Source organism: Phocaeicola sp. RTP21359st1_B8_RTP21360_211022 (assembly GCF_040911965.1).
In the GTDB taxonomy this organism is placed as follows: Bacteria; Bacteroidota; Bacteroidia; order Bacteroidales; family Bacteroidaceae; genus Phocaeicola; species Phocaeicola vulgatus.
Map to the genome: position 1 here is coordinate 1 of NZ_JBDFXP010000013.1, position 57,671 is coordinate 57,671.

Here is a 57,671-nt window from a genome sequence, read left to right on the forward strand (position 1 = left end):
TATAGTAATTTTGTAACAAGTTATGGATGGAGCTCTTTTCAATTAGAATACAGCGCACTTTTCAATTAGTATCTACAGTCCGCTTTCTTCGCGCACTTTCCTTTCTTCCATCTGCGGAGTGATGAACGCTACGTGCGGATGGATATCGGGAAGGATGTTCAGGCGGGTCAGATAGGTGGAGTCTGTATGGCGGGGAACTCCGCATCCGCATTCTTTTTCGATGAGATGCAAGGAGGCATGCTTCATCCAATGGGTGAAGGGGATGCTGCGCAAGTAGTGTACGCTTTGTTTGCGGTCATTGCGGCGGCGTAACTCTTCATAGTCTTTTTCCTGCCTGCCGGTTTCACGCTGGAAGAAAATATGCTGTTTACGACCGTTCACATAGATGGCGGGAAGCTGGATGAAGTTGTCCAGGCTGTCGCTGAGCCGGGGAATCAGTATGACTGATTCGTTGGAGGGAATCTGTCTGGTAATGTCTACCTGCATGGACACTACCAGACTTTCTCCCATCCGGTAGAGCCGGGAGGAGGCGATGTAAATCGAACTGTCCCGTTCTGCCGGTTGCGCCGATGAGCAAAGCGCGGGAAAAATAAATGATATAAAATAGAATAAGTATTTCATGGCTCTTTAGTTAAATATGTAAACTATACTCAGGGATGCTCTGGAGGGGCCGAAATAGTGATAATGGCCTTTTTCCAGTAGCTCGGCACACACGTCGGGGCATTTATATTTCTTATAGTCGATATATTCATACCCTACACCGACGGAAACTTCTATATTCCAGTGGCGGTTGAGCATGATGTGGTATCCGTAGCTTATGCCTCCGCCTGCCAGCCAGCCTGCATACCGGTGCTCTTTCAGCCAGGGGAAGAGTCCGAAAGGCATCTTTTTCCCTCCTACGTTGAACTGCGCTCCGTTGAGATAGGCTCCCCAAAAACTGCCGTTGAATTTCTGGCAAGTCCAGTAGCGGTATTCCGGTTGTATGAGCCAATATTTGTTGACATATCCTTCCGTGCGTTTCCACGGGCGTATGCTGCCGGACAAATCGAATGTGGATTTGGGGCCGAAGGCATATTCCACACCGGCATTCAGCGCACCGTTGGCGGCGGAAAGCAGGTTGCTTTTGACAGCCGTTTTCTGTGCGGAAACGGAAAGGGCGCTGCCGAGCAGAAGACAAGAAAGGACATACCGGGTTTTCATGTTTTATTGTATATTGGTTTGGTTGGATTCAAAGAATATTTTTAGGTTATAGGTGGCTTCTTCCGAGCCTTCGGCTTTGGCGGCTTTCAGCAGGCGGATGCCTTCGTAGGTGTTGTTGCACAACAGCTCGTAGGCTCCACGGCAGTTCTTGTAGGCAAGCGTTTCATGGGAAGCCATTTGCAGATAGCGGCCGGCTGCCTGTGTGTTGCCCCGTTCGATGGCGGCGGCAGCGGCGTTGAGGTTGGCAACGGGGCTTGCCGGATATATCTTGACACAGATGTCTATGATTTTGTAGAACTGTTCCGGAGTGTTCTTGTAGCTGATGGCTACGGTGTAAAGCTCGCGTAACGAAAGCATCTGCGGATTGATTTCGGCTATGACACGCGCTTCGTCCAGACTGAAGTTCAGCTCTTTCTGGTTGCGCTCATCGGTGGCATCGCTTTCGGGAGATACATAGCTTCCCTTGAAATACGGTTTGGCGGAGGGTGCGGACGGAGCAGGGGAAACAGGACGGTGTTCCGGAACAACGGGGGCAGAGGGGGAGGAGGCTGCCATAGGAGCTTCCCGGTTCCTGTCCCGTTGGGGAACGAAATGATCTGTTGCTGTTGCTATATGGGGTGCTGTGTCCGGAATGGGGATATTTTCGCTTTGTACTTTCTCTCCGCTGCCGTTGATGACTTCCTTCTTGAGGTTCAGGGTGGCGAACTGTATCCAGTCGGCTGCCGGAAGGGAAGCACGGTAGTGGATAGTCTGATCGCTGTCTGTCAGGGGGATAGCGGTAAATACGGGAGTTACATCTGCCTTGCCTCTTCGTTTGTTGAGCGCCAGGGTACGGCGGTATAGCCGGTGTGCACGTTCTCCGTTGAGCAGGATTTGAGGGAGTTCTGCCGTGCGGGTTCCGTCTGTGAGGACAGGAGTGAGGCGGATATGGTTTTTGGTGTCCATTTGGGGAACATTGAAGGTCATTTTCATGGACACTGTGGCAGAGTCCTGTCCGAGAGTAACGGAAGGAGGCAGGATATCGAGTTTCAGGTTTTGTGCAGTGGCAAAGGTGCCGCATAATAAAAGACTGAATAGTATGTTTGTCTTGAGTTTCATGACTGATAGGGTATATTTGCTTTTATATTTATTGAATGAAATAAATGAATGATATGCCTAGCTGGGTAGGTCCGACATAGTTGGAGTGGGATTTCTCAATGAGTGCGTCTCCTTTGGCGGGACCGTATTTATCATAGGTGAGATGGGCGTATCCGACAGATATGCTTGCTTCAAGACTCCAGAATGTGCTGAGCAGCCATTGGTGTCCATAGGTAACGCCGCAACCTATCAGATTACCCTGATAACGGTTGTTCTTGACCGTAGTGAAAGGAGTGGTTCCACCGAAATTGTATTGGGCGAAATGGGCTTGCACCCCGAAAAAACTTCCTATGAATGTTTCATTGAGCCACCAACGGTATTCGGGCTGGATCAGAATGTGCTTCATTTTTTTGTTTTCTCCCAGATTCCAGGGATTATAGTTGACACTCAGATTGAATGAATGGGTGTCGTCACACCTTATTTCTCCTCCAAGGTTGAGAGTGCCGGTAAGGTCATAAAGAACATTGCTTTTTACAGCGATACTTTGAGCCGGGGCTATACGCGGAGTCATAACTGCTAGCATGATTGCTATTATAAATAAGTAAGAATGTCGCATTGTCAATATTTTTGTTTTGTTTTTTTCTGTTACTTTAGAAGTAACGGAAGGGGAGGAGGGAGGCGAAAAAACATGAAAACAGCAGTAAGATAAAGATTTAGTGGCTGTTAGAGAAGATAAAAGACCGGAAATGTGGCTTCACTCATATTGACAATCGGAGTATGGGTAGGGAGAGGTATATGCGGAATAAAAAAAAATTTTAAAATAAAAACGAAAAAAAAGTGTAGAAATCTTGCACTGTATTTAAAGTTTGTATACTTTTGCTTCCAAAATCTGTTCCGTTACTTCTAAAGTAACAGTCTTTTAATTTGTTGTTTTATAATGTAATGTGAAGTTTTAAAATTGATTATATAGAAATACTAATGTGATTAATTATTACTTTATTTGCTCTGTCTAATTCATCGTTTTTAAAGCTTTTCAAATAGGTTTCGGTCACCTTTGTGGAGGAGTGCCCCAGGGCATCACAAATCAATTGTTCCGAAAAGTGACAGTATTTAGCCAAAGTGGCCCAAGTGTGGCGGCTGGTGTAGGAACTGACGTTGAGTTTGATTCCGCAGTATACCGCCAGTTGTTTCAGGTCATAGTTCAGTTTCCGCAAGGCATGTTGGTATTCTGCATACTCTTCTTCGCTTTTCCGGTTTCCACTGAGAATGGGAAGCAGGTAGGGGGAGGCGGAGTCTGTATTTTGATACCGTTTGATAAGGTTCATGGCAGCGGGAGGAATCTCGACGGTGAGCAGGGCTCCTGTTTTGTGGCGGCGGTAGGAGATAACGGAATCTTGCAGGTCTGTTTTGCGTAGGTGTGCCAGATCCACAAAGGGCATTCCGCGTAACAGGAACATCAGGGTAATCCATGCCCGGCTCTCTTTCATGCTTTGCGGCAGGGGGCGTGGAAGGGAGGCGCTTAATAATTTGCTCATGTCTTTGGCATCGAGGGCACGTTTGGTATTGGCTTTTACGCCGGTATATACGTGACGGAAAAGACGGGGCTTTTCTTCCGCCAGACCATCGTCCACGGCTTTGTTGTAGATGCTTCGCAAGGTACGCATATAAGTGGAGACGGTGTTCCAGGTGCATCCCTTGTTGCGCAGGTGGTTCTCAAATTGTTTCAGGCGTGAACGTTCCATCTGGTTGAACCGGATGGCATCGGTCTTGCAGAAGAGCATGAAGGCGTTCAGGGTGCTTTGGTAGATGTGGGCGGTACTGAAACGCTCTTCTTCTTTTAGCGACCGGATAAGTTGTTTCATAAATAGGGTCAGGTTAGATTTCTTTTTCATTGTTCTTTTCGTTTTTAATGTTAGGTAATTCTGTTCCACAATACATTTCCGTTTAAAAGTTGAGTTTGCCCCCGTTTGTTCATCAGCTTTTTTTCTTTTTGTGATAGCTTGTGCTTTTTCTTCGCTTTTTGACGATTGGCGGAGGTCTTGTGAGTACGTCTTGTTGTTTTTTTCGTCTAACTGTAAATAATTTATATGAAAAGAATGAAAAATATCAGGCTAGGAACACTTGTCGCATGTATGTGCGTGTTATGGGGGTGCGAGAAACCCAATGTGAATATTGTGATGCCGCAGGAGGCGTCGAACCGGGTGCTGTTTGCAGGAGAACATTTGAAGAAAGCGCTGGAAGATGCGGGGTATTCGTCTGTTATGTTGTCGGATACTGCCGGTATGGATAAAGATGAGGTATGCATCCGTCTGGAACAGGCTGCTGATACTGCCGGACTGAAAAAGGAGGGGTTTACCATTTCTACCCGTGGAAACATGACTACGGTGACAGGAAACGACGGAAGCGGTGTGATTTACGGCTGTCGGGAATTGATAGATCATGTAGGGCAATACAAGGATTTGAAGTTTCCGGCACAGCTGACGGATGCTCCGGAAATGGTGCTTCGCGGAGGTTGTGTAGGGATTCAGAAAATGGAATACCTGCCCGGAAGAGGGGTGTATGAGTATCCCTATACGCCGGAGAGCTTCCCTTGGTTTTATGATAAGGAACAATGGATAAAATATCTGGATATGCTGGTGGAAAACCGCATGAATTCCTTGTATCTGTGGAACGGGCATCCGTTTGCTTCCTTGGTGAAGCTGGAAGAGTATCCTTTTGCCGTAGAGGTAGATGAGGAAACTTTCAAGAAAAATGAGGAAATGTTCTCGTTCCTGACTGCCGAAGCGGACAAACGCGGTATCTTTGTGATCCAGATGTTTTATAATATATTGTTAAGCAAGCCTTTTGCCGAGCATTACGGGTTGAAAACACAGGATCGTAACCGTCCTATTACTCCGCTGGTCAGTGATTATACACGTAAGTCGGTGGCCGCGTTTATAGAAAAATATCCCAATGTGGGTCTGCTGGTATGCTTGGGGGAAGCGATGGATACCTACGAGGATGATGTGGAGTGGTTTACCAAAACCATTATTCCGGGAGTGAAGGACGGACTGAAGGCACTGGGGCGTACGGACGAACCGCCCATTTTGCTGCGTGCGCACGATACGGACTGCAAGATGGTGATGGATGCGGCACTGCCGTTATACAAGAACCTCTATACCATGCATAAATACAATGGTGAGTCACTGACTACTTACGAACCGCGCGGACCTTGGTCCAAGATACACTCGGACTTGAGTGACTTGGGAAGTATTCATATCAGTAATGTGCATATTCTGGCAAACTTGGAACCGTGGCGTTGGGGATCTCCCGACTTTGTACAGAAGGCGGTGAATGCCATGCACAATGTACATGGAGCCAATGCCCTGCATCTGTATCCGCAGGCTTCTTATTGGGACTGGCCGTACACGGCTGATAAGTTGCCGGATGGCAAACGGGAGTATCAGTTGGACCGTGACTGGATATGGTACAAAACCTGGGGACGCTATGCATGGAACTGTCATCGGGACCGTTCATCCGAAGTGGAATATTGGGACAAGCAGTTGGGCGATTTTTATGGTACGACTCCTGCCGAAGCCGGAGATATTCTGGAAGCATACGAGCAGAGTGGAGAGATTGCTCCGAAGTTGCTCCGCCGTTTCGGTATCACGGAAGGTAACCGGCAGACTTTGTTGCTGGGTATGTTTATGAGTCAGTTGGTGAATCCTTATAAATATACTATCTATCCGGGATTTTATGAGAGTTGCGGGCCGGAAGGTGAGAAGCTGATAGAATATGTGGAAAAAGAATGGAAAAAACAGCCGCATGTGGGCGAATTGCCGCTGGATATTGTGGCGCAGGTGGTGGAACACGGTGACAAGGCGGTGGCGGCTATTGACAAGGCTGCCGCAGCGGTGACTCGTAATAAAGAGGAGTTCGGACGTTTGCAGAATGACATGCATTGCTATCGTGAATTTGCTTATGCCTTTAACCTGAAAGTGAAAGCTGCTCAGCGTGTCTTGAACTATCAGTGGGGAAAGGATCTGAATGAACTGGATGCCGCTATTCCATTGATGGAACAAAGTCTGGATCATTACCGCAAGCTGGTGGCATTGACGGATAGTACTTATTATTATGCCAACAGTATGCAGACCGCGCAACGCCGTATTCCTATCGGTGGTGACGGTGGCAAGAACAAGACCTGGAAAGAGATGCTGGTGCATTATGAAAATGAGCTGGCTAATTTCAAGGCGAACTTGCAGTTGCTGAAAGATAGGGCGGCAGGTAAGGTGACGGAAAGTGCAGCTGAGATAAAACCTTTGTCCGCCGCAAATGTGAAGATCCTGAACGGACTGGCTCCGGTGAAACTGGCGACGGGGGCAAGCCTGTTCTCCAATGTACCGGGCAAGGTGGATGCACTGGCCGCCGAGCTGGAAGGGCTGACTGCTTATAGAATGAACGGGGATGTGCAGCGCAAGGAAGGTACGACAATAGAGTTTGAAGCGGCTGCTCCGGTGAATTTGTTGGTAGGTTATTTCCGTGATGACCAGAAGAGGTATGCGAAAGCCCCGAAACTGGAAACGGACGCTTCTGCCAATGATTACGGTCAGGCGGAACCGAAACTGACCAATGCCATACGCATAGCGGGTATGCCGCTGGCGAATGTACACGCTTATCATTTTGAGGCCGGAAAGCATACCTTGTTGCTGCCGAAAGGATATACGATGGTGCTGGGATTTACAGACGCGCAGGTGACTCCGCGTAATGCGGGACTGGCCGGTGCGGAGGAAACGATGGACTGGATGTTCTATTAGTAGCCTTAATTCCAGAGGCCGGAATCGCAGTATGGCGTAAAATTTTCAAGTATATCTTGAGAATTTTACGCCATTTTTGTACATAGTTCTAAGATTTTTATAAGGAAAAGTTGCTTAACTGATAAACTTTTTCTATTTTTGTCGTATGAGCAGAAAGATAATAGCATACGAAAACTACTATAAAGATTTTTTTGATACTCTGGATAAAGGTACGCAAGAAAAAGTCCTATATGGATTACTCTTATTGAAGACTCAAGATAGACTACCGGCAAAGTATGTGAAGTTTCTTAAAGAGGGTCTGTATGAGTTAAGAATAGAGTGGCAAGGTAATATCTATAGGATTTTCTTCTGTTATGATGAAGGGCATATTGTTATATTGTTCAATGGCTTTCAAAAGAAGACGCAGAAAACACCAGATAGAGAAATTGATAAAGCATTAAAACTAAAGAAAGAATATTATGAGCGAAAAAGAACTAAAGATGTTTGATGTCGATGCACAGTTGGATGCTGTGTTTGGCAAAGAAGGGACTCCGGAGCGTAAGGCTGCCGAAGACAGGGCTAATGCTTTCTTTACCGGGCAAATAATTGAAGAGGCAAGGAAGAAAGCAAATATGACACAGGCGGAACTTGCCGAAAAGATAGGGACTAATAAGTCTTATATTTCCCGTGTGGAAACAGGAAAAACAGAGCCTAAGGTTTCTACCTTTTATCGTATTGCTTCTGCTTTGGGATTGAATGTTGAGCTGACCCCTGCTATGTGATGGTAAGAATAGAGAATGAGATAAAAGTTCTCTGAATGGGTACATTTTCTTCTTTTATCCGTCTTGCCAATAGATAAAAAAGATAATTATGAAGAAGATATTGATATTGGCATTTTTACTGTTGTCATTGGGAACATACGCCCAACGTGAAGTTCCGCAATCGCGCATGGAGCAGATTTATGAGGAAGCCAAGACTCCTTATAAATATGGGCTGGCTGTAGCTCCTGCCGACAACAAGCATAAAATAGACTGCCCTACCGTGTTCCGCGAAGGGGATAAGTGGTATATGACCTACGTGGTTTATAATGGTAAGAGCGGACTGGACGGGCGTGGATACGAGACATGGATAGCCGAAAGTGATAATCTGTTGGAATGGCGTACATTGGGACGTGTCTTGTCTTATCGTGACGGATTCTGGGATTGCAACCAGCGTGGTGGTTTCCCTGCATTGCCGGATATGGAGTGGGGAGGAAGCTATGCCCTGCAGACGTATAAAGGCAAGCATTGGATGACTTATCTGGGTGGGGAAGGGACCGGATATGAATCGGTGAACAAGCCGCTGTATATCGGTTTGGCCTGGACAGACCGGCCTTTGGGTTCCGCCCATGAGTGGCAGGCACAGGACAAGCCTGTGATGAGTATCCATGATAAAGACGCGCAATGGTGGGAAAAGCTGACCCAGTACAAAAGTGTGGTCTATTGGGATAAGGAGAAAACACTGGGCGCTCCTTTCGTCATGTTCTATAACGCGGCAGGACGGCATCCGGAAACCGATTTGAAAGCGGAACGGGTGGGTATCGCCTTGTCAAAGGATATGAAGAAGTGGAAACGCTATCCGGGCAATCCGGTCTTTGCACACGAGGCGGATGGAACCATCACGGGGGATGCGCATATCCAGAAAATGGGCGACGTGTATGTCATGTTCTACTTCTCGGCTTTTGAACCGAGCCGCAAATACAAGGCATTCAATACCTTTGCTGCCAGTTATGACCTGGTGCACTGGACCGATTGGAAAGGGGCGGATTTGATTATCCCTTCCAAAGACTATGATGAATTGTTCGCTCATAAAAGTTATGTGGTGAAACACAATGGGGTGGTGTATCATTTTTATTGTGCCGTGAATGACGCGGAACAACGTGGTATAGCCATTGCGACCAGCAAGCCGATGGGACGTTCGCAAGTGCATTTCCCGGAACGGGAGGTGAAGAACCGCCGGATGGTGATGGAACTGGATAAAGGATGGAAAACATGGCTTTGTGATAAAAGTGCATACGGGCAGGCGGACAATGCCCCTACAGTGGTGGATATCCCTCATAACTGGGACGATTATTACGGTTACCGCCAACTGACTCATGGCAATCTTCACGGTACTGCCATGTACGAAAAGATATTCACGCTGGATAATTCTCTATTTCCAATTTCCAATTCTTCATTCGGAAAACGTTATTTCCTTCGTTTTGAGGGAGTGGGAACGTATGCCACTGTTACATTGAATGGAAAGGATTTCGGCCGTCATCCCGTAGGGCGTACTACGTTGACACTGGATGTGACGGAGGCGTTGAAGCCGGGAGAGAACAGACTGGTGGTGAAAGCGGAGCATCCTGAAATGATAGCCGATATGCCTTGGGTATGCGGTGGTTGTTCTTCGGAATGGGGATTCAGTGAAGGTTCCCAGCCTTTGGGCATTTTCCGTCCCGTGGTGCTGGAGGCTACGGATGAAATACGCATCGAACCTTTCGGAGTGCATATCTGGAATGATGATAAGGCGGGAACTGTCTTTGTAGAAACGGAGGTGAAAAATTACGGGAAGACTGCCGAAACGGTGGAAGTGGTTAATAAATTCAGTAATGCGGATGGCAAGCAGGTGTTCCGCCTGACGGAGAAGGTGACTTTGCAGCCGGGTGAAAGGAAAGTGGTGAAGCAACAATCGCCGGTGCAGAATCCTGTCTTATGGAGTACGGAGAATCCTTATTTGTATAAACTGGCCAGTATGATAAAGCGTGGCAAGAGTACTACGGATGAGATTAGTACGCCCTTTGGTATCCGTACCGTCAGTTGGCCGGTGAAACGGAAGGACGGTGACGGACGGTTCTATCTGAACGGACAGCCTGTCTTTATCAATGGGGTATGTGAATATGAACACCAGTTCGGACAAAGCCATGCTTTCAGCCGTGAACAGGTGGCAGCCCGTGTGAAACAGATCCGTGCGGCGGGCTTCAACGCTTTCCGTGACGCTCACCAGCCCCATCACCTGGATTATCAGAAATATTGGGATAAGGAAGGGGTCTTGTGGTGGACTCAGTTCTCGGCCCATGTATGGTATGACACTCCGGAGTTTCGTGAGAATTTCAAGAAACTGCTCCGCCAGTGGGTGAAGGAACGCCGCAACTCGCCCAGTGTGGTGATGTGGGGATTGCAGAACGAAAGCACGCTGCCTAAGGAGTTTGCCGAGGAGTGTAGTGAGATTATCCGTGAAATGGATCCTACGGCGCGTACCATGCGTGTGATTACCACGTGTAACGGTGGTGATGGAACAGATTGGAATGTTATTCAGAACTGGAGTGGAACCTATGGTGGTGATGTGAATAAGTATGGCCGTGAATTGTCACAGAAGAACCAACTGCTGAATGGTGAGTATGGCGCATGGCGCAGCATCGGGTTGCATACCGAACCGGCTGCCTTTGACGCGAACGGCGTATGGAGCGAGGAACGTATGTGCCGGCTGATGGAAACCAAGATCCGATTGGCGGAACAGGCAAAGGACAGTGTGTGCGGACAATTCCAATGGATATTCAGCAGTCATGATAATCCGGGACGCCGCCAGCCGGATGAAGTGTATCGCCGGATAGATAAGGTGGGACCGTTTAATTATAAAGGACTGGTTACTCCGTGGGAAGAACCGCTGGATGTATATTATATGTATCGTGCCAACTATGTGCCGGCTTCCGAAGATCCGATGGTCTATCTGGCATCCCACACGTGGGAAGACCGTTTTGCAACAGGCCGCAGACGGGCTACCATTGAGGCTTATAGTAATTGTGACAGTGTGTTGCTGTACAATGATGCGGTGGATGCTGAATACTTGGGACGGAAACTGAATCATGGGGTAGGTACTCATTTTATGTGGGAAAACCGTGATATCCGTTACAATGTGATTCGTGCCGTGGGATACTTTAAAGGAAAACCGGCAGCGGAAGATGTATTGGTGTTGGACGGTTTGGAAAAAGCGCCTCATTTTGAGGCTCTTTACCGTGGTTCTGTTATAGTGCCTGTTGCTGCCGACCGGTTGAACGGAACTGATTTGTTGAAAGGAGCTGAGGGATATACGTATCTTTATCGTTTGAATTGCGGGGGAGATGCTTATACGGATACGTATGGTCAGGTCTGGGCGCAGGATAACAGCCGTTATTCTCATTCGTGGGCGGAATCGTTTATCCATCCGTCGGATAGTGTGCAGTTATTGAGCCCTTATCAGGCGAGCCAGCGTACCACGAATGATCCCATTCATGGCACTAGGGATTGGGAGCTGTTCCAGACTTTCCGTTTCGGACGCCATAAACTGAATTTCCGCTTTCCCGTTCCGGATGGCGAGTATCGTGTGGAACTTTATTTTACAGAGCCCTGGCATGGTACGGGAGGCGGCGTACAGACGGATTGTGAAGGCTTGCGTATTTTTGATGTAGCGGTAAATGATAAAGTGCTTCTGGATGACTTGGATGTATGGGCTGAAGCGGGGCATGACGGCGCTTGCAAAAAGGTGGTGAATGCTGTTGTGAAAGGTGGGGTCTTGAAGATTGATTTTCCGGAGGTGAAAGCGGGGCAAGCTCTGATTTGTGGCATTGCGATAGCTTCGGCCGCTTCTGTGGAGCCTGTTGCTAATCAAGGGGCTGATGACCGGAATGTAAGTTTCAGCTGGGCTGCCCAAGACAAGGATGTGATGGAAAAGACTCCCAAAGAATTATTGCCTGAAGATAAAAATGCCCGTGCCAATGTGACTTATCAAGCCGAGGACGCTATGTTGAAAGGCAAGTTTATAAAGAAAGAGGTCAAGAAACAAACCGGTGTCTTCTTTGGTAAAGGTGAGAAAAGCAGTATTACCTGGAATATCTCTACCGGTCTGGCACAGGTCTATGCCCTTCGTTTTAAATACATGAACGCTACGGGGAAGCCTATGAAGGTGCGTATGCAGTTCATCGACTCCAAAGGGGTGGTACTGAAGGAGGATCATCTGACTTTTGCCGAAACTCCCGGAAAGTGGCGTATGCTGAGTACAACGACGGGTACATATATCAATGCAGGTTATTATAAGGTGGTGCTTTCCGCTCCGGATATGGAGGGGCTGGCACTGGATGCGCTGGATGTGCAATAGGAGGAATGGTTTCTGCAAATAGTAAGGGGAAAGTTTCAGCATTTGGCATTTTTACATATCTTTGTGCTCTGAAACTAACCTCTTAAAAATATGTTAATTGATTTACTGCATTCTTCTTATTTCTCGCTCTTCCTTATTGTAGCGTTGGGCTTTATGCTAGGGAGGATTAAGATAAAGGGCTTGTCGCTGGATGTGTCGGCCGTTATCTTCATTGCCTTGCTTTTCGGACATTTCGGTGTGATCATTCCTAAAGAATTGGGGAACTTCGGTCTGGTGCTTTTTATCTTTACCATCGGTATTCAGGCCGGTCCCGGATTTTTCGATTCTTTCAGAAGTAAAGGAAAGACACTGATTCTTATCACTATGCTTATTATTTGCTCTGCCTGTCTGACGGCGGTAGGACTGAAGTATGCTTTTGACATTGATACGCCCAGTGTGGTGGGATTGATAGCAGGGGCATTGACCAGTACGCCCGGTCTGGCGGTAGCTATAGACAGTACAAATTCACCGTTGGCTTCCATTGCATACGGTATTGCTTACCCGTTTGGAGTGATAGGGGTGATTTTGTTTGTGAAGCTGTTACCCAAGATTATGCGGGTGGATCTGGATAAAGAAGCGCGCAGGTTGGAACTGGAACGGCGCAGCAGTTTTCCGGAACTGACAACTTGCATTTTCAGAGTGACCAATCAAGCGGTATTCGGACGTACTTTGGCGCAAATAAATGCACGTGCCATGACGGGGGCCGTCATTTCACGGGTAAAGCATGGGGATTCTATATTGATGCCTAAAGCGAATACCATGTTGCTGGAAGGGGACTATGTGCAGGCGGTGGGAAGTGAGGAAGCGCTGAATCAGTTTGCCGTATTGGTTGGAGAACGGGAGGAAGGTGAATTGCCTCTGGATCAGACACAGGAGATTGAATCTTTATTGCTGACAAAGAAAGATATGATAAACAAGCAATTGGGGGATCTGAATTTACAACGTAACTTTGGTTGTACGGTAACCCGTATCCGTCGAAGCGGCATAGACTTGTCACCTTCTCCGGATTTGGCCTTGAAATTCGGTGATAAGCTGATGGTGGTCGGTGAACGGGAAGGACTCAGAGGCGTTGCCCGTTTGTTGGGGAATAATGCCAAACAGTTGTCTGATACTGATTTCTTCCCGATAGCTATGGGGATTGTATTAGGTGTATTGTTCGGCAAAATAAATATTTCATTTTCAGACAGTGTTTCCTTTTCACCCGGATTGACCGGAGGAGTGCTGATGGTGGCATTGCTGCTGAGTGCCGTGGGAAAGACAGGACCCATATTGTGGTCTATGTCCGGTCCTGCCAATCAGTTGTTACGCCAGTTGGGCTTATTGCTGTTTTTGGCTGAGGTCGGTACTTCTGCCGGTAAGAATCTGGTGGCTACTTTTCAGGAGAGCGGATTGTTATTGTTCGGAGTGGGGGCGACCATTACTGTCGTGCCTATGCTGGTTGCCGTTGTGGTTGGCAGGTTGGTCTTTAAAATCAGTTTGTTGGATTTGCTGGGCACCATCACCGGTGGTATGACCAGTACGCCCGGTCTTGCGGCAGCCGATTCCATGGTAGATAGTAATATTCCGAGTGTTGCATATGCTACGGTGTATCCGATTGCAATGGTGTTCCTTATTTTGTTTATACAAGTGATCGCTTCGGCGGTTTATTGATATATCAAACAGCCGGGTGGGTATGTGCCAAAGGTAGTAAATACTTTTGGCACATTTTTTATTTGGATGAATGTTGTATTTTTATTTATCGATATGAGGAGAAAAAAATATTCATTTTGTTTCTTTTATAGATTTTAATTTATATATTTGTCACAACCTTAATGTAATACGGAGAAAGATTAGGCTTATTCAGTGACAGAATGACGATTGGAATATGGTATGAATAAGCTGAACTCATATATGGTATTTATAAATATACTCAATTTTATGAGGAATAAAGACACACACTCTCGAATTACAGACAAATGCAGATGTTTGTTTGTAGTTGCCTATTCGGCAATGTCTATTACAGGATTGAGCTCCGTGCTCGCAGTGGAAAACCATGCACTATCTTCTCCGGTTTCAGATCGTGTGGAAAGCGTACAGCAGAAAAAACATGTTTCAGGTAATGTGCAGGATGCTAACGGAATGCCTTTAATCGGGGCGTCCGTAATCATCAAGGGAACCAATACCGGTATGATTACCGATATTGAAGGTAATTTCGCTCTTGATGCTAAACAGGGTGATATTATCGTAATCAGTTACATCGGTATGAAATCGGCGGAGGTGAAAGTGCCTGCTAACGGGCAAATAAGAGTGATGCTGAAAGAGGATTCGCAGTTGATGGATGAAGTGGTAGTGACCGGTTATGGTGATTTTAAGAAGGCTACTTATACGGGGTCTGCTTCTGTTTTGAATACGGATAAATTGGAGTCATTGCCTGTTGTGTCTGTAGCACAGATGATGGAGGCTAATATTCCGGGGTTAAGTTCAGTGGCCAGTTCTTCCCAACCGGGTTCTAAAGCTACAGTGCGGGTGCGTGGAATTGCTTCTATGAATGCTTCTACAGAACCTCTTTATGTATTGGACGGCGTGCCGGTAGCGTCTAGGGATATGAGTGGTCTAAGTGCCAATGCCAGTGCGGGAGGACTTGGTTTGATCGAGACATTAAATCCTGCGGATATTGAAAGTATAACCGTATTGAAAGATGCCGCTTCTGCTTCATTATATGGAGCAAAAGGATCTAACGGTGTAATCCTTATTACTACTAAAAAAGGGAAGGAAGGTAAAATGAGGGTGAGTATGCAGGCTACTTACGGTATTACGGATATCGCTTACAATTATCGTCCGATAATGGGGGGTGAAGAGCGTAGGGAGTTGATTTATGAAGGATTTGTTAATTATCGTTTGAATCAGGGGGATTCGGAAGCCGAGGCAAAGGCTTATGCGGATGGACAAATTGACAATTATGCTGCACGCCCGGCCAACGGATATGCTGATTGGGAAGATGCTTTATTGAAAAAAGGACATCAGCAGGACTATAGTTTGTCTGTAAGCGGAGGTAATGAAAAATCGAATTTTATTGGTACGTTAGGATACACCAATCAGACAGGTATAAGCATAAATTCAGGAATGGAACGTTTTACCGGTCGTATTGATGCAAACAGTAAATGGAATAAATTTGAGTATGGAATGAATGCTACCTTTTCATGGACTCGTAATAAACATACGCCGGAGGGACAGTATTATGCCAGTGCGCTTTATTCTTCAAAATATCAATTGACCCCTTCCATACCTATTTATAATGAGGATGGCAGTTATCATACGGGTTTCCAGAATAATGGAGGTATTAACCCGCTGTATGAGAATTCTGTAGATTCAAATTATGCACGTCTGGCACGTACAATGGCATCCGCCAAGGCTGCTTATCATATCTTGGACGGGTTGAAGTTATCTACTGTCTTTACAGTAGACTATTCTTTAAATAAAGACTTTTTCTTTTACTCGCCTGACGGTAAGGATGGGGAAGCTACACAGGGATCCGGACAGATGATGATGATTGAGAGAATGAGTTATACTTCACAAACGAATCTGGCATATAATAAAACGTTTGGCAAACATAATATTAATGCGGTTTTAGCGTATGAGGTTATGAAATACGATTATGAGGATATGTATGGTGAGAAACAGGTTTACGGGCAAACACTTAATCCGTCGTTGGATAATGGCGCCAAACCTGCTGATCTTACTAATACGAGGCAGGAAGATGCTATGGTGTCGTATGTAGGAAGCTTGAATTATGGATATAATGATAAATATTATGCAGGTTTCAGTTTCCGTCGTGATGGCTCTTCCCGATTGGCGCCTGATACCCGTTGGGGGAACTTTTGGGCTGTTTCCGCTTCATGGAGACTCTCTCAGGAAAACTTCATGAAACCGTGGGAGGATGTGGTGTCGGATATGAAATTAAGAGCATCGTATGGTGTGAACGGTAATCTGCCGACCGGTTATTATGGTTATCATGGAACTTATACTACCGGAGCATTTTATAATGGAAAACCTGCTCCGTGGGAAGATGCTATTGCTAATCCTGATTTGACTTGGGAAAAGAACTATGCATTGAATCTGGGGGTTGATTTAAGTCTGTTCAGACGGGTTAATTTGACTTTCGATTGGTATACCAGAACGACTAAGGATTTATTGATGAGTAAGCAATTGAATTCTATCAGTGGTTTTGGCAGTATTCTTACGAATGTGGGCGAAATGAAGAATACCGGTTTTGAAATAGAGGTACGTTCAAGTAATATTCAAACCAAAGATTTTAGTTGGACAACTTCTTTAAACTTGTCACATAATAAAAATAAGATTGTAAAACTGGCGGATCTTCCGGAATTTATAGATGGAAATTATATCAGAAAGGAAGGTTGTTCGTATGCGACAATTTATTTGAGAGAGTATGCCGGAGTGGATCCTAATGACGGACGCCCGATGTATTATGACAATAAAGAAGACGAAAATGGCAATAGAAGCAGGAATATTGTGTATGACCCCAATGATGCCGACCGTGTGGAGTTGAAAGATATATATCCTAAATTGACCGGTGGATTGATGAATACGTTTAATTATAAGTTTATTGATTTATCTTTTAATTTGTCGTTTCATTTAGGTGGATATTCTTACGATGGTGCCATGTATGCTTTGCAGGATGACGGTTATACGGCACAATACAATAAGAGTACAGAGTTACGCCGCCGTTGGAAACAGCCGGGAGATATAACAGATGTTCCCCGATATGTGTATGGACAAGAGTATGGTGGCTGGTGGAACTCGTCACGTGGTGTTCATAGCACAGATCATTTGCGCTTGAAAAGTTTGATTGTTGGCGTTTCTGCTCCTCAGTCTTGGTTGAGAACCATAGGTATTAATTCTGCCCGTATTTATTTTTCGGGTACCAACTTGTTGACGTGGGCTGCATACGATCAATATGATCCGGAGTTGAATGGAATTGTAAGTTATTTTACTCCTCCTCTTAAAACATTCGCATTTGGACTTGAACTTAAATTCTAATCAATTAACACCGAACTGTTTATGAAAAAAAATATAATTATATTAGGCTTGATTTCTTTATTGGCCGTATCGTGCGGGGATGATTTTTTAACCACTCATCCTGGTGATAGCGTTTCTACGGATTTGGCACTGAGTACAGAGCAGGATATAGATAATGCTGTGAATGGATTGTATGATTTGATGTCCAGCTATGGCTATTATGGCGGAACCATGTTTTTTTATGGGGATATGAAAGGGGATGATATGCAGAGTTCTTATAATAGCGGGAGAACTTGTAACCGGTGTTACTTATATGATCATCGCTCTACAAGCTTAAATGCCGGATATTTATGGGGACGTCCTTTTTATATTATCCGTAATGCATGGAATGTGATCAATGCGATTGATGATGGAAAAGTGCAAGGTTCAGAGCAAAGATTAAAGGAATTGAAAGGTGAGGCGATGACTATCATGGCACTTTGCCAGTTTGACTTGACCCGTTGTTTCGGTTATCCTTATACTAAGGATAAAGGGGCCGGTTGGGGAGCTCCAATTGTAGATCATGCAATTACATTAGATGAAAATCCGCCACGCAGCACTGTTGCAAAGGATTATGAGTTCATAATCAGTACATTGGAGGAGGCTATACCTTTAATGAGTACTTCTAAAAATAACAGCCGGATGAATGCGTATGCTGCAAGAGCATTGCTGTCTCGTATTTATCTGTATCATGATGATAACGAGAAAGCGTTTCAAATGGCAAGCAACTTGATTGAAGAAGTGGAAGGAAATGGAATGTACCGTCTTTATACACGTGATGAATATGTTCCGGCATGGGATTTGAAAAATACGTTTGGTACGGAATCATTATTTGAAATTGCTAATAGTACAGATGATAATGGAGGACGAAGTTCATTGGCATATCTGATGCATTGGAATGGGTATCGTGAGATTTTTGCCACTCAGAAATTTGTGGATGAGTTATTGAGTGACCCGGAGGATATTCGCTGTCTGTTGCTGGAAAAGAATGTTTATAATAAAAATGATGTATGGTGGTTGAAGAAATGGCCGGGAACAGATGCTACGACTCCATCTTTTGAAAATAATTATGTTATTTTCCGTTTGTCTGAAGTCTATTTGAATGCGGCGGAAGCCGGAGTGAAAATAGGTGGGGCATCTGCCGTAAAAGGTTTGAATTATCTGAATGCAATTGTGCAGCGTGCTAATCCTGCAAAGGAAGTAACGGCGGCTGAATATACATTGGATAGGGTGTTGGAAGAAAGAAGTAAAGAATTGATAGGTGAGGGGCATCGTTTCTTTGATATGTTGAGAAATGGAAAGACCATTGTTCGTAAGGGAGGATATCATTTACCGGGTATCGTGGAGGAAATAGACTGGGATTATTATAAATGTGTTTTACCGATTCCAACAGACCAGTTTACATTTAGTCCTGATATGGAGCAGAATCCGGGATATACTAAAAATTAATTTTAAATAATTATTAAATGAGAGGGTGTGGTATCACACCCTTTTTTTGTGTGGACAAATTCTACATTCATGTGGATTTATTCTACAATTTTACAGACGTTCTGTTTTCTTATTTAGTTAATATACAGTGATTTGACGGATGCTTCTTGTTGTTGGCATATCTTTTGACCGGAACATGATAAATTATTATATAATTATATAAATATAAATCATGAATAAATCTAGGTATGTTTTTTTTATTTTGGCTTGTTTATTCGGTTTGTACGTGCAAGCTCAAAATAGAACAGTGAAAGGACGCGTTCTCTCAGCGGAGGATAAAGAACCATTAATTGGAGCTACTGTCAAAATACCCGGTACATCTATCGGTGTGGTGACAGATATAGATGGCAATTTCTCTCTGGAAGTTCCCGACAAAGACAAAACATTAGTGATTGAGTTTTTAGGTATGAGTACACTAACGGCGAAGATACCTGCCAATGGGGTGCTGAATGTATCTTTGCATCCGGATACACAACGATTGGATGAGGTTGTGGTGACAGGCTATGGTAATTTTTCCAAATCTTCATTTACCGGTTCGGCAAATACATTACGGGGGGACTTGTTGAAGAACGTTCCGGTTGTATCGGTAGAACAGAAGTTGCAGGGTATGACTCCGGGCGTATCCATTTCGGGAAATTCCGGTCAGCCGGGTGCTAATCAAAGTATACGTATCCGCGGTATGGGGTCATTCAATGCATCGAAAGAACCTTTGTTTGTCATTGACGGAGTACCGGTGACTTCCGGAAGCTTGAGTGGTGGCTCGGCAGATGCCGCTTACATGAATAATTCTAAAACGAATATAATGAGTACGCTGAACCCTTCGGATATTGAAAATATAACAGTCATAAAAGATGCGGCAGCGGCTTCTTTATATGGTTCACGTGCGGCAAACGGTGTGATTCTGATAACCACTAAAAAAGGTACAAAAGGACGTGCTAAGGCTACATTAAAAATGGATGGAGGCTTTTCTAATGCTGCTGTGGAATTCCGTCCGACGTTGAATGGGGAGCAGCGTAGAGAGCTAATTTATGAAGGTTTGATGAACTTTCAACAAGATGAAATAGCCAAGAATCCGGAGGCGGGATTGGCGTCGCCCACCGAGTATGCCGATTTACATATCAATGATTATGCCTCCATTCCGGAACTGGGATATACTGACTGGAGGAAGGAATTAATGCGTACGGCACATCATCAAAGTTATGAAGCGTCCGTATCGGGAGGCAATGACAAGACTACGTTCTATTCTTCATTGGGTTTTAACCGTCAGGAGGGTTTGGTGGAAAATTCTAATCTGGACAGATATACAGCTCGTTTGAATGTAACCCAGAAGGTAGGTTCCCGTGGGGAAGTGGGCGCCAATGTGATGTTCTCTCAATTGAATCAGGAAATGAATGAGGAGCGTGGATCATCTATTAATCCTTTCCTTTGTGTGGCTTTGAACACCACTCCGTCTTTTCCGGTACGTGACGCTGAAGGGAATTATGTAGGATCATATCCCAGTAGCAATGTGAATCCGTTGCGTGATATCCGTACAGATTATAACCGTACCCGCATGACACGTATGTTTTCTACAGGCTATGCTTCGATAGATATTATCAAAGGGTTGAAATTGAAAGAAACGCTTAGCTATGATTATAATATTCAGAAAGATTCCCGTTATTGGAATCCGTTGAGTGGAGCCGGAGCTAAAAGTGGTAGTGATGCACAGACGGCAAAGGGATTTATAGAATATAGTAAATTGATTTCTTCCACTTCATTGGGATATAATACGACTATAGCACAATTACACCATGTGGATGCGTTGGTAGCTTATGAAATTGAAAATTATCAGACTGACAAAGCAATGGGGGATAAATCCAAACTTCCTTCAGATTATTTGGTGGAACCGGATAATGCAGCATCATTGAACAGCTTTGTGTCTTCTACTCAGGATTCAAGAATGATTTCTTATGTATCCCGTATCAACTATGATTATGATGACCGTTACTATATTGCCGGTAGCTTCCGTCGTGACGGCAGTTCACGCCTGTCACCCGAGAACCGTTGGGGAAATTTTTGGTCTGTATCCGGTATGTGGAATGTAGGTGCGGAAAAATTTATGCAATCTATAAAGAGTGTGCTGAGTGATTTAAAGATACGTGCCTCGTATGGTGTGAATGGTAATCAGCCGGGTGCTCTTTACGGATATATGGGACTTTATTCCTACGGGCAGAATTATATGGGAGGTGGTGGATCTTATGAATCGGCATTACCGAACCCGAACCTTAAATGGGAAAAGAACTATAACTTGAATTTGGGACTCGACCTGGCATTTATCAATCGTATTTTTGTCAGCTTGGAATATTATAATCGCGATACGAAAGATTTGCTTTACAATCGTCCTATCAGTAGCACTACCGGTTTCCAAAATTATTTGGGGAACTTGGGACAACTGAATAATAGAGGTTGGGAACTGGAACTGCGTACCATAAACTTTGCCGGTAACAACTTTAATTGGACTTCTGTTTTGAATATGACCCACAATAAAAATAAGATTGTATCATTGGATGGTAAATTGGACCAGTCTATCGAGGGAAGCTGGTTTATTCATAAAGTGGGGTTGCCGTATTCTACCTTCTATGTGAAAGAATATGCGGGGGTTGATCCTCAGACAGGAAAAGCTTTGTACTATATGAATACACAGGATGCAAATGGCAATTATGACAAAACAGTTACTACTGACGCTTCTGCAGCACAGGCAATTCCTTATAAGTCTGTGGATCCGAAAATTTCAGGAGGTTTTACCAATATCGTGAATTACAAATGGTTTGATCTGGCATTGACGTTGACTTATTCTTTAGGAGGATATTCTTTTGACAAAACCGGAACTTATAATGAAACCGACGGTGCAAAAGAGCAGAACTATAACTTGCCCATTTATGAATTGGATCGTTGGCAAAAGCCGGGTGATGTGACGGATGTACCCCGATTTGTACTTGGCCAGGCGGCAGGACCGCAGAATTCATCCCGTTATGTACATAGCACGGATCATTTACGTGTAAAGAACTTGACTTTGGGCTTTACATTGCCGGATCAGTGGCTGACCAAACTGGGTGTCAGTAAAGCAAGATTGTACTTCTCAGGCAGTAACTTGTTGACGTGGGCAAAGTGGGACCAGTATGATCCGGAAGTACCTGTTTCCGGTGAAGTATTTTGTGAAACACCTCCTATGCGTACTTACAGTTTTGGAATAGAAGTCTCATTTTAATGAATCTCCTTTAAATTAGAACGAAATGAAAAAAATATATTTATCGATTGTTGCGGCTGTATCATTGATGTTTGTTTCGTGTACTGCTGATTGGCTGAATACAGATCCTTCTACGGCAGTTCCCAGTGATGATGCCATTAAAAATATAGATGATGCACAGGTGGCATTGAATGGTATATACCGATTAGCATCCGCACATAGTTATTATGGTGATAATTATCTTTATTATGCTGATTGTCGTGGAGAAGATGTGCAGGCACGTATTAATAAAGGAGCAGGCCGCAGGGTTTCGCCTTACTATTTCTTTGATGTTACGGCGGATGATAATTTTAATATAACCCTTGTCTGGAACCAACCCTATAAAGTGATCCATCAGGCTAACAGTCTGATAGAAAAGTTGGATGCCGGAAATGCGGGGAATGCCAGGCCGGAAGAAGTGGCACGGATTAAATCGGAGGCACTGGCAATGAGAGGACTGGCTTTATTTGATCTGACCCGTTTGTTCGGTATGCCTTATACTTTGGATAATGGGGCTTCTTTAGGAGTTCCTATTGAGATTCAGACTACCTTGGAAGATCATGCTCCGGAACGTAACACAGTGGCACAATGTTACGAACAAGTGCTAAAGGACTTGAACGATGCGTTGGGAGGACTGACAAAGGAAAAACATGATGCCTATATGAATTATTGGAGTGTGAAAGCTTTGCTTTCCCGGGTGTATCTGTATATGAATGACAATGAAAATGCATTGAAATGTGCAGAAGAAGTAATCAATGACAATGGGGGAATTTACCGGCTTTTTACTCATGACGAATATCCTTCTGTATGGGGAAAAGACTTTAACTCTGAGTCTTTGTTTGAATTCTATTTTACGATGTCTGAACCTTCAGGCGGTTCGGGAGGAGAAGGGGCGCCGATGGTGTATGCCGATAATGTGAAAGATTGGAATAACCTGATTCTGACAAAGGCTTATTTGGATTTGCTGAATGAAGACCCTGAAGATGTGCGCCATGTATTTCCTCATTTGCCGGAAAATGCCGTTGCGGATACATTGCCTGTAGCTGCCAAAGGTCAACCGAAATATCTGATTAAATATCCGGGGAAATCGGGCAGTGTGACCGATGCTGTTTCTACAGTCAATCCACAGGATAATGATCTTTGTATTCTCCGTTTATCCGAGGTCTATTTGAATGCTGCGGAAGCTGCTTTTAAAATCGGCAATACGGAAAAAGCATTGACATATCTGAATGCGATAGTTACCCGTGCCAATCCGGCGAAATCCGTAACATCTGCTGATCTCAGCCTGGAGCGCATTCTGAAAGAAAGACGTAAAGAACTGGTAGGTGAAGGTCATGCTTTCTTTGATTATATGCGTAATGGCAAGTCGGTGGACCGTTCGGGAGGCTGGCATCTGACTATGCCTGAAGATGCCCGTGTCATTGCTCCTTCAGACCCTAGGGTGGCACTTCCTATTCCACAAACAGAAATTGATGCTAATCCGAATATAGTTCAAAATCCTAGATAATTGTTTTGTCCATGTTAAGTTTGCCCTTCTTTTCGATGATGATATCGGAGAGAAGGGTTTTCTTTTTACAATTTATATGGTACAAAATCATATTTCGTCCGTCTTCATTTGAAAAGAAAGACCAAAAATATGAGATTATATGGATTGTTACTGTGCGGATGGATGACGGTATCCTTACAGGCCCAACAAATACATGATTGGGAGAATCATCATGTCTTATCTGGAAGATCAGGATTTTTGGCGTTTTGGAGGTGTTCATCGCAGTATTCATTTGGTGCATACTCCGGATATCCGTATCCGTGACTATGTAGTGCGCACTCTGCCTGCTGTTCAGGGGAATTATCAAGATTTCCGACTGCTGATTGATCCGCAGCTCAGCGTTTACCGGGGAATGGACGGTAAAGGTTATACGTTGCAGGCGGTGCTGAAGGATGCGGATGGAAGGGAAGTAGTGAATATGGTTGGCAATGTGGAAGATATCTTGGATTTGGAGCATAAGGCGGCACGGATGAATGAATGGTATCCGCAACGTGGTCCACGTAAGATGGGACGTATATCCGCCGTTATAAAATCTCCGCAACGTTGGACAGCCGAAACTCCTTATTTATATAAGTTGGAACTTCGTTTACAGAATGCAAACGGACAGACCATAGAGCAAGTGGAGCAGCCGGTAGGTTTTCGTTGTATTGAAATAAAGGACGGACAAATGTTGGTTAACGGTAATTCGGTCCGTTTTCGTGGGGTAAACCGTCATGAACACGATCCGTATACGGCACGCGTGATGAGTGAGGAGAGGATGTTGCAGGATATATTGCTGATGAAACAAGCCAATGTGAATGCAGTCCGTACCAGTCACTATCCCAATGTGAGCCGTTGGTATGAACTGTGCGACAGCTTGGGACTGTATGTGATGGATGAGGCGGATATAGAAGAGCACGGATTACGTGGAACATTGGCTAGTACATCCGATTGGCACGCTGCTTTTCTGGATCGTGCGGTACGTATGGCGGAACGCGATAAAAATCATCCTTCGGTAGTGATGTGGAGCATGGGAAATGAAAGTGGTTACGGACCTAATTTTGCTGCTATTTCGGCTTGGCTGCATGATTTTGATCCTACACGTCCCGTACACTATGAAGGAGCTCAGGGAGTAAACGGAGAACCCGACCCGAAAACAGTGGATGTAATCAGCCGTTTTTATACCCGTGTGAAACAGGAGTACCTGAATCCCGGCATTCCCGAAGGGGAGGACAAGGAACGGGCGGAGAACGCACGTTGGGAACGCTTGTTGGAAATAGCGGAACGCACGAATGATAACCGTCCTGTGATGACCAGCGAATATGCACATTGCATGGGGAATGCTTTAGGTAATTTCAAGGAATATTGGGATGAGATTTATAGTAACCCACGTATGCTGGGCGGCTTTATATGGGACTGGGTGGATCAAGGTATTTATAAGATATTGCCGGATGGCCGCCGGATGGTGGCGTATGGCGGTGACTTTGGTGATCGGCCTAATTTAAAGGCTTTCTGTTTTAATGGTGTGGTGATGAGTGACCGCGAAACTACGCCCAAATATTGGGAGGTGAAGAAAGTATATGCTCCGGTTAAATTGGAAATGGAAAAAGATCTTCAGGTTTTTCCAAAAGAACAAGATGTTTTTTTAAAAGAACAAGATGTTTTGCCCAAAGGATTAAGAGTTACGAACCGCAATCATCACATTGGTCTGGAAGGATATCGCTGTCTGTGGACTTTGATAGAGAACGGGAAGAAGATGAAACAAGGGGAACTGGCGCTTCTATCGGTGGCACCCGGTGAAACAGGAACGATGGCTTTGCCCGATGTTAAGATTAATAAACAGGCTGATGTTCGATTGAATGTAAGTATAGTATTGAAAGAAGATGCTTTATGGGCGAAAGCCGGGCATGAGATTTTAAAGGAACAGTTTGCCTTGAATGATCATTTGATGGCGGTGGCTGACGGTGTACAACCGGGTAAACGTAAAAGTAAGTTTTCTGTTTTGGATTTATGGGAAGATAGTTATTTTCAAGCTTTCCGTGCTCCGACGGATAATGATAAAAGTTTCGGTAACTGGTTGGCCAAGGATTGGAAGAATCAGGGATTGGATGCTCCTCAAGTAGAGGTAATTACTCCCGAAACGGAAACTCAGGAAACAGATGGAACCGTATCGAAGAAATCGGTTGTGGAATATCGTTATGCCAAAGGTAGCATCCGTGTTTCTTCCCATTATAAAATATATGTGGATGGAACGGTAGATCTGGAACAGACTTATCTGCCACAAGGAGAATTGCCGGAATTGCCTCGTCTGGGTAGTGCATTTGTACTGGGAGAAGAATACGAGAACCTTTCCTGGTACGGTCGTGGCCCGTGGGAAAACTATCCCGACCGTAAGACGTCCTGTCTGATAGGTAGATGGAACAGCAAGGTGAGTGAACAGTACACACATTACCCCCGTCCGCAGGACAGTGGCAATCACGAGGATGTTACCGAGGTGATTCTAACCAATAAACAGGGTAAAGGCGTCCGTGTGACAGCCATAGACCGGCCATTTTCATTTTCTGCCTTACATTATACCGTGGATGATATTTATAAAACAACTCATGATTGTGACTTGAAACCACGAAAGGAGGTTGTTCTCAGCCTGGATGCTGCGGTCTTAGGTTTAGGAAACAGTAGTTGTGGTCCGGGAGTGCTGAAGAAATACGCCATTGATAAGCAGAAACCTCATACTTTGCGGGTACGCTTCAGTCTTATAAAGTGATGTATGGCAAAAGGTTTGAATAGGCGACATATCTTTCCGGTGGCAGACAGAAATATAGAATTAAATTAAAAATCAAATATCAAAATGAAAAGAGCAACAACTTTTTTATCACTCCTTGCTTTATCGGCAGGTTTGTTGGCGCAATCTTCCGTAAAAACAGAACGCCAATACTTGTCAGGACGTGGCTGTGATGATATGGTACAATGGGATTTCATGTGTACCGGTGGTAATAATTCCGGAAAATGGACGAAAATCGGAGTACCTTCCTGTTGGGAACTACAAGGATTCGGTACTTATCAATATGGCATGAAATTCTATGGTAAGGCTTTTCCTGAAGGAGTAGCTGACGAACAAGGTTTGTATAAATATGAATTTGAGTTGCCTGCCGAATGGAATGGTAAACAGATAGAGCTGGTATTTGAAGGCTCTATGACTGATACGCAGGTAAAGATAAACGGTCGTAAAGCCGGCTCCATGCATCAGGGAGCTTTTTACCGCTTTATTTATAATGTGAGTGACCGGGTATTTTTCGGATCGAAAAAAAAGAATGTACTTGAAGTAACTGTAAGCAAGGAAAGTGCGAATGCAGGGGTTAATTTGGCAGAACGCCGTGCTGATTATTGGAATTTCGGAGGTATTTTCCGTCCTGTGTTTATCGTGGCGAAACCGGCTCAAAATATAGATCGTCTGGCAATAGATGCGAAGGCGGATGGGAATTTCTATGCCGATTGTTTTCTGAATATGGCAGTAGAAGGTGCTAGGGTACATACTGTCATAACAGATGCTAAAGGGAAAAAAGTGGCCGAAAATACTTCGGATGTCCGTACGGGCAGCGACCATGCTTCGATTAATTTCGCAGTAAAATCTCCTGAATTATGGACGGCTGAAACTCCGGCCATGTATCAGGCTACCTTTACCCTGCTTGATAAAGCAGGCAAAACACTGCATGTTGAAAATCAGAAATTTGGTTTCCGTACCATTGAAACACGTGAAAGTGACGGATTGTATATCAACGGTCGGCGTGTGATGATTAAAGGGGTGAACCGTCATAGTTTCCGTCCTGAAAGCGGACGTACACTGAGCAAGGCAAAGAACATTGAAGATGTATTGCTGATCAAGAGCATGAACATGAATGCCGTCCGCCTGAGTCATTATCCTGCCGATCCCGAATTTTTTGAAGCTTGTGACTCGCTGGGGCTTTATGTAATGGATGAGTTAAGCGGCTGGCATGGCAAGCACGAAACCATCAACGGGCAGAAGCTGGTAAAAGAAATGATTACCCGTGATGTGAACCATCCGTGTATTATCTGGTGGAGCAATGGTAATGAAAAAGGCTGGAATACTGAACTGGATGGTGAATTCCATAAATATGATCCTCAGAAACGTCCGGTGCTTCATCCGCAAGGCAACTTCAGTGGATATGAAACCATGCACTATCGTTCTTACGGAGAAAGCCAGAACTATATGCGTCTGCCGGAAATATTTATGCCGACCGAGTTTCTGCATGGATTGTACGATGGAGGACACGGAGCCGGACTGTATGATTATTGGGAAATGATGCGTAAGCATCCCCGTTGTGCCGGAGGTTTCCTTTGGGTACTGGCCGATGAGGGCGTGAAGCGTGTGGATATGAATGGATTCATTGACAACTGCGGCAATTATGGAGCCGATGGCATTGTAGGTCCGCATCACGAAAAAGAGGGCAGTTACTTTACCATCAAGCAGGTGTGGTGTCCTATTCAAATCATGACCGATAGCCTTGACAGTCAGTTTGACGGCAAACTGAAAATAGAGAACCGTTACGATTTCCTGAATGCGAATACATGCCGTTTCACTTATAAATATGTGCAATTGCCTTCTGTAACCGATAAGGGGGGAATGAAAGTGATGAAACAGGGAGAGGTGAACTGTCCCGACATTCCTGCTCACGGTGCGGGTACACTGACTATTCCTGCGGCTGTCAAGGGGGCCCATGCTTTGATGCTGACAGTAACGGATAAGCAGGGGAATGATCTCTTTACGTGGAGTTATAAACTGGACGACGTTGCCGGATTGCAGCAGGCTTCTGCCGGAAACAAGCCTTCTTATAAAGAAACTGCCGATGCATTGACGGTGGATGCCGGAGGACGTACATTTACTTTTTCTCAGAAAGACGGACAACTGAAGGGGGTAAAGGTTGGAAGCCGTATCATCAGTCTGGCAAATGGTCCTCGTTTTATTGCCGCCAAGCGTTCGGACCGTTCTATGGACCAGTTTTATAACCATGATGACAAAGAGGCTGAAAAGAAGAAAACCCAATACACTACATTTGATGATGCCGGTCGTTTTACAGGTTTTACCGTGCGTGAAGAAGGCAATAACGTAGTGGTTACCGCTAACTACAAACTGGGATGTTTTGATCAGGCTGTATGGACTATCGCTCCTGACGGTACCGCTGCTATAGACTTTACATACAACTTCAGCGGTGTAGTGGATTTGATGGGGGTGATGTTTGATTATCCGGAAGATAAAGTGTTGAGCAAGCGTTGGGTAGGTGACGGTCCTTACCGTGTATGGCAGAACCGTCTGCATGGTCCGCAGTTGGGCGTATGGGAAAATGAGTATAATGATCCCATTCCTGCCGAAAGCTTTACTTATCCCGAATTTAAAGGGTACTTTGCTAATGTGCAATGGATGACTTTGAAAACACAGGAAGGAACGATAAGTATCTGTAACCGTACTCCTCAGAATTATGTAGGGGTTTATCAGCCTCGCGACGGTCGTGACGGCTTGCTTTATACTTTCCCGGCTACCGGCATCAGTCTGATGAAAGTAATTCCTCCGGTTCGTAATAAAGTGAATACGACAGATTTGATAGGTCCGTCTTCACAAGCATTTTGGGCTGATGGAGCATATGGGGGAAGTATCACGTTAAAATTTGAATAACAGTGAAAAAATAGATTGTAAAGGGAAGAGGAACTTTGTTTATTCTTCCCTTTTCTTTTTTTATTTGGCTTGAACTCTCTATATTTGAAAAATTGAGTACAAATTACAACTTTATTCGTTTATCATTAAATATAGAATAAATAGCTTATGAAGATAAAACATCTGTTTGTATCCATATTGCTGGCAACCGGATTCCAACCGATGATAGCACAATCCGCTTTACGGCAACAGTTTGTAAATTCATCCGTACAGGAAGCTCGTCCCTGGACTTTCTGGTATTGGATGTTTGGCGCTGTAACTCCCGAAGGGATTACCGCCGATCTGGAAGCCATGCACCGTGTAGGTTTGGGTGGAGCCTATCTGATGCCTATCAAGGGAGTGGAGCAAGGACCTCAATACGAAGGAAAAGCTCAACAACTTACCCCCGAATGGTGGCGTATGGTCACTCATAGTATGAAAGAGGCCGACAGGCTGGGAATGCAACTGGGAATGCATATCTGTGACGGCTTTGCCTTGGCGGGAGGTCCCTGGATAACTCCCGAAGAGTCGATGCAAAAAGTGGTATGGAGTGATACTATAGTGAACGGTGGGAATATTCGTAATTTGACTTTGCCCATGCCCGAAGCACTGGATGGCTATTATGAAGATATCGTTACCTACGCCATTCCATTGGAGCGTCAGCCTGAGGATACTTCATTGAAGCCGAAGGTAACTTTCGGTAATTTGAAATCGGCTGTTATCAAAGATGAATCCAAAGCTGTGAACAGAGATGAGAAAGGAGTTTTCCGTTCCTCTTATCCTTGTTGGATTCAGTATGAATATGCAGAACCTGTGACTTGCAGCAACGTGGAAATTATTTTGGGAGGAAATAACTATCAGGCACATCGCCTGAAAGTATTGGCCAGTGAGGACGGACGGACGTTCAAAACAGTGAAGCAACTGGTCCCTGCCCGGCAGGGATGGCAGAATACGGATTTCCAGTCTACTCATGCCATCCCCCCTGTTACCGCCCGTTACTTCCGTTTTGAGTGGACTCCCGTGGGAAGCGAACCGGGTAGTGAGGATCTGGATGCAGCCAAATGGAAACCGAATTTGAAAATCAATGATATAGTCCTTCATACGGCTCCGCGTATTCATCAGTGGGAGGGAAAAGCAGGACTGGTGTGGCGTGTGGCTACTGCTACTACTTCGACGGAAATACCCGATGCGGCTTGTGTGCAGCCGGATGAGTTGATCAATCTCCCTTTGTATCAGGGCAGGCTGACCGCCCGTTTACCCGAAGGTAAATGGCGTATTCTCCGCATGGGACATACGGCAACCGGACATGTGAATGCTACTGCCGGAGGTGGTAAAGGATTGGAATGCGACAAGTTCAGCACCAAGGCTGTTCAGAACCAGTTCTCGAACTGGTTTGCGGAAATGTTCAAAAAGACGGATGAGGCCGTGGCACGCCGTGTATTGAAATATATGCACGTAGACAGTTGGGAGTGTGGCAGTCAGAACTGGAGTGATAACTTCGCGGCGGAATTTAAGAAACGCCGTGGATATGATTTGATGCCTTATCTTCCTTTGCTGGCAGGTATTCCGATGGAAAGCGCCGCCCGCAGTGAACAGATATTGCGGGATGTCCGTACCACCATCGGAGAACTGGTGACTGATGTGTTCTACACTGTATTGGCAGACTGTGCCCGTCAATACGATTGCCGGTTCTCTGCCGAGTGCGTAGCTCCTACTATGGTCAGTGACGGATTGATGCATTATCAGAAAGTGGATCTGCCTATGGGGGAATTTTGGCTGAACAGTCCTACGCACGATAAACCCAATGATATGCTGGATGCCATCAGTGGCGCGCATATTTATGGAAAGAATATTATCCAGGCCGAAGGCTTTACTGAAATTCGTGGCGTATGGGATGAAGACCCTGCCATGCTGAAACCTTTGCTGGACCGTAACTATGCACTGGGTATCAATAAACTCTTCTTTCATGTCTATACCCATAATCCTTGGATGAACCGCCGTCCCGGTATGACCTTGGACGGCATCGGACTCTTCTTCCAGCGCGACCAGACCTGGTGGGAGGAAGGGAAATCTTTTGTAGATTACATCACCCGTTGCCAGACTTTGTTGCAATACGGTCATCCGGTGGTTGATATCGCCGTCTTTACCGGTGAAGAGATGCCGCGACGTTCCATTTTGCCCGAACGGTTAGTTTCGATGCTTCCCGGTATCTATGGAGCCGAACGGGTGGAAAGCGAACGGATTCGGCTGGCTAATGAAGGTCAACCCACCCGTGTGCGTCCTGTCGGTGTTACCCATTCGGCAAACATGGCCGATCCCGAAGACTGGGTGAACCCGATGCGTGGTTATGCCTACGATTCTTTTAACAAAGACGCTCTGTTACGTTTGGCAAAAGCGGAGAATGGAAGAATGGTACTTCCGGGAGGAGCTTCTTATAAAGTATTGGTGCTTCCTACAGCCCGTCCTATGAATCCTGATAACCTGCCGTTGTCTCCTGAGGCACAGGCAAAAGTAGAGGAACTCCGCGCGGCAGGTGTCATTATTCCGCAATTGCCTTATCGGGAAGATGATTTTTCTTCTTTCGGTGTGGAACGGGATGTACTTCTTCCTGCTGATGTGGCATATACTCATCGGAGCGGGGAAGAGTATGAGATTTATTTTGTGGCTAATCAGGTGGACAGTTTGCGTACATTCAACGCTTCTTTCCGCATTGCAGGGCGCACGCCTGAATTGTGGAATGCGGTAACAGGAACCATTACCCGTCCGGCACAATGGAAAGAATTGGACGGCCGTACCGAAGTCGCTTTGTCTTTGCCTGCCAATGGCTCTGTATTTGTCGTATTCCCCAAAGAATCTTCAGAAGTTTCTCTGGAACGGACCGAAAGGGAACCTGTATCCATATCGATCAAGGAATGGACAGTAACATTCCCTTCCGTGCGCAAAACTGTCACTCGTCCGGTATTATTTGACTGGAGTAAGGAAGAGGATGAAAAAATAAGATATTATTCCGGACATGCCACTTACAGAGGGCTATTCAGATGGAAGAATGAACAGGACGGAAGAATTATTCTTCGGTTGGGTAAAGTAGCCAATGTAGCGACTGTACGTGTCAACAGCATTGCATGCGGTACGGCTTGGACAGCTCCATACGAAGTGGACATTACCGATGCGCTTCGTAACGGAACCAATGTCTTGGAAGTGGAGGTAGTGAATACCTGGGCGAATGCGCTCCGTGGGGCAGATCAGGATAAAGCGCCTTTTGAGGGGATATGGACGAATGCAAAATTCCGTCTGCCCGGAGATGGTTTGTTACCTGCCGGATGGATGGGACCTTGCGAGTTTTTTAAAACTAAAGAATAATGCTAATCACACATAACATGAAAAATAAGAAACTACTACTGGGCATTGCTTGGGCATGGTTGACTTGCCTGTCGGCAAATGCGGAAGTGAAATTGCCCGCTTTCTTTTCAGACGGCATGGTGATGCAACAGCAGACTCGTGCCAATTTATGGGGAACAGCTACTCCCAATGCACCGGTGAAAATTACAACAAGTTGGGATAAACAAACCTATAAAACCACCGCCGATGCAAAAGGCGCGTGGAAACTTGCTTTATCCACCCCCTCTGCCGGAGGCCCTTACACGATCACTTTTGATGATGGAAAGCTGACCGAAATACGTGATATCCTGATGGGAGAATTATGGTTATGCTCCGGTCAGAGTAATATGGAAATGCCCATGAAAGGTTTTAAAAACCAGCCGGTGGAGAATAGCAATACAGATGTGATGAACAGCCGTAATCCGCAACTCCGCCTGTTCACCGTAAAGCGTTCTTCCTCTTTTACTCCGAAAACAGATGTGGTGGGAACCTGGCAGGAAGCTGTTCCGGCAACTGTGCGTGAGTTTAGTGCTACTGCTTATTACTTCGGTCGGATGATACAACAGCAGTTGAATATACCTGTGGGTTTGATTGTGGCTTCTTGGGGAGGTTCTGCCTGTGAAGCCTGGATGCATCCGGATTGGTTGAAGGCATTTCCCGAAGCAAAGATTCCCCAATCGGAAGCCGATATCAAGTCAAAGAACCGTACTCCGACTGTACTCTATAACGGTATGCTTCATCCGCTCATCGGATTAGCCATGCGTGGAGTTATCTGGTATCAGGGGGAAGATAACTATAACCGGGCTTCTACTTATGCCGATATGTTCAGTGCACTGATACGCGGGTGGCGCGAAGAATGGCAGCAAGGGGAATTTCCCTTCTATTATTGTCAAATTGCACCTTATGATTATGGAATTATTACTGAGCCTGGCAAGAATGTGATAAATTCTGCTTATCTTCGCGAACAACAAGCTATGGTAGAACACCGGGTGGGCAATAGTGGTATGGCTGTATTGTTGGACGCAGGAATGAAAACGGGGATTCATCCGGGTAAAAAGAAGGTGGCAGGAGAACGTCTGGCGCGTTTGGCATTGGTAAAAACTTACGGAATGAAAGGTGTTACGGCCGAAAGTCCTTACTATACAGGAATGGAAGTAAAGAATGATACGGTAATAGTCAGTTTTGATCGGGCACCGATGTGGATAAATTGTAAAGACCGTTTTGAATCATATAACTTTCAGGTTGCAGGTAAAGATCGGGTTTTTTATCCTGCTAAAGCGTGGATACAGAGAAGTAAAATGCTTGTAAAGAGCGAGAGAGTACCTCATCCGGTGGCAGTTCGTTATGGCTTCGAGAATTATGTGGAGGGAGATTTGTTTGGTGAAGATTTACCTGTATCGTCTTTCCGTTCCGATGACTGGTAAAAACAGAAAAAAATGAAGAATATCTTTACGTTTTTATTATTAGTGTTTATTGGCGGGCAGTTTCTGTGGGGACAGCCTGCCAATTTGGTTTGGAATACTCAAAGCCGGAATGCTTCAGAGTCCATGCCTTGCGGGGGTGGTGATATCGGCATGAATGTATGGGTAGAGAATGACGATGTTCTGTTCTACCTTAGTCGTAGTGGTTCTTTTGACGAGAATAACTGTCTGCTGAAGCAGGGTCGGTTTCGTGTGAGGCTCACTCCGAACCCTTTTGCCGGAACGGCTTCTTTTCGGCAGACTCTGCATCTTAATGATGGCTATGTCAGCGTAAGTAGTGATAATGCCACTCTAATTATTTGGGTGGATGTGTTTCATCCTGTGGTACATGTTGAGGTGAAAACGAAGGAACTGACTTCCATGCGTGTGAATTTTGAAAGCTGGCGTTATGAAGATCGTCCGGTGCGTAAAGGGGAAGGGCAGCAATGCTCTTACAAATGGGCCATTCCTGATGGATTGATGACTAGGCGTGACTCTGTCTGTGTGGAAGAAGATAATTTTACTTTTTTTCATCGCAATCCTGAACGTACTATTTTTGATGTGGTAGTGGACCAGCAGGGAATGAATGAAGTGAAGGAACAACTGTATAATCCTTTGAAGAATTTGATTTTTGGGGGGCGTTTATCAGGTGATAATCTGGTTTATAACGGTACACGCCGTGGACATTATGCAGGTACTGAGTATCTGGCATGGATGTACAAAAGCAAGAAACCTACTTATAAGCAGTCTGCACGGATTGTTCTGAATACGGAACAAAGTACGGTTCCTGCATGGGAAGCATCCTTGGCCCGCACTGAGAAGGAAATAAATGTATCCAAAGACAAACAGGCTACCCGCCGTTGGTGGAATGATTTTTGGAAACGTAGCTTTATTGAGGGGGAAGGTGAAGCGGGAGATGCTATCCGTAACTATACACTGTTCCGCTATATGTTGGGGTGTAACGCCTATAGTCAGTGGCCTACCAAGTTTAACGGGGGACTGTTTACTTTTGATCCTATGTATGTAGATCAGAAAATGGAATTTACCCCTGATTTCCGGAAATGGGGAGGAGGAACCATGACTGCACAGAATCAGCGTCTGGTTTATTGGCCCATGCTGAAAAGCGGTGACTTTGACTTGATGAAATCACAATTTGACTTTTATCTGCGTTTGTTGCCGACAGCCGAAGCACGTACCCGTACCTATTGGGGACATGCCGGTGCCTGTTTCACCGAACAAATGGAGAACTTCGGTCTGCCCAATCCTGCCGAGTATGGCTTTAAACGTCCTGAAAGCTATGACAGGGGGTTGGAATATAATGCATGGCTGGAATACGAATGGGATACGGTTCTTGAATTTTGTCAGATGATACTGGAAACGGCACGTTATAATGAGGCTGATATCAGCCGTTATATCCCTTTGATAGAAAGCTCACTTAATTTCTTTGATGAGCATTATCGTCAACTGGCATTACAGCGTGGACGTAAGGATTTAGATGGTAACGGCAAACTGGTGATTTATCCGGGATCGGCTTGTGAAACTTATAAGATGGCTTATAATCCATCCTCAACCATTGCCGCGCTGCGCTCTGTTTTACAAACCTACGGACGTAAACCGGACATGCTGGCACGTATTCCTGAGATCCCTTTGCGCATAGTGGATGGGAAGGAAATGATTGCTCCGGCACAGGCTTGGGAACGGGTGAACAATATAGAAACTCCCCAGCTTTATGCTGTATTTCCCTGGCGTATGTATGGAGTGGGGAAGGAAGGTCTGGAAATAGCCCGTAATACCTATCTATATGATCCCGATGCACAGAAATTCCGTTCACATACCGGATGGAAACAAGATAATATCTGGGCGGCTTGTCTGGGTATGACCGAGGAGGCTGCACAACTTGCCTTACAGAAAATGGCAAACGGGCCTCATCGTTTCCCTGCTTTTTGGGGACCGGGCTATGACTGGACGCCTGATCATAACTGGGGAGGCAGCGGTATGATAGGTATGCAGGAAATGCTGTTGCAGGAAGCCGATGGAAAGATTTTATTGTTTCCTGCTTGGCCCAAAGATTGGGATGTGCATTTCAAATTGCATGCTACAGGACAGACTACTGTAGAGGCTGTTCTAAAAGGGGGGATGGTGGTTGGCTTGACCGTACATCCTAAAGAACGGGAGAAAGATGTAGTAAATTGTTTGCTGAATAAATAATTTAAGGGTAAGGAGGTGTGTTTTGTAAATTCACCTCCTACTTCTTTGTATATACTCGATTGGGAACTTGTCACTCCTTTTGTTTTTCTATTCTTATCTATTTGTATGGCAATCAGTGCCGGAACATTGTTTGATGGCTTTGGTTATCTTTGTTGAGTAAACAAGAACTAAAATGTCCGATGCTTTGTTCTTACTATCATAAATAGATTTAAAATGGTTATGAAAAAGATTTTGATAGCTTTGGCCTTATTGCTGACAGGCATTGCAAGCGGATCGGCATGTACCGGTATTTCATTCCTCGCTGAAGATGGCGGATATGTGCAGGCACGTACTATAGAGTGGGGGGACAGTTATCTTCCGAGTGAATATGTTATTGTTCCCAGAGGACAGGATTTGGTATCTTATACTCCAACGGGTGTAAATGGCTTGAGATTTCGGGCTAAATATGGTCTGGTAGGACTGGCTATCATTCAGAAAGAGTTTGTGGCTGAAGGACTGAATGAAGTAGGGCTTTCGGCTGGATTGTTTTATTTTCCCCATTATGGGAAGTATGAAGAATATGATGAGGCTCAAAATGCAATTACTTTGTCGGATTTGCAGGTGGTGAACTGGATGCTTTCCCAATTTGCTACTATAGACGAAGTGAGAGAAGCTATAGAAGGGGTGAAGGTGGTGTCTCTTGATAAACCTGGTAAAAGTTCTACGGTACATTGGCGCATTGGCGATGCTAAAGGAAATCAAATGGTGTTGGAATTTGTAGGTGGTGTTCCTTATTTTTATGAAAATAAAGTAGGAGTACTCACCAATTCTCCCGATTTTCCATGGCAGGTGATTAACTTGAATAATTATGTAAATCTATATCCGGGAGCTGTCACTCCACAGCAATGGGGTGGGGTGACTATTTTCCCTTTTGGCGCAGGTGCCGGATTTCATGGTATTCCGGGGGATGTAACTCCTCCATCCCGTTTTGTTCGTGTAGCGTTTTATAAGGCAACAGCTCCGGTGTGTCCTACAGCGTATGACGCTATATTACAAAGCTTTCATATCCTGAATAATTTTGATATTCCTATTGGTATAGAATATGCGTTAGGGAAAGCACCTGATATTCCTAGTGCCACACAATGGACTTCGGCTATTGATTTGACAAACAGGAAAGTGTATTATAAAACAGCATACAATAACAATATTCGTTGTATTAGTATGAAGAAGATTGATTTTGATAAAGTGAAGTATCAGTCGTATCCATTGGATAAGGAGTTGAAACAGCCTGTAGAAGAGATTATTGTGAAATAGTGTAAGGGCTTGGAAACTGTTGGCGGAAGTACATGGAAGTTTTAATTGCAATGAATGAATAATGGATAAAATGCATTTTTTTAGAAAAAAGTTCTAGAAATGTTTGCAGATACAAAAATAAACTGTACCTTTGCACTCGCAATTCGGAAGAATAGCAATAATAAAGGATTGATTCGCTAGCTCAGCAGGTAGAGCACAACACTTTTAATGTTGGGGTCTTGGGTTCGAGCCCCAAGCGGATCACTTGAAAATCAGAGAGTTACACTAAAGTAGCTCTCTTTTTTTATGCCCAAATTGTGCTGGTTTACATGGTTCAGTTAAACCGAGAGTTAAACGGGGATCAGTTTGAAAATTTGGGGGAATCTTTTCTTTTTTGTAGAGAACACAGTTGAACTTTTAAAAAAGAATTATATTTGTATTATTCATTACTGAAACTATGGCGAAGAATAATTTACTAAGTGAGCAACTTGCTTATATTGGTGTCAGTTGTACCCCTACGCATCTGCATTTGTGCAGTTATAATGCTGAAAGTATTTGTATGAAGGATGGGAAAGATATAGATAGTTTAATCCCTTATTTGAATAAGAATGCTATAAACTGGATACAAATTCATGGCTTTCAGAATACGGAGGTCATACAGCATGTCTGTCAGAATTTTAATGTCGACTTTTTGACGATACAAGATATTTTGAACTCCGACCATCAGACCAAGATAGAACAGCATGATACATATAATGTAGTGATTTTGAAGTTACTTTTTTCTAATGATGATGGCTATGTACCACAACAAATAGCCATTGTGCAAGGTGGAAATTATCTGTTGACTTTTATGGAAAAGGAAACAGACTTTCTGAATGATATAAATACGGCATTGGAAAAGAATGTGTTGAAAATACGTAGCCGGCAGTCTGATTTCCTGCTCAGTGTTATTCTAAACAGTGTGATGGCCAGCTTTATATCCATCATTTCGGAATTGGAAGACGGATTAGAGGATTTAGAAGAGCAATTGCTTTCGCCGGAACAGGCTGATATGCTCGGTATTGAAAATATACAGCAATACCGTCGTAATTTTCGTGTAATAAAGAAATGTATTTTACCATTAAAGGAGGAAATCAGCAAGTTGTTGCATCCGATCGATAATGATTTGTTGCACAAAGCAAGCCGTCCTTTCTTTAATGATGTCAATGATCATTTGCAGTTTGTATTGCAAACTTTAGATGGTTGCCGTGACATGATTTCAGCTTTGGTAGATATTTACCTTTCCAATAATGACCGACGGATGAACAGCATCATGAAACAGCTGACTGTTGTTTCTACTATATTTATTCCGTTGACTTTTCTGGCAGGAATCTGGGGAATGAATTTCCAATGGATGCCTGAACTGGGATGGCGGTATGGCTATGTATTTGCATGGACATTGATGTTGATACTAGTAGCAGTTATCTACTTCTATTTTAAGCGTAAAAAATGGTATTGATGAGAGAGGATGGATGGGATTTACTTAAATGTGAATCCCATATTCATGTTTTACTTCATTCATTACAAAGGTGCTTTCCAGTGAACCCAAACTGTCAATCGTGCCCAAGACATTGAGGATAAATTCCTGATAATACTTCATATTAGGGGAGTGTATTTTAAGCAAATAGTCATAACCGCCTGATATGTTATAGCACTCTGTTACTTCAGGGATATCCTGAATTATCCGTGTAAATTCCGCAGCAATGTCCCGGTTCAGTCTTCTTAGCTTGACACTGCAAAATACCACGAAGCCTTGGTTTAGTTTCTCAGCGTCCAATACAGCGATATATTTTTTTATATATCCTCCATTTTCCAATCGTTTGAGGCGTTCGAACACCGGAGTGGAGGAAAGGCTTACCCGTGCAGCCAGTTCTTTGGTGGTCAGTCGGGCATTTTCTTGCAAGGTACGTAGTATCTGCAAATCTACTTTGTCAAGTTTCTCTAAAGTACTCATAGAATAATATTCTTTCAAGAGGTTGATATTATTTTCATATCTGTCAATACAAATATATTGCATTTATCTTAGATTCCGGAGAAATTTTCGGGAAATGTAGTACAGGGTTATATTCTTTTTTTGTCGGAGAATGCAAGAAAAGGGCAGAATGATTTTATCTCTCAAAAATACTTTTTATCTTTGCAGTTGCTATGACAAAGTATATATATCTTTTTTATATCTTGTTAGGTGTATGCCTGTTGGCGGGCTTTGGTTCCGCATTTGATAGCGGACAGGAGCACGATGTGGTTCGTACAGTTGGTTTGGAAAACAGTGCGGTGGCGTTGTGTAACATATCTGAAAGTAATAATGGGCAGGAAAAAAAAGAGATAAATAATGAAAGCTACCATTTTTATAAAGTCGGTATCGGCGGTACAGCTACCTCTTTTTCTTTTCGCACCTTGTGCTCTTCTAAAATTCTGCGAACTCATTCCTCTGCTTCCGTCATAGCCAAGTTGGCCAGATTCTTGAAAGTACTTCTTCCTGAAGAAAAGCAAATTTCTTTTTCACCTATTCTTTATTTTACTCAATATTCCAGTGAATACTATATTTATCAGTTGAGGCGTATTCTTATTTAGTTTATTTTTTCTTCTCGGCAAGGTCTGTTTTTTATATCTTACATTTTTTTGTTTTTATATTTTCATAATGGGAACTGGGGTGGATGCTTGTTTCTTTTATGAACGGTGTTATATGTTAATAACTAATATATAATGGAATTTTTATTGGACTTTATACTTCACATTGACCAATATATGATAGATATTGTTCAAGAATATCATACTTGGGCTTATGTCATACTGTTTATAATCATTTTTTGCGAAACGGGATTGGTTGTCACTCCATTCCTCCCCGGAGATTCTTTGCTTTTTGTCGCGGGAGCTATTTCGGCTTTGCCCGATATGCCTTTGGAAGTTAATATTCTCGCTTTGGTTTTATTTCTTTCAGCTGTGCTGGGCGATTCCTGTAATTATATGATAGGACACTTTTTTGGAAATAAACTTTTCAATAATCCCGATTCCCGTATATTTAAGCAAAGTCATTTGGAAAAAACACATGAATTTTATAAAAAATACGGAGGAAAGACCATCATTATTGCCCGTTTTGTACCTATAGTCCGTACATTTGCTCCTTTTGTAGCAGGTATGGGCAAAATGCATTATTATTATTTTATGGTGTATAATCTGATAGGGGGAGCTTTGTGGGTTGGTATTTTCTGTTTTGCCGGTTATTTTTTCGGTGATCTTCCATTTGTACAGAAAAATCTGAAATTGCTGATTGTGGCTATTATTGTCGTTTCTATATTGCCTGCCGTTATAGAAGTAGGCAGGAATAAGTGGAAAACTCGCCATTACTAAAATCAAACATATCAAAAACAATTTATTCAAATTACATTTATGAAAAATTCTTTTTTTAGTCGATTTACACCTCAAGAACCTAAGTTTTTCCCTATGTTGAAACGTTTGTCTGAAATCCTGACCTCATCATCGGATTTATTGGTAGAAAGCATGCAGCATGATAAGCCGGAAGAGAGAGAAGACTATTACAAACGCATCAAAGATATGGAACGTGAAGGTGACAAGCAGACTCATTTAATTTTTGACGAATTGGGAAAAACTTTCATAACCCCTTTTGATCGTGAGGATATTCACGATTTGGCATCAACTATGGATGATGTAATAGATGGGATTAACAGTTGCGCCAAACGTATCACGATCTATAATCCCCATCCCATTGCTAATAGTGGAAAAGAGTTGAGTTTGTTGATACAGCAAGCGGCTGTTTATATAAGTAAGGCAATGGACGAATTGGAAATTTTCCGTAAAAAGCCTACTGAATTAAGAGCATGTTGTACAAAATTGCATGACATAGAGAATCAGGCGGATGATGTATATGAACTCTTTGTTAAGAAACTATTTGAGGAAGAAAAGGATTGCATAGAACTGATTAAGATCAAGGAGATAATGCATGAATTGGAGAAAACGACCGATGCGGCAGAACGGGTAGGAAAAATCTTGAGAAACCTGATTGTGAAATACGCATAAAAGCAGAAGGTACAATATGGAATTATTAGTGATTATTATTACTTTGGCTTTGATTTTTGACTATATTAACGGATTTCATGATGCAGCCAATTCAATAGCCACCATTGTGTCAACCAAGGTTCTTACTCCGTTCCAAGCGGTGATATGGGCGGCATTTTTTAATTTTGTTGCATTCTTTATTGCTAAATGTATAATCGGAGGGTTCGGAATAGCCAATACTGTATCCAAGACAGTAGTGGAACAGTATATTTCCTTGCCGATTATTCTTTCGGGGGTTATTGCAGCTATTGTCTGGAATCTGTTTACATGGTGGAAGGGGATTCCTTCTTCTTCTTCGCATACGCTGATCGGAGGTTTTGCCGGTGCTGCTATTATGGCTCATGGTTTTGATGCCATTCAGCTCAATATTATTTTGAAGATTGCTGTTTTTATCTTTTTGGCACCATTTATAGGGATGGTTGTTGCTTTTGGATTTACGTTGCTTGTCCTTCACATTTGTCGTCGTGCACATCCGAATACGGCTGAGATGTGGTTTAAGAAATTGCAGCTTGTTTCTTCGGCTTTGTTCAGTATAGGGCATGGACTGAATGATTCCCAGAAGGTAATGGGTATTATTGCTGCTGCCCTGATCGCTGCTCATTCGGAAGGGTTAAGAATGGGAATAAATAGTATCAATGATTTGCCGGATTGGGTGGCATTTTCTTGTTTTACTGCCATTTCTTTAGGAACGATGTCAGGCGGATGGAAGATTGTGAAAACCATGGGAACTAAGATTACCAAAGTAACTCCTTTGGAGGGAGTTGTTGCGGAAACTGCTGGCGCATTTACATTGTATCTGACAGAATATTTGAAAATACCTGTAAGTACAACCCATACCATTACAGGAGCTATTATCGGAGTGGGTGCTACTAAGCGTCTTTCAGCCGTCCGATGGGGAATAACAAGAAGCCTGATGACGGCTTGGGTGTTGACTATTCCTGTCAGTGGAATATTGGCCGCTGTTATTTACGGAGTGGTTACTCTTTTTTAGAATGACCGGATTGTAGGCTGTTCTAGAAAATAAAGATCTGTCGTGACCGAGGTGACTGGGAAGTTACCTCGGTTTTGTATACATACCCATTTGTAGGTAAAAAGTGGATGAAACTAATAATAAATATAAAATGTTATTGTGAGTTTGTTATTTGTTTCTATTTTTGTAGTGGTCTTACTGAACACAAAAATGAGAGAAAACGCAAAAGGCAGGATTTTTATAGCATGGCTGTTGTTAATGACGCTTATGCCATTTTTCATGGTGAAGACTTTTCACCACCATGAAGAAGATGCCGTTTGCCATTCTGATAGTGGGAATTCTCATGATTCCTCTCATCAGTGTCCCGTGTGCAATTTCACACTTTCACCTTTTACACAAGTTGAAACATTACAACTTCATATTGTTCTTCCGGTTTTTGATTATCAGCCGAAAATAACAGTGGATAAGGTTTGCCAGGTTAAATCTTATCCTTATTATCTGCGTGCACCTCCCGTTTGCTGATTCACATAGTATCTTTTATTTATTCACAACATCAAATGATTGTAATTTATGCGTATCAGATATGTTTCGGGTACGCTGGGAATGTTTTTTACCTTGTTTTCAAATGCACAGGTAGTTTCTGATACGATTAAAAGTGTGGATTTATCCGAAGTGGTGGTGACTGGATCTTACCGACATGCTCAGGAGAAAAAGACTACCCTGACACTCGAGTTGTTTCAGAAAGATTATTTGAACCGGCATTTTACCGGTAATTTGGTACAGACTTTGAAAAATGTTCCCGGTGTACACTCGATGGATATTGGTGCGGGATTCTCCAAACCTATGATTCGTGGTTTGGGATTCAACCGTATTGCCGTATCCGAAAATGGAATAAAACAAGAGGGGCAACAATGGGGGGCCGACCATGGACTGGAAATTGATGCTTTTAATGTAGACGAGGTACGGATTCTGAAAGGTCCGTCTTCACTGCTCTACGGCAGTGATGCGATGGGAGGTGTCATCGAAATCCTTCCTTTGCTTCCACAAAAAGAGAACCGATTTTTTGGTGAGGCTGCCTTATTGGGAAAATCAGTGAACGGCACTGTGGGCGGTTCACTGATGCTAGGTATTGAGAAGAATGCATGGCTGGTCAGAGTACGTTTTTCAGAACAGCACTATGGAGATTATCATGTACCGGTCGATACCATTGTATATCTTACCCAGTTGGTGCCTGTTTACGGTCGTAAGCTGAAAAACACCGCTGGGTTCGAGCGCAATGTTTCTGTCATGGGAGATTATAGAAAGAAGTTTTATCAGATGAATATTGCTGTGAGCAATGTTTATCAGAAGATGGGCTTCTTTCTCGGTGCTCATGGCATTCCTGATATTTCCCGTTTGGAGGATGATGAGAACAGCCGTAATATTGAATTGCCTTATAGCAAAGTGAACCATCTTAAAGTAACCACGCATCAACAGTATCTTTGGAATGGGATACAACTTTCAGGTGATTTCGGCTATCAGTTCAATCATCGGGAGGAATGGAGTGCTTTCCATACCCATTATGACACTCAGATGATGCCTGCAAAGGATCCGGATAGGGAACTGGTGTTCAAACTGCATACATTCAGCTCCTCTCTGAAGCTGCGGTTGTCCAGCTCTTCTTCCTGGGAGCATATGGCAGGGTGGAATATGCAGATACAGAAAAATGCGATTGGCGGATATTCTTTTCTGCTACCGGAATACAAGCGTTTTACTACCGGAGCTTTTTGGCTGACGACTTTCCGATTGGATAATCAGTTGTCTGTAACTGGTGGGATACGTTATGATCGGGGAAGGATTGATATAGCGGCATTCGAAGATCCTTATTTGGTGGAGTATCTGCACAGACAGGGATATGAAGAAGAGGTAATACAGGCATATCGTTGGCGAAGTTATCCGGTGGACAGGGCTTATGGTAATTATTCCTGTTCGGCGGGAGTAGTGTGGACACCCGCTGCCGGTCATCTTCTGAAGATGAATGTGGGACGTAGCTTCCGTTTGCCGGGAGTCAATGAATTAGCATCCAACGGAGTGCATCACGGAACTTTCCGTCATGAAAAAGGGGATGCCACTCTTTCTTCGGAACAAGGATGGCAGATTGATGCTTCCTATACCTTGGCTTATAAAAAAATGGAACTGGTTGTTTCATCTTTTGCCAGTTGGTTTGATAATTATATTTATTTGCGCCCTATGGGAGAATGGTCTGTATTGCCCCATGCTGGACAGATTTATCAATATAGTGGCGCACGTGCTTTGTTCATGGGTGGTGAGATAAATTTCAATATGGATTTTCTACGCCATTTTAATTATCGTTTAGTCGGTGAGTATGTCTATACTTATAATCGTGACGAACATACGGCTTTAAGTTTTTCACCTCCTGTATCCATGCGTAATATTCTGACATGGAATAAAAAGGATTTTCAGTTGTATGCTGAACTTCAAAGTATAGCTTCGCAGAACCGTATAGCGAGGAATGAAGACCGCACACCCGGAGCTTGTTTGATTCATCTGGGTGGAAGTATTCATATACCTATGGCCAAGGCGGATATTGAAATATCTTTGGGCATTCGTAATTTGTCGGATGTGAAATATTACAATCATTTGAGTTTTTATAGGAAAGTGGAAATCCCTGAACCGGGAAGAAGCTTTCAGATTTCGATTAAAGTACCATTTAAACAATTATTAAAATGAAAACAAAATTTTATTTTCTTGTAATCAGCTTTTTGGCTATATGCTCTGTTTGTCTGCCTGCGTGTGATAATGATGAAAAAGGGGATGTAACAAAGCCCGTGATCGATTTGATAGAACCCGAAGAGGGAGCGGTGTTGAAAATTGGTAATGGGAAAGGGGTACATTTTGAAATGAATCTGTCAGATGATGTGATGTTGAGATCGTATAAAATCAATATTCATAATAATTTTGACCACCACGGACATGATTCCCGGGCAGCCGGAGAGAAAAACACAGCTTTTACTTTTGACAAGGTATATGATGTTTCCGGTTTGAAGAATACAAAAGTACATCATCATGATATTGTTATTCCGGCCGATGCTGCTCCCGGAGATTATCATCTGATGGTATGGTGTACCGATGCGGCGGGCAATCAGACAGAAGTGGCTCGTAATATTGTCTTGAGTGCGGATGGAGGTACTGAAACGGAACATGATCATGAGTGATTTTTTGTATTAATCGTATTGTGTGTATTAATTGTCTGGTGGCGGTCGATGTGAATCGGCCGTCACTTTATTTTGTTAGATGTCGCCAAAGAATAATTTTCTTCCAGGAGGTAATAATCCGTTTGTAAATAGAATATTTGTTCTATAAATAGTGATAATTGTAGCTCTATTTTCTTTATTTTTAGTATATCTTGTTTGATATAACTGCCTTTAATACCTTTGCAACAGGTAAAAACAGAAATATATAACTTTAAAAAGATAAAGATTATGGCTACAAAAAAATTACATTTCGAAACATTACAACTTCACGTAGGACAGGAACAGCCAGACCCGGCTACGGATGCTCGTGCAGTTCCTATTTATCAGACTACATCTTATGTATTTCATAACTCGGCACATGCAGCCGCACGTTTTGGTTTACAAGATCCGGGTAATATTTATGGGCGTCTGACTAATTCCACACAAGGTGTTTTTGAACAACGTGTGGCTGCATTGGAAGGGGGAGTGGCAGGACTTGCGGTAGCTTCCGGGGCTGCTGCCATTACTTATGCGTTTCAGAACATTACTCGTGCAGGTGATCATGTTGTAGCTGCAAAGACTATTTACGGAGGTACTTATAACCTGCTGGCGCATACGTTGCCGACTTATGGTGTGACTGCTACATTTGTGGACCCTGGTGATCTTTCTAATTTTGAGAAAGCTATTCAGGAGAATACAAAGGCGGTGTTTATCGAGACTTTGGGGAATCCTAATTCGAATATTATAGATATAGAGGCTGTGGCGGAAATAGCACATCGCCATCACATACCTTTGATTATTGATAACACTTTTGGTACTCCTTATCTGATTCGTCCCATCGAGCACGGAGCAGATATTGTGGTACATTCCGCTACAAAATTTATTGGTGGTCATGGAACTTCACTGGGTGGCGTGATTGTTGATTCAGGTAAATTTGACTGGGTGGCATCAGGTAAATTCCCTCAACTGACAGAACCGGATCCTTGCTATCATGGGGTGCGTTTTGTAGAGGCGGCAGGTCCGGCTGCTTATGCTGTCCGTATTCGTGCTATTTTATTGCGTGATACCGGTGCAACTATCAGTCCGTTTAATGCTTTTATTCTGTTGCAGGGATTGGAGACACTTTCATTGCGTGTGGAACGTCATGTAGAGAATGCGTTGAAAGTGGTGGAGCATTTGAAAAATCATCCGAAGATCAAGAAAGTAAATCACCCTTCCTTGCCGGAACATCCTGACCATGCTCTGTATCAGCGTTATTTCCCCAATGGAGCTAGTTCTATTTTCACTATCGAAGTGAAAGGTGGTCAGGAAGAAGCACATCGTTTCATCGATAGTTTGGAAATCTTTTCTTTATTGGCCAATGTCGCCGATGTGAAGTCATTGGTTATCCATCCTGCCAGTACCACTCACTCCCAGTTGAATGCGGAAGAATTGGCGGAACAGGGTATTTATCCGGGGACAGTGCGTTTATCAATAGGTACGGAACATATAGATGATTTGCTGGCCGATTTGGATCAGGCATTAGCTGGAATTTAATAAGATATATTAATAGAATAAGGAATATTACTACAATATAAAATCAATATATGGATAAGAAGTGTATGCCGGAGGTTTGTGTAAAGATACATTATACATGCTTCTGGCATTACTTTATTTTTACTGATAAAAAAGGATAGATCATTAATCCAAATAGGATTCTTTTTTGTTATTAAAAAAAGAATTTTTGCGGAAGTGGGGTTTCAAAGGCTTAATTTAAGAGTTTATGGATACCGTTTCTTTAACTTAAATACAATGGTTATGAATCTAGTCCTTGCTATTATTCCGGTATTGCTATTAATTATCCTGATGGCGTTTTTTAAAATGTCCGGTGACAAAAGTAGTGTGATTTCCCTTGTCGTTACTATGCTGATTGCTTTTTTCGGCTTTCATTTTCCGGTAAACGATTTGCTGTCTTCTTTTCTGTATGGTGCATTGAAAGCTGTTTCTCCTATTCTGATTATTATTTTGATGGCGATATTCAGCTATAATGTTTTATTGAAGACTGAAAAAATGGAGATTATCAAGCAACAGTTTTCTTCTATTTCTACCGATAAAAGTATTCAGGTATTGCTGTTGACATGGGGATTTGGCGGCTTGCTTGAAGCTATGGCAGGATTTGGTACGGCAGTGGCTATACCTGCGGCGATTCTTGTCAGTCTCGGATTCAAACCGGTCTTTTCGGCAACAGTCAGTTTGATTGCCAATAGTGTGGCTACTGCTTTTGGGGCTATTGGTACACCGGTCCTGGTATTGGCGAAAGAAACGAATCTGGATGTGCTGGTGCTAAGCGCCAATGTCGTGTTGCAGCTTTCGGTACTGATGTTTCTCATTCCTTTCGTATTGCTGTTCCTGACCGATCCGAAGTTAAGATCCTTACCTAAAAATATCTTCCTGTCTTTGTTGGTCGGTGGTGTGTCGTTAGGCAGCCAGTATGTTGCCGCTCGTTATATGGGGGCGGAATCTCCGGCTATTATTGGAAGTATTTTATCCATCATTGTTATTGTGGCCTATGGCAAACTGACTGCTTCTAAAGAGGAAAAAGTAAGGAAAAGCACATTGAAAGGGCTAGAGGTACTGAACGCGTGGAGTATCTATCTTCTTATCTTGTTCTTGATTGTTCTGACTAGTCCGTTGTTTCCCGGTTTACGTACAACACTTGAAAATAATTGGGTGACCCGTATCAGTCTTCCGATTAATGATTCAACTATGAATTATACGGTTTCTTGGCTGACCCATGCGGGAGTTTTACTTTTTGTAGGCACGTTTGTCGGCGGGCTGATACAGGGAGCCAAGATATGGGAGCTGTTTGCTGTACTCTGGAATACGGTAAAGCAGTTAAAGAAAACTTTTATCACGGTAATTTGTCTGGTGAGTTTGTCCACTATCATGGATACGGCAGGTATGATTTCAGTTATAGCCACTGCTTTGGCAGTTGCTACAGGAAGTCTTTATCCGTTGTTTGCCCCTGTTATAGGTTGCCTGGGTACCTTTATTACGGGCAGTGACACTTCTTCAAATATTTTGTTCGGCAAATTACAGGCTAATGTGGCCGGGCATATTCAAGTAAGTCCCGACTGGTTGTCGGCAGCCAATACGGTGGGGGCGACAGGTGGAAAAATAATTTCTCCGCAAAGTATCGCTATTGCCACTTCTGCCGGAAACCAACAGGGAAAAGAAGGAGAAATCCTAAAATCCGCCATTCCATATGCATTGGCGTATGTGTTGATAACCGGAGTGATTGTTTATATTTTCAGCTGATAATCGTTTGTAAATTCAAGAGGGCGTTTTAATATTGCCTGTTACGGATTGAAATACCCTGTAAACGAGGATCAACTGTTGAAAAATCGTAAAAAAAGAGATGGATAGGAGATTTATTGCCAAAAAAGAATTTAATTTGAACCGTTTTATAATTTATAAAAAAAAGAACATGAACGAATTAATTGCTAAAATCAAAGAATTGAACGAAGCTTTTATGTCTGATGCAGCATTGCAGATTGAAAAAGGTAACAAAGCTGCAGGAACACGCGCACGTAAAGCATCATTGGAATTGGAAAAACTGATGAAAGAATTTAGAAAAGCATCTTTGGAAGCTTCTAAATAATCCTTCATTCGTCTTTTAAAGATTTTTATAAGCCATCCTTCGGGGTGGCTTTCTTATTTTCTACCAGGTTTTGCTTTTATTTCGGGGGATAATTGATATTTTTGTATTTTTATTGGTGGGTGGTTAACCTAAAGGAGAAGGGATGTTTATGAAGAATATGTGTCTATTGCCTGTATGGGCGGTTTTATTGATTATAGCAGGGACTTTCTTTTCTTGTGAAAAGAAGAAGGATATGGCTATATACCGTCAGGCGGATTCTTTGAACTTGCTTTCTTATCGTATGCGCTATAAAAATTTGGACACAGCGTGTAAAGCGGCGCATGACGCCTACAAACTGGCGGATGGATTCCCCTCCCTGCGTGCCGGGGCATTGAATAATCAGGGTTTCTGCGCCTTTATCCACATGGACTTTGAAAAAGCCGAAGATCTTTTTCTTCGCGTATATGAGGAATCAAACAATGAATTGGAATGTTTGATAGCAGATATCGGTATGATGAAAATTTGTCAGCGTACCGCCATGAACAAGGAGTTCTATGATTATCGTAACAGTGCGTTACGGCGTATGAAGCGTATCAGTGATGACCGTTCTGCTATAACCGATCCCGGAGAGCTGGAGCGGCTTAATTATGCCCGTTCCGAGTTTTCCATTGCTTCTGCCATCTATTACTATTATTTGCAGCAGGAACAGCAGTCTTTGGAGGCGATTAATGAAATAAAAGTAGACGAGGCGCTGGAAAGTGATACTGCCCAATTGCTCTATTATTATTATATGAAAGGGTCTGGCGGTATGTATGAAGCGGATACACCGCAGGATGTGGTATTGGGTGAGTTTAACTATCTGATAGAATGTCTGGGTATCAGCAGGGAATACGGGTATGTCTATTTCGAGGCGAATGCATCTCAGGCAATGGCAGAATTGCTGAAAGAGAGGAAAAATTTCGATTTGATAATGGAAAGGCGTCCCAATGTGATGCGTGCCATCAATAACGAGGACTTGTCGTGGGAGGAATTGACCATGCGTTTTGCCTGGCAGGCTTTGGATTTGTTCAAAAAATATGGAGATTTGTATCAGATTTCGGGTACATACCGCACTTTGGCGTCGTGCAGCAACGAGCAAGGCAGGTATGAAGACGCGCTGCATTACTTGTCGGAAGCACTGGGGTACGTCAATCGGCATCACGAGAAATATTACCATTGTACGGATACCATGGACAGGCTACGTCCGTATGTTCCCATGGCTACCACTTCCATTGAACTGGAATGGATTAATGACGATGGTATAAAAAGTGTTCCCGAATGGATTGCCCGTTTCCGTGAACAATTGAGTGTAACATATGCAGCGTTAGGAATGAAACCCCAGTCGGATTATAATCGTAATATTTATCTGGATATTTTGGACTACACCCGCCAGGACAAAGAATTGGAGAGCCGTTATAATGCGTTGGAAAAGGAATCGGAGGCCTTGAACGGACTTCTGGTGGTAGTGGTGATTGGTATCGTTGTCCTTATCATTCTATTTTGGATATTGAATAAAAGATGGCGTGTGCGGAATGCTCTTTATATTGATAAGTTGAAACGTACTTTGGAAATATGCCGTAAGATAACGGCTTCCGTACCCATTGATGCGGGGGAGATAGAGGATGTGACAAAAGCGGTAGTTGCCTCGGTGAAAGAGGATATCCTTTCGTTGGTGGGAGCGACGGACTTCCGTATTGTGGCTGAAAATGGAGAGGGGAATGAGGTGCCGGGGCAAGGGATTTGTACAAGTTTTATCTTGAATATTCCGGGCAGGGAACAACCTTTGGGCGAGGTGCACCTGTATTCGGAGCACAAAATGAAGAAAGATGATAAAGCACTGATGAGGGTCATTACACCTTACATTTCGTGGACACTGGAGAATGGACTGGCTTTTATTTCGTTGGGCGATGAACGGAAACGGCTGGAAAAGGAGCAATATGTCCATGAACAGCATTTGGCGGAGAATAAACGGCAGAATCTGGTGAAGAAAGCCTGTCTGTTTATTGTCACAGGCATTATGCCTTATATAGACCGCATCATGAATGAAGTGCATAAACTAACCGCACACAACTACATTCAGAACGAAGAAATAAAAGAAAGCAAATACCGTTATATCGACGAACTGATTACCCGTATCAATGAGTATAATGATATTCTGGCCTTATGGATTAAGATGCGGCAGGGGACACTGAGTTTGAATATAGAGAATTTTGAGTTGAATTCCCTTTTTGATGTACTGGTAAAAGGGCGTAAGACTTTCGAGATGAAACAACAGACTCTGACCATAGAGCCGACTGCCGCCATTGTGAAAGCGGATAAGGCTCTGACGCTTTTCATGATAAATACATTGACGGAAAACGCCCGTAAATATACGCAGCCGGGAGGAAATGTTTCTGTTTATGCGCAGGAAACGGAATCTTACGTGGAGATTTCGGTGAAAGATGACGGTCCGGGACTTTCACAGGAAGATGTGGAGCGTATTCTGAGTGAGAAAGTTTATGATTCGGGTAAAATCGGATTGCAGACCAGCGAAAATGTCAGCGAATTGCAGAAGAATAAAGGTCACGGTTTCGGTTTGATGAATTGCAAAGGCATTATTGATAAATATAAGAAGACCAATGAGATATTCCGGGTCTGCCTGTTCCGGATAGAAAGTGAATTGGGGAAAGGCAGCCGTTTCTATTTCCGTTTGCCCAAAGGAGTGCGCAAAACGTTGATGTTGGTGTTGGTCGCTTTTCTTCCTGTCCTGGCAGGATGTAATGAGGGGAGGGAGAAAGATGGGAAAGCGGAACAGCTCACTGTCAATGATTCCATTCAGCGATATGATAAATTATTGGCTGTTGCGAATGAATATGCATACGATGTTTACAATTGTAACATTGATGGATTATATCAACAGGCATTGTGTTATGCGGACAGTGCTCTATATTGTTTGAATAAGCATTATATTATGTATTCGGGCAGCAAAGGGCCTTTGTTGGAATTGGAAGGAGAGGGGGTAGCAGCGGATTTAGATTGGTTCAACCGGCATTTTGATACCGATTACTATGCCTTGCTGGATGTTCGCAACGAGGCAGCAGTCGCCTTTTTGGCTTTAGGTAATCTGGAGGCTTATCGTTATAACAATAATGCTTATACGGCGCTGTACAAACAGATCAGTGAGGACACCTCATTGGAGCAATATTGCCGCCAGATGCAGCTTTCTGCCAATAATAAGACGGTGGCTATCATTCTTTGTGTGGTTATTTTGTTGGTATTGCTGGTGGGATATTATATTCTGTATTTCCGCCACCGTTTGATTTATCGTTATAACTTGGAACAGGTGTTGGAAATCAACAAGCAGGTGTTTTCGGCCTCTTTGCTTGACGGAAGGGCCGACCGGGATATTGCTGCAAGTCTGGTCAATGATATGTTTGAGACGGTGAATGAGTTGCTGCCCGTTGATGTGTTGGGCGTAGCGGTTTATAGTGAAGACAACCACAGCTTGAATTATGCTTTTTCACCGGTGGAGGATGAGAATGAAGAAATGCGTGAGATGATGGCTCGTAGTTTTGACGCGAAGACACCTTATTGGCGTGAGAAAGATAGGGTAAAATGTTTGCCCTTGTGGGTGGAAGCAGGTAACGAGAATCGTTGCACGGGTGTGCTGGCATTGAAAATCGCTTTGCCTGTGGAGCGTGAGGACGACCGCTTGATGCTGGAGCTTGTGGCCGGATATGTAGCCATCATTGTATATAATGCAGTGGTACTGATGGCGCAGAAATATCGGGATATAGAAAGTGCGCAGGATGATGCGCGCCGAGCCATACGGGAGGAAAACCAGTTGCATGTGCAAAATCTGGTATTGGACAATTGCTTGTCAACCATTAAGCATGAGACAATCTATTATCCTAACCGGATAAAACAGATTATCGACAGGTTGAACACCCGTCAGGCTGGAGAAAACGAAGCTGTGCAAGTAGAAACGATTGGTGAGTTGATCAGTTATTATAAGGATATATTTACTTTGCTGAGTTCATGCGCCGCACGTCAGTTGGAAGAAATTACTTTCCGCAGAGGTGTTGTGAAAGCCGGCGAACTGGCCGATTATGCGGTACGGTATATAAAACGTGCTGGAAAACGTATGCCGCATCGGGTAGAACTGAGGACGGAGGTGGAACATGTTTCCGTATTGGGAGATGTCATTCAGCTGAAGTTTATGTTGGAGAATTTAATAGATGAAGCGCTATCATACGAGGTGGATGGTGTTTTGGAATTGTGTATTTATAAGGATAAGGATTTTGTGCGGTTTGATTTCCGCGATACGCGTCGCGAAAAGTCGCAGGAGGAGTTGAACTTGTTGTTCTACCCGCATCTGTCTCGTATGAAGCAGGGGCAGGAAGGAGTTCTGACCGGTACGGAATACCTTATTTGTAAGCAGGTGATTCGTGACCATGATGAATTTGCCGGAAGACGCGGTTGCCGTATCAATGCGCAGCCTGCCGCTGAAGGAGGGTTCACCGTATGGTTCACCCTGCCTGCCCGTTGAATGTAGAATGTAAAAAAACAATGCATATTATGGAGAATAATAGATTTAAAGTCATCATTGTAGAGGATGTCAAACTGGAATTAAAAGGAACGGAAGAGATATTCAGACACGAAATTCCGAATGCGGAAGTCATCGGAACGGCTATGACTGAGAATGAGTTTTGGGAATTGCTGAAAGTGCAGTTGCCCGATATGGTTTTATTGGACTTGGGCTTGGGGGGATCGACTACCATCGGTGTGGAAATCTGTTCTTCTTTACGGAAGAACTATCCGGATATGAAGGTGCTGATTTTTACTGGTGAGGTATTGAACGAAAAGTTATGGGTGGATGCGCTGAATGCGGGTGCGGATGGTATAATCCTGAAGACGGGAGAGTTGCTGACTGCCACAGATGTACAGGCGGTGATGGATGGCAAGAAACTGGTTTTCAATTATCCCATTCTGGAGAAAATAGTGGCACGTTTCAAGCAGTCGGTGGCTCAGGAGCAGCGCAGGCAGGAAGCTGTCATTAATTATGATATTGATGAATATGATGAGCGTTTGCTTCGCCATCTGGCCTTGGGGTATACCAAAGAAATGATTACTAATCTGAAAGGGATGCCTTTCGGGGTCAAATCCATAGAGAAGCGTCAGAATGAATTGATAAACCGTTTGTTCACATTGGATGAAAGAAGTGGTGTCAATGCCTGTCGATTGGTGACCCGTGCTTTCGAGTTGCGGATTCTTGACATTGATAATTTGGAACCGGATGAAGAGTAAATATTATTTTCCTCATACCGCTACTGTGTTTTTTCTGCTGACGGTAGCTGTAGCCTTGTTCTCATGGATAGGAAGTATTTATGGGCTGGGGAAGGTGCAAAGCCTGCTCAGTCCCGAAGGAATCCGGTGGGAATTGAGGCATGCTATGGGGAATTTTGTCCAGACACCGGCATTGGGCATAGTAATGATGCTTTTTTTAGGGTTCGGCATTACGGTTCATTCCGGGGTATGGGGTACGTTGGGGAGGATAGTGAAAAGAGGAAAGCCCATTTCCCGTAAGGAAAAACGTGCGTTGATATTGGCAGGTTGTATACTGCTTGTTTATATCATAATGATTATTTGCACCACTTTTGCCCCATGGACTATGTTGCGTAGCGTGACGGGATCTCTCACGAACTCTCCGTTTCAAAAAGGGATTTATTATCTCATTTCGTTTGGTGTGGGATTGTCGGGTATGGCTTTCGGTTATGCATCGGGACGTTTTCGGGATGATAAGGATATAATAAAAGGTATGTCCTGTCTCTTTTCTCGTTTTGCCGATTACTTTGTGGTGCTTTTTTTTATAGTTCAGTTCTTTTCTTCATTGATGTATACGAATTTGGTGGAATGGGTTGGAATAGATTCATATATAGTGTCTTACGCTTTCCATATTTGTTGCTATTTACCTTTTGCTTGGATGCTGAATAGAAAAAAAATAGATTGTTAATGCAAAAAAGTTGCGGATTCTTTTGGTAATTTCAATAAAAACCGTACCTTTGCACTCGCAATTAAGGATGGTTCCGTAGCTCAGCTGGATAGAGCAACGCCCTTCTAAGGCGTGGGTCTTGCGTTCGAATCGCAACGGAATCACTATTAACATCCGGTAACAGTTAAATGTTATCGGATTTTTCTTTTAAATAGCTGATATTAAACGTTTTACTTTCGCCCCGTTTAACTTTTAATAACCTGCCTGTGTAGGCATATTTGTAGGCATATCCCCTCTACAGGCATAAAATAGGCATATAAAAATGACGGCAATAAGAGTTGTAAGACAAGGCAAAAAAGGCAAAACCGACCGGCTCCCCCTGTATGTGGAATTTTATATCAACCGCGAGAAAATAAGGATCGCGGTAAGGTTAAGTGTCACCTCTAAAGAATGGGATGAGCAAAACGAAGTGATAAAAGGCCGGGACAAAGAAAGTAAGGATAAAAATTTAATCATCTCCAATATCCGTTCACGAGTAAGCGATATATTTGTCCGTGCCCGTCTTAAAAATGAGACGCTGACAAAAGAAAGTTTCTTCCGCCAGTATAACAATCCCTCCGATTTTGGTACCTTCTTTGATTTTGCACGGGTTTACCTCAAACAAATTAGCAAAACTATTTCTTTCGGTACCTGGAAACATCACGTTTCTATCATCAAGAAACTGGAAACATTCGCACCCGGCCTTGTATTTTCAGAGATTACCCACGAATTTCTCCTGTCTTTCTTTGCATATCTTCGCAAAATAGGTAACATGGATTCTACGGCATGGCGTAACATGGCTACTATCAAAATATATGTAGGTGCCGCCATACGCGGCGGTTATATGGACCAGGACCCGTTCGCGGCCATAAAGATACGTCGCCCCAAAAGTGAAGTTATATACCTGACGGAAGAAGAACTCCTCCGTCTGACCGCCTTGTACCGGTCCGGCCGCCTGGAAGAATGTACCCAGAACGTACTCCGTTTTTTTCTGTTTCTTTGTTTTACTTCTTTGCATATAGGCGATGCAAAAGCATTGCAGATAAACCAGTTCATAGGGAATGAACTACACTACACACGAGGTAAGACAAAAATACCGGTAACTGTACCCTTATCGGACCCGGCACGTTATATCTATGAATATTACCGGGCCGGACGTACAAAAGGTAACTTGTTTATGAACCTTCCCACGGATCAGGATATAAACCGGGTATTGAAAACAATAGCCGGTAAAGTAGGAATAACAAAGGATATCAGTTCAAAGACCGGGCGGCATACATTCGCTACCTTGTATTATAAGAAAACACATGATATCGTAACGCTATCCCACCTTTTGGGACATAGTTCTATAACTATGACAATGGTTTACGCACATGCTCTGGAAGATGAACGCGAAGCGGGAATACACGCCTTTGATGATATGTTATAACTAAAAGAGTGAAGGGGAAACGTGTTTCCCGCTTCCCCCTTCACTTTTTCTACTCCAACGTATAAACGCTCCAGTCTATCGCCTTTTTAAGTTCCCAGCCTTCCTTTTGTGTCTCCTGTATATGTTTCACGGCACCGGTGTAAAACTCTTGTAGTTGCTGCATACTTGCAAACTCGTAAAACGTCGGGTTGTCTTCTTCCCCGAGCTTGAAAGTAACAGGAAGGTTTTCCCCGCCTGTCTGCAAGGCAAGATCGTACGCCGTCTTATAATTCATCTGGTTCTCCATGGAAAGCCAGACTTTCAGGCCGTTCCATACGTACCCGCTTTCGATCGTGTCGGTTATCTTCCGGTTATACCATTCATTAATAACCGCCTTGATTTCTGCCAGTGCGGGTAGATGATCGAACGTCTCTTCCATGTAACTACGCTGCACTCCTTCTGCTGTCTCTGTTTCCTGGTAATCCCACGTAATACGCCAGATTCCCCGGCGGCGGTTGGTACATCTTACCGGTTCCGCCTTGCTGTCTGCATAAATTCGTATCATTTCAAGTAAAATGTATAATTATCAATCCTTTTTCACTTACTTCACCTTCGCAATGTGCTTCAAAAGGCAGTTCTCCGTCTCTTGCCGCTGATTCACAAATGAAAAGTGTTTCCTCCA

At 43.7% G+C, this 57,671-nt stretch carries 36 protein-coding genes, 2 tRNA genes and 2 pseudogenes (1 of these 40 running past the window's edge); 32 read left to right on the forward strand and 8 right to left on the reverse strand.

Annotation, left to right across the window (positions count from 1 at the left end; translation table 11 throughout):
* Window positions 1-78 precede the first annotated feature (78 nt).
* The 5 genes and pseudogenes from AB5062_RS08400 to AB5062_RS08420 all read right to left on the reverse strand — a co-directional run.
* A pseudogene (locus tag AB5062_RS08400) lies at window positions 79-621 on the reverse strand (DUF3868 domain-containing protein); the annotation flags it as partial.
* A gap of 6 nt (window positions 622-627) precedes the next feature.
* Window positions 628-1,200 carry a DUF3575 domain-containing protein gene (locus tag AB5062_RS08405; RefSeq protein WP_117677853.1) on the reverse strand — a complete coding sequence of 191 codons (573 nt, stop codon included), beginning with the start codon at window positions 1,198-1,200 and terminating at the stop codon, window positions 628-630.
* A gap of 3 nt (window positions 1,201-1,203) precedes the next feature.
* Window positions 1,204-2,298, reverse strand: coding sequence for a DUF3868 domain-containing protein (locus AB5062_RS08410; RefSeq protein WP_117833649.1), 1,095 nt, complete (start codon window positions 2,296-2,298; stop codon window positions 1,204-1,206).
* 28 nt (window positions 2,299-2,326) lie between these two features.
* Complete coding sequence (locus tag AB5062_RS08415) at window positions 2,327-2,893, reverse strand: DUF3575 domain-containing protein (RefSeq protein WP_008782141.1); 567 nt, start codon at window positions 2,891-2,893, stop codon at window positions 2,327-2,329.
* A 346-nt stretch (window positions 2,894-3,239) separates the two neighbouring features.
* Window positions 3,240-4,169 carry a site-specific integrase gene (locus tag AB5062_RS08420; protein ID WP_032944938.1) on the reverse strand — a complete coding sequence of 310 codons (930 nt, stop codon included), beginning with the start codon at window positions 4,167-4,169 and terminating at the stop codon, window positions 3,240-3,242.
* Between the two features lie 204 nt (window positions 4,170-4,373).
* On the opposite strand from AB5062_RS08420, the gene AB5062_RS08425 reads away from it, so the two are divergent.
* The 17 genes and pseudogenes from AB5062_RS08425 (at window position 4,374) to corA (ending at window position 39,095) form a co-directional block, all read left to right on the forward strand.
* Window positions 4,374-7,070, forward strand: coding sequence for a glycoside hydrolase family 20 zincin-like fold domain-containing protein (locus tag AB5062_RS08425; protein ID WP_368326872.1), 2,697 nt, complete (start codon window positions 4,374-4,376; stop codon window positions 7,068-7,070).
* A 145-nt stretch (window positions 7,071-7,215) separates the two neighbouring features.
* Window positions 7,216-7,557 carry a type II toxin-antitoxin system RelE/ParE family toxin gene (locus AB5062_RS08430; RefSeq protein ID WP_008668591.1) on the forward strand — a complete coding sequence of 114 codons (342 nt, stop codon included), beginning with the start codon at window positions 7,216-7,218 and terminating at the stop codon, window positions 7,555-7,557.
* On the forward strand, window positions 7,529-7,831 hold the full coding sequence (locus AB5062_RS08435; RefSeq protein WP_008668589.1) for a helix-turn-helix domain-containing protein: 303 nt from the start codon (window positions 7,529-7,531) through the stop codon (window positions 7,829-7,831). The genes AB5062_RS08430 and AB5062_RS08435 overlap by 29 nt, the downstream gene beginning before the upstream one ends.
* 88 nt (window positions 7,832-7,919) lie before the next feature.
* Complete coding sequence (locus tag AB5062_RS08440; RefSeq protein ID WP_117700256.1) at window positions 7,920-12,200, forward strand: malectin domain-containing carbohydrate-binding protein; 4,281 nt, start codon at window positions 7,920-7,922, stop codon at window positions 12,198-12,200.
* A 90-nt stretch (window positions 12,201-12,290) separates the two neighbouring features.
* Complete coding sequence (locus AB5062_RS08445) at window positions 12,291-13,889, forward strand: aspartate:alanine exchanger family transporter (protein WP_117695969.1); 1,599 nt, start codon at window positions 12,291-12,293, stop codon at window positions 13,887-13,889.
* Between the two features lie 267 nt (window positions 13,890-14,156).
* Window positions 14,157-17,276: a TonB-dependent receptor gene (locus AB5062_RS08450; protein ID WP_117851993.1), complete on the forward strand. Its 3,120-nt coding sequence runs from the start codon at window positions 14,157-14,159 to the stop codon at window positions 17,274-17,276.
* A 21-nt stretch (window positions 17,277-17,297) separates the two neighbouring features.
* Window positions 17,298-18,743, forward strand: coding sequence for a RagB/SusD family nutrient uptake outer membrane protein (locus AB5062_RS08455; RefSeq protein ID WP_005848097.1), 1,446 nt, complete (start codon window positions 17,298-17,300; stop codon window positions 18,741-18,743).
* 211 nt (window positions 18,744-18,954) lie between these two features.
* Window positions 18,955-22,029 carry a TonB-dependent receptor gene (locus AB5062_RS08460; RefSeq protein ID WP_074783091.1) on the forward strand — a complete coding sequence of 1,025 codons (3,075 nt, stop codon included), beginning with the start codon at window positions 18,955-18,957 and terminating at the stop codon, window positions 22,027-22,029.
* Window positions 22,030-22,054: 25 nt separating this feature from the next.
* Window positions 22,055-23,554 carry a RagB/SusD family nutrient uptake outer membrane protein gene (locus AB5062_RS08465; RefSeq protein WP_011965700.1) on the forward strand — a complete coding sequence of 500 codons (1,500 nt, stop codon included), beginning with the start codon at window positions 22,055-22,057 and terminating at the stop codon, window positions 23,552-23,554.
* 214 nt (window positions 23,555-23,768) lie between these two features.
* A pseudogene (locus AB5062_RS08470) lies at window positions 23,769-26,336 on the forward strand (glycoside hydrolase family 2 TIM barrel-domain containing protein); the annotation flags it as partial.
* Window positions 26,337-26,420: 84 nt separating this feature from the next.
* Window positions 26,421-29,261 carry a glycoside hydrolase family 2 TIM barrel-domain containing protein gene (locus AB5062_RS08475; RefSeq protein WP_032953237.1) on the forward strand — a complete coding sequence of 947 codons (2,841 nt, stop codon included), beginning with the start codon at window positions 26,421-26,423 and terminating at the stop codon, window positions 29,259-29,261.
* A 147-nt stretch (window positions 29,262-29,408) separates the two neighbouring features.
* Window positions 29,409-32,639: a glycosyl hydrolase gene (locus tag AB5062_RS08480; RefSeq protein WP_032953235.1), complete on the forward strand. Its 3,231-nt coding sequence runs from the start codon at window positions 29,409-29,411 to the stop codon at window positions 32,637-32,639.
* A gap of 17 nt (window positions 32,640-32,656) precedes the next feature.
* On the forward strand, window positions 32,657-34,081 hold the full coding sequence (locus tag AB5062_RS08485; protein ID WP_085930955.1) for a sialate O-acetylesterase: 1,425 nt from the start codon (window positions 32,657-32,659) through the stop codon (window positions 34,079-34,081).
* A 12-nt stretch (window positions 34,082-34,093) separates the two neighbouring features.
* Window positions 34,094-36,325 carry a DUF5703 domain-containing protein gene (locus AB5062_RS08490; RefSeq protein ID WP_032953234.1) on the forward strand — a complete coding sequence of 744 codons (2,232 nt, stop codon included), beginning with the start codon at window positions 34,094-34,096 and terminating at the stop codon, window positions 36,323-36,325.
* A 213-nt stretch (window positions 36,326-36,538) separates the two neighbouring features.
* On the forward strand, window positions 36,539-37,618 hold the full coding sequence (locus AB5062_RS08495; RefSeq protein WP_032953233.1) for a linear amide C-N hydrolase: 1,080 nt from the start codon (window positions 36,539-36,541) through the stop codon (window positions 37,616-37,618).
* Window positions 37,619-37,788: 170 nt separating this feature from the next.
* Window positions 37,789-37,861, forward strand: a tRNA-Lys gene (locus AB5062_RS08500).
* A gap of 193 nt (window positions 37,862-38,054) precedes the next feature.
* Window positions 38,055-39,095 (forward strand): magnesium/cobalt transporter CorA, encoded by a 1,041-nt coding sequence (gene corA / locus AB5062_RS08505; protein WP_005843785.1) that lies wholly within the window; start codon window positions 38,055-38,057, stop codon window positions 39,093-39,095.
* 24 nt (window positions 39,096-39,119) lie between these two features.
* Here corA and AB5062_RS08510 read toward each other — a convergent pair whose 3' ends face one another.
* Window positions 39,120-39,590, reverse strand: a complete 471-nt coding sequence (locus AB5062_RS08510) for an Lrp/AsnC family transcriptional regulator (RefSeq protein ID WP_032938873.1) — start codon at window positions 39,588-39,590, stop codon at window positions 39,120-39,122.
* A 191-nt stretch (window positions 39,591-39,781) separates the two neighbouring features.
* Between AB5062_RS08510 and AB5062_RS08515 the strand changes: the two genes are divergently transcribed.
* From AB5062_RS08515 to AB5062_RS08585, 15 genes are all read left to right on the forward strand, one after another.
* Window positions 39,782-40,207, forward strand: a complete 426-nt coding sequence (locus AB5062_RS08515; protein ID WP_005843790.1) for a hypothetical protein — start codon at window positions 39,782-39,784, stop codon at window positions 40,205-40,207.
* A 132-nt stretch (window positions 40,208-40,339) separates the two neighbouring features.
* Window positions 40,340-40,984: a DedA family protein gene (locus AB5062_RS08520; protein WP_005843792.1), complete on the forward strand. Its 645-nt coding sequence runs from the start codon at window positions 40,340-40,342 to the stop codon at window positions 40,982-40,984.
* A gap of 39 nt (window positions 40,985-41,023) precedes the next feature.
* Window positions 41,024-41,671 (forward strand): DUF47 domain-containing protein, encoded by a 648-nt coding sequence (locus AB5062_RS08525; protein ID WP_008667234.1) that lies wholly within the window; start codon window positions 41,024-41,026, stop codon window positions 41,669-41,671.
* A gap of 16 nt (window positions 41,672-41,687) precedes the next feature.
* Window positions 41,688-42,701, forward strand: a complete 1,014-nt coding sequence (locus AB5062_RS08530; protein WP_011965707.1) for an inorganic phosphate transporter — start codon at window positions 41,688-41,690, stop codon at window positions 42,699-42,701.
* 138 nt (window positions 42,702-42,839) lie between these two features.
* Window positions 42,840-43,202 (forward strand): hypothetical protein, encoded by a 363-nt coding sequence (locus tag AB5062_RS08535; protein ID WP_011965708.1) that lies wholly within the window; start codon window positions 42,840-42,842, stop codon window positions 43,200-43,202.
* Window positions 43,203-43,250: 48 nt separating this feature from the next.
* The gene (locus tag AB5062_RS08540) at window positions 43,251-45,410 is read left to right on the forward strand and encodes a TonB-dependent receptor (RefSeq protein WP_011965709.1); all 2,160 of its coding nucleotides are present in this window, start codon (window positions 43,251-43,253) and stop codon (window positions 45,408-45,410) included.
* Window positions 45,407-45,895: a DUF4625 domain-containing protein gene (locus AB5062_RS08545; protein ID WP_011965710.1), complete on the forward strand. Its 489-nt coding sequence runs from the start codon at window positions 45,407-45,409 to the stop codon at window positions 45,893-45,895. The genes AB5062_RS08540 and AB5062_RS08545 overlap by 4 nt, the downstream gene beginning before the upstream one ends.
* Before the next feature lie 267 nt (window positions 45,896-46,162).
* Window positions 46,163-47,449 carry an O-acetylhomoserine aminocarboxypropyltransferase/cysteine synthase family protein gene (locus AB5062_RS08550; RefSeq protein WP_005843805.1) on the forward strand — a complete coding sequence of 429 codons (1,287 nt, stop codon included), beginning with the start codon at window positions 46,163-46,165 and terminating at the stop codon, window positions 47,447-47,449.
* 261 nt (window positions 47,450-47,710) lie between these two features.
* Window positions 47,711-49,210: an L-lactate permease gene (locus tag AB5062_RS08555; RefSeq protein ID WP_032953253.1), complete on the forward strand. Its 1,500-nt coding sequence runs from the start codon at window positions 47,711-47,713 to the stop codon at window positions 49,208-49,210.
* A 169-nt stretch (window positions 49,211-49,379) separates the two neighbouring features.
* Complete coding sequence (locus AB5062_RS08560) at window positions 49,380-49,553, forward strand: histone H1 (RefSeq protein ID WP_005843810.1); 174 nt, start codon at window positions 49,380-49,382, stop codon at window positions 49,551-49,553.
* Between the two features lie 148 nt (window positions 49,554-49,701).
* Window positions 49,702-54,099 carry a DUF5113 domain-containing protein gene (locus AB5062_RS08565; RefSeq protein WP_005848054.1) on the forward strand — a complete coding sequence of 1,466 codons (4,398 nt, stop codon included), beginning with the start codon at window positions 49,702-49,704 and terminating at the stop codon, window positions 54,097-54,099.
* A gap of 29 nt (window positions 54,100-54,128) precedes the next feature.
* Window positions 54,129-54,857 carry a DUF5932 domain-containing protein gene (locus tag AB5062_RS08570; RefSeq protein WP_005843813.1) on the forward strand — a complete coding sequence of 243 codons (729 nt, stop codon included), beginning with the start codon at window positions 54,129-54,131 and terminating at the stop codon, window positions 54,855-54,857.
* Window positions 54,847-55,563 (forward strand): AbgT family transporter, encoded by a 717-nt coding sequence (locus tag AB5062_RS08575; protein WP_032953231.1) that lies wholly within the window; start codon window positions 54,847-54,849, stop codon window positions 55,561-55,563. Before AB5062_RS08570 ends, AB5062_RS08575 begins: the two co-directional genes overlap by 11 nt.
* Window positions 55,564-55,632: 69 nt before the next feature.
* Window positions 55,633-55,706 (forward strand) — tRNA-Arg (locus AB5062_RS08580).
* A 158-nt stretch (window positions 55,707-55,864) separates the two neighbouring features.
* Complete coding sequence (locus AB5062_RS08585) at window positions 55,865-57,010, forward strand: site-specific integrase (RefSeq protein WP_004303351.1); 1,146 nt, start codon at window positions 55,865-55,867, stop codon at window positions 57,008-57,010.
* 49 nt (window positions 57,011-57,059) lie between these two features.
* On the opposite strand, the gene AB5062_RS08590 is transcribed toward AB5062_RS08585, so the two are convergent.
* Window positions 57,060-57,554 carry a hypothetical protein gene (locus tag AB5062_RS08590; RefSeq protein ID WP_004325876.1) on the reverse strand — a complete coding sequence of 165 codons (495 nt, stop codon included), beginning with the start codon at window positions 57,552-57,554 and terminating at the stop codon, window positions 57,060-57,062.
* Between the two features lies 1 nt (window position 57,555).
* Window positions 57,556-57,671, reverse strand: partial view of a reverse transcriptase domain-containing protein gene (locus AB5062_RS08595; protein WP_004325875.1) — the 3' portion only. The gene runs 1,180 nt beyond the window's last position; 116 of the gene's 1,296 nt are visible here — the last part of the coding sequence; the start codon falls outside the window, past its right edge; it ends in the stop codon at window positions 57,556-57,558.

Excerpts from the sequence above, each read along its gene's own strand:
- AB5062_RS08420 (WP_032944938.1), bottom strand. The coding sequence starts at position 4,169 with ATGAAAAAGAAATCTAACCTGACCCTATTTATGAAACAACTTATCCGG.
- AB5062_RS08440 (WP_117700256.1), top strand. The coding sequence starts at position 7,920 with ATGAAGAAGATATTGATATTGGCATTTTTACTGTTGTCATTGGGAACA.
- AB5062_RS08530 (WP_011965707.1), top strand. The coding sequence starts at position 41,688 with ATGGAATTATTAGTGATTATTATTACTTTGGCTTTGATTTTTGACTAT.
- AB5062_RS08560 (WP_005843810.1), top strand. The coding sequence starts at position 49,380 with ATGAACGAATTAATTGCTAAAATCAAAGAATTGAACGAAGCTTTTATG.
- AB5062_RS08415 (WP_008782141.1), bottom strand. The coding sequence starts at position 2,893 with ATGCGACATTCTTACTTATTTATAATAGCAATCATGCTAGCAGTTATG.
- AB5062_RS08555 (WP_032953253.1), top strand. The coding sequence starts at position 47,711 with ATGAATCTAGTCCTTGCTATTATTCCGGTATTGCTATTAATTATCCTG.
- AB5062_RS08495 (WP_032953233.1), top strand. The coding sequence starts at position 36,539 with ATGGTTATGAAAAAGATTTTGATAGCTTTGGCCTTATTGCTGACAGGC.
- AB5062_RS08480 (WP_032953235.1), top strand. The coding sequence starts at position 29,409 with ATGAAGATAAAACATCTGTTTGTATCCATATTGCTGGCAACCGGATTC.
- AB5062_RS08515 (WP_005843790.1), top strand. The coding sequence starts at position 39,782 with ATGACAAAGTATATATATCTTTTTTATATCTTGTTAGGTGTATGCCTG.
- AB5062_RS08565 (WP_005848054.1), top strand. The coding sequence starts at position 49,702 with ATGAAGAATATGTGTCTATTGCCTGTATGGGCGGTTTTATTGATTATA.
- AB5062_RS08445 (WP_117695969.1), top strand. The coding sequence starts at position 12,291 with ATGTTAATTGATTTACTGCATTCTTCTTATTTCTCGCTCTTCCTTATT.
- AB5062_RS08525 (WP_008667234.1), top strand. The coding sequence starts at position 41,024 with ATGAAAAATTCTTTTTTTAGTCGATTTACACCTCAAGAACCTAAGTTT.
- AB5062_RS08490 (WP_032953234.1), top strand. The coding sequence starts at position 34,094 with ATGAAGAATATCTTTACGTTTTTATTATTAGTGTTTATTGGCGGGCAG.
- AB5062_RS08465 (WP_011965700.1), top strand. The coding sequence starts at position 22,055 with ATGAAAAAAATATATTTATCGATTGTTGCGGCTGTATCATTGATGTTT.
- AB5062_RS08585 (WP_004303351.1), top strand. The coding sequence starts at position 55,865 with ATGACGGCAATAAGAGTTGTAAGACAAGGCAAAAAAGGCAAAACCGAC.
- AB5062_RS08410 (WP_117833649.1), bottom strand. The coding sequence starts at position 2,298 with ATGAAACTCAAGACAAACATACTATTCAGTCTTTTATTATGCGGCACC.
- AB5062_RS08405 (WP_117677853.1), bottom strand. The coding sequence starts at position 1,200 with ATGAAAACCCGGTATGTCCTTTCTTGTCTTCTGCTCGGCAGCGCCCTT.
- AB5062_RS08435 (WP_008668589.1), top strand. The coding sequence starts at position 7,529 with ATGAGCGAAAAAGAACTAAAGATGTTTGATGTCGATGCACAGTTGGAT.
- AB5062_RS08475 (WP_032953237.1), top strand. The coding sequence starts at position 26,421 with ATGAAAAGAGCAACAACTTTTTTATCACTCCTTGCTTTATCGGCAGGT.
- AB5062_RS08545 (WP_011965710.1), top strand. The coding sequence starts at position 45,407 with ATGAAAACAAAATTTTATTTTCTTGTAATCAGCTTTTTGGCTATATGC.
- AB5062_RS08485 (WP_085930955.1), top strand. The coding sequence starts at position 32,657 with ATGAAAAATAAGAAACTACTACTGGGCATTGCTTGGGCATGGTTGACT.
- AB5062_RS08425 (WP_368326872.1), top strand. The coding sequence starts at position 4,374 with ATGAAAAATATCAGGCTAGGAACACTTGTCGCATGTATGTGCGTGTTA.
- AB5062_RS08590 (WP_004325876.1), bottom strand. The coding sequence starts at position 57,554 with ATGATACGAATTTATGCAGACAGCAAGGCGGAACCGGTAAGATGTACC.
- AB5062_RS08520 (WP_005843792.1), top strand. The coding sequence starts at position 40,340 with ATGGAATTTTTATTGGACTTTATACTTCACATTGACCAATATATGATA.
- AB5062_RS08455 (WP_005848097.1), top strand. The coding sequence starts at position 17,298 with ATGAAAAAAAATATAATTATATTAGGCTTGATTTCTTTATTGGCCGTA.
- AB5062_RS08430 (WP_008668591.1), top strand. The coding sequence starts at position 7,216 with ATGAGCAGAAAGATAATAGCATACGAAAACTACTATAAAGATTTTTTT.
- AB5062_RS08510 (WP_032938873.1), bottom strand. The coding sequence starts at position 39,590 with ATGAGTACTTTAGAGAAACTTGACAAAGTAGATTTGCAGATACTACGT.
- AB5062_RS08450 (WP_117851993.1), top strand. The coding sequence starts at position 14,157 with ATGAGGAATAAAGACACACACTCTCGAATTACAGACAAATGCAGATGT.
- AB5062_RS08540 (WP_011965709.1), top strand. The coding sequence starts at position 43,251 with ATGCGTATCAGATATGTTTCGGGTACGCTGGGAATGTTTTTTACCTTG.
- AB5062_RS08575 (WP_032953231.1), top strand. The coding sequence starts at position 54,847 with ATGAAGAGTAAATATTATTTTCCTCATACCGCTACTGTGTTTTTTCTG.
- AB5062_RS08460 (WP_074783091.1), top strand. The coding sequence starts at position 18,955 with ATGAATAAATCTAGGTATGTTTTTTTTATTTTGGCTTGTTTATTCGGT.
- AB5062_RS08570 (WP_005843813.1), top strand. The coding sequence starts at position 54,129 with ATGGAGAATAATAGATTTAAAGTCATCATTGTAGAGGATGTCAAACTG.
- AB5062_RS08550 (WP_005843805.1), top strand. The coding sequence starts at position 46,163 with ATGGCTACAAAAAAATTACATTTCGAAACATTACAACTTCACGTAGGA.
- corA (WP_005843785.1), top strand. The coding sequence starts at position 38,055 with ATGGCGAAGAATAATTTACTAAGTGAGCAACTTGCTTATATTGGTGTC.